Raw genomic sequence first — 57,671 nt, 5'->3', positions numbered from 1 at the left:
TGCACCGAGTTTACGCCAATCCCGTTCGAACGCTTATTATTAGCACCCTCAAAACTGGGTCAATGTGATAGCTATGATATCCCAGTCAGTGATTTTGATTTCAATATCTTTCATCGCCCTAAACAAGAAGAAGTGATCACAAGCGGCGCTGAAATTTTGATGGCAATAGACGATGATCTAACGCTCGTGAGTCAGAAAGGCGAGCATTTAACTCTTACTAAAGGGCAATCGGTATTTATCCCAGCCTATATTGGTCATTACGAATTGAGCAGTAAAGGACGAGTGGCTAGGGCGTTTAACTAGGGGAATGATTGTCGTATAACACTAGAAAGCTTTCGGGCTTTGGGTATGCGGTAAAGTCTTAGAGATATTAGCAAGAATGAACATTTCATAACAATAAGAGCTCTTTGAATCAGAAAACAAACGTTTTCATAGGTTGACTAATAAATGCAAACTGAAACAATAAGTCGTATTTATAGAAGTGTGTTGATCTAAAGGAAATTTGATGAGCTCTTATTCTCACGTTCGCAGTTACGCCAGTTTATTCAGTGCCTTATCGTTGGCGCTTGCGTCAGGTCCGAGTGCGGCTGATATATCAACAACACCCGTCATTGGTGGCGTGTTTAGCTCCAGTGAAGTGTTGAAAAATCAGGTGCTTTCAAGCCTAAGTTATTCTGCCAAACTCACTCGTGATGCGGCTCTTTTCACGATTGGTGGCGTTACATTAGATGCGTATATTCTCGCTCTCCCTTTAGATGTCAAAACCAAAGCTCGAGTCGTTGCTCAGTTATCCAATCCGACGTACTCAATTCCTTTGGGTTACTTTCTCTATAGTTATTACGACCGCTATTCAGGCTTGGGCAGTGAAGATGTGTTCAAATCTTACTTGTCGACGGTTTATGATAAGCAGGCGCTAAAGGGCTTTGAACATAGCCTCAATCATGTTGGAGATAAGCCAACCTCAGAGCATCACGAGCCAGATACCTCGACTGAAGCAACGGGACATCATGAAGGTATTCGTATCGATGAACAGTTCATTGCCAACATGGTGGTTATCTACGATGCGTTATTCGAAATTGGTGTTTGGCAGGATATGGACACGCTCCCTGCGAATTACACATACTTAACCAATAGCCCTGAAGATCTAGCGATCATCGCTCAGATTCAACCGATCATCGTTGATTTGATCGGTAAAGCGGCATTGGGAATGGATGAGGGCGACATGAAGTCTGCAATGTTGGCGATTGCAGAAGATGGTAAACCAGAAAACGCTGATAAGCCGAATAACAAAGCACAAGCTCTCACCATTACGCTCATCGATTTTGTGCGCTTAAACTTGCTAAAAGCTTACCGACAATTTGTGTTTAAAGAAGAACGCGCAGCAGCGCTAGATGATTGGATGCAGCAAGCGTTCAGTGACCAGCCTGATGCGCTCATTCAGTTCTTAGATTCCCAACAGCACAAACGTTTTGCGGTTCAAGTGACGGTCGATGGTTTACAGCAAGGATTGATCGAAGGTTTGGTCGATGAGAATGCGCCTTTCATTTCAGTGGCTTACCAAAATCATAAAAACCGAGCGCAATACAAACCTCAACTAGAAAAGGTCATTGAGCCAGAACATCAACAACAGGTGAGGTTCATGGAAGTTCTGTCTGAACAAACTTACCGTGATCCGAATTATCTTCCGTTCTTCAAAAATCTCTATCAAGAGCATCGAGACAATATTAGCCGAGTGGGTATCTCTTCTACTCCGACGATCAGCGTACGCAATTTACCGATCATTAAAACGGGCGCGAAAGTATCGGGGCAAGGTGGCACTGGCATCCCTAATTTCCACTTTGTCGACCGAGAGATCGACCGAGCGTATTACTTCTTCGGTAATGATGCCCTGCAGTTAGATGTGTTGATGGCAGACAACAAGGTTCAAACCATGTTTGATCGCCTTGATTACCTTAAAACGCTGAACTGCAACGCTCAATATGATTGGAATGCTCACACCACTTACGATGGGTTAGTAAACCTAGGTTTGGGTGAGTCACTACGTGATTATGGCGAGAAACGCTGCGTTAAAGAGCTTCAGGAACGTTCTGAAGTCGAAGTAACACTGCGAGAAAAGCGTGCTGCCTTGATTGAAGATATCGAAGCGTATTTGTCTATATCTGGCTTTGATTTTTTCACTAAGTTTTCAAAGAAGGCTCAGGTTAAACAGTCGATCACTCAGTTTGCCGAGTTAGATGGAAAAGGGATGCCAGACTACACCTTGGTGTATAACCCATGGCCGGATCACTTCGCACACTTTACCGGTCCTTTTAGTGACGAAATTCTGATGCCGACTGGAGAGCTTAACCGACTGGACTATTGGATACGCCAGATTGAAGCGACTTACCGTAGTGCAGGCGTTTACGATAAAACGCTGTGGGGCATGGCTGGGGATCATGGTTTAACGCCAGTGTTCTACGCGCTCAATCCCGAAAAGCAGGTATTTGAAGGCTTACAAGCAGAGCTAGAGTATCCAATAGTGGTTAAGAAGATATCTTCAGACGAGGGGGAGGGACCTAAAATTACCAATGCTTTAAGCTACCCAAGCTCGAAAGAATTGGATGTGGTGGTCGCCTCGACGGCTGGTGGTAACTTCATGATGGACTTCTTTAATTCAGCTCAAGGGTGGCAGGTTCAGCCTGTTTACCAAGAACTCACGCAGTGGTCTCCGATTGCAGCGCCAGATGGTCAGAACGTAGACATCATCAATCAGATAGCGCAACGTTTGCCTGAAAGTCTTGATTATATGGTCGTAAGAGAAAGCACATGTGATCAACAACGTTGCGCTGTTCGTGTGATTGGCAACCGTGATTTAAAACGGGTTGATGAATTGATCACACGTGAAGGTGACAAGCTTTTTTATGAGTCATTGGAAGACAACCGAGCGCCGATTTTGCTCGATACGCAAAGGTTAAATCCATACCTAGCATCACCAAGCGAAGCTGATTTTGCACAGTATTCTCAATTGGTAGAAAAGTGTATTAACCGAGCGGTTAAGGCGGATGTGACAACGTGGTGTAGCAGTGCTGAGTGGACTTCATTAACGCAACCAACACCTCGACCAGATTCAGTGAATCAACTGGCTAATATTTATCTTGAAGATAGGGCTGGCACGGTTAACTTGTTCCCTAAAGCGGGAATTGGTTACAACACTAAGGTGCCGGGGCGTCATGCTGGTGAGGATTACTTAGAGAAAGATGCCTTCATCGGATTCTGGGGAGCGCCAATTGGCGATAACTCATTACCATTAAAGATTGAAGCTAACGGATCTTTAGCGCCAACGCTGTTTGAGTATTTGACCGGAGAACCTGTGGTCGAAGGCGAGAACGGTTGGGGTTTTCCGTCGTTGATTGATAAATTAGACATTTCAACCGCGCGTTAAAGTAAGCGCTCTCTACCTACTCGCTATCTGTATTTTCTCTATGGTTAGCGAGGCTGAGAGTTAGCTAGGTGAGAGCCATCCCCACAAAATCCTCATCGCTGTCATCAACAATTTGGTAGCCAAGTGACTGATAAAAACTAATGGCGCGAGTGTTACTTCTAAAACTCGACAAGGTGACTTGCTCACGTCGCTCTTCCGTGGCTCTCTTATGTATGAGAGTCATGACTTGCTTGCCAAGTGAGCGGCCTTGGTTTTGAGGAAAAATGATCAGCAGATGAATATGGTAGGCGTTGTCATAAGGCTTAAAACACACAAGTCCAATCCTCTCTTTTCCTCGGTATACCCAATGAAACCAAGAGGGATGGTAATCGTTTAAAAGTCGTTGACGTTGGAAGTCGTCATCCCAGCCGAAAACGTTATCTACGTGTATGAAAATACCTTGTTTAACACACGCAAACAGTTCTTCGAATTCAGAATTTGAAACGAGCTGGAATTGTATATTCTCTTCTTTTATTGTCACTTAGCTTCCTTATTAAACGCTTTTTAATAAGCAAACAGTAACATAATTGAATAAGCCGAATTAGCTTAGATTTGCGATGTTATGAAACCAAAAAGCCATGCGTAGTGCATGGCTTAGAATAAAGTCTTGGATTGATTTTTCTATACGATCTTAAGCGCGTGATGGCGCGTGAGCTGTTTGTGTAGCGAGTCTTTTAGCTCCATGCGTTCTACTTTGAGGTTGTGCATGCTGTCGTCATCGATAGGGCTGCCAGAGATTTCTAGCTGACGGATGTCGTAGTCGAGTTGGTGGTATTTCTGCATGTCTGCTTTGAATTTTTCGTCGTCGTGGTTGAGCTGAACAATGTCTAATTTAAGATCTGGGAAATCTAAGATAAAGGCATGGTTTTCATTGAGCATTGGCACTTCCTCTCTAGTCGAATTATTAACAGTATAGAAGTAATTTTTCGAAAGAAATGTGGTTCAAAACACAAAGCCGTAAAGCGATCAAAAAAGGGCACAAACTCGAGGAATCATCTTCGAACTTGCGCCCTTTTGTATGTATATAGCTAGCTATTTATCGTTACATGTTTAGAACTATACGTGTTGAAAGCAGAAAGCTTACTTCGCTTTCTTACCAGAGCGTTGCTGCTCTTTGTGTGCAAGCTTCTCTTTCTTACGTTGATCGATAAGGTGAGCAGCATCGCCGCCTACGTGGGTTTCGCCACGAGCATTCGACAATTGAACTTGCTTTTCACGTTCGCGGAAACGCGCTTTCTGCTCGTCGCTGTGCTTATCAACACACTTAGGGCAGCTTACGCCTTTCTCAAAGTGCTCAGACGCTTTGTCTTCGTCTGTGATTGGCAGGCGACAAGCGTTACACACGTCGTAGCCGCTCTTCTCTAGCTGGTGGTTAACTGCAACACGACCATCAAATACGTAGCAGTCGCCTTCCCACATGCTCTCTTCTTCTGGTACTTCTTCTAGGTACTTAAGAATACCGCCTTCAAGGTGGTAAACTTCATCAAAGCCTTGCTCTTTCATATAGGCTGTTGATTTTTCACAACGAATACCGCCAGTACAGAACATCGCGACTTTCTTGTGCTTCTTAGGATCAAGATTTTCTTCAACGTACTGAGGGAATTCACGGAAGGTTTCTGTGTTTGGGTTTACAGCATTTTTGAATGTGCCGATGTCCACTTCGTAGTCGTTACGGGTATCAACCAGAATTACATCAGGATCAGAAATCAGAGCGTTCCACTCGTTTGGTTTCACGTAAGTGCCGACAACGTGGCGTGGGTCGATGCCCTCAACGCCCATGGTTACGATCTCTTTCTTAAGCTTAACCTTGGTGCGGTTGAATGGTTGTTCTTCGTTGAACGACTCTTTGTAAACAACATCAGCCAAACGAGAATCTTGTTTGAACCATTTAAGAAGAGCGTCGATAGATTCGCGCTTACCTGCAACGGTGCCGTTGATACCTTCACTCGCAAGTAACAAAGTACCGCGGATTTGGTTGGCTTCTAAAACATCAGTGAGTGGCTGGCGAATTTCTTGGTAATCATCAAGTGCTACGAATTTATACAGAGCACATACAACATATTGAGACATGGTTTTTCCTTTCTGCGAGCTGGAACGTAAATCCAGAGCGTTGCCTTTTATGATACAGACTGAGTTTAATTTACTCAGGTTTGTCCATATTGGCTTATTAAAATCCGCCGCAGTATAACCAAGCCAAGGAAGGACAAAAACCAACCAAAAGTAGGGCTATTTATCATTTCAATTTGTATGGTTTATGGACTAAGAAATGCAATGAAACCGTTTTATCTGGTTCGAATTACAACACGTATTCCCAAACCAAAAAGGCCCTGCTGTAAAAACAGCAGGGCCTTGGTATTGAATCTGTCTGACTTAATCAGCGATTACGCTTGGTTAAGTACTTCAGCTAAGCGTTTCACCGCTTCCGTCAATTCTTCTGGGTTGGCGTTGGTGAAGTTTAAGCGCAGTGCAGCTTTTGCTTCATCAGCCTTTGGATAAAATACTGGGCTTGGTACAACCGCCACACCATTAGAGAGTAGGGTTTTAGCCAGTTCAAAGGTGTCGCACTCTGGGATTTCAACCCAAATGAACATTCCGCCATCAACGGATTTTAATACGCAGTCAGCAGGCAGCTGTTTCTCTAGTTCTGAAAATAATACTTCATAACGAGACTTGTACAGGGTGCGAATGTTTTCCATGTGTACGTTGAAGTCTTCATGTTTCAGAAGACCAACAAGCAGCGCTTGCATAGGTACACTTGAGTGTAAGTCTGCGCCTTGCTTTACTTTGATCAGTGGCTCAAGGTAGCTGCGTTTACCTGTTACCGCGCCAATACGTAAACCTGGCGATGCAATTTTAGAGAATGAACGAAGAACGATAGAGTTGTCAGGGCAGAACGAAGAAACCATTGGCAGCTCAGTGCCTGTAAAGCGCAGTTCGCGGTAAGGTGCATCTTCAATGAATGCCACGTTGTATTTAATACACAGTTCAGCTACTTTTTGACGAGTTTCTGTTGCCCAGCACACACCTGTTGGGTTGTGAAAATCAGGCACGGCGTAGAACATTTTAGGTGATTGCTCTGCAAAGCACGTCTCTAGTTCATCTAGGTTTGGGCCAAATTCTGTTTGAGACACAGTCACAATGTTTGCTTGAACTAAGCCAAACACTTGCATCGCACCCAAGTAGCTTGGCGCTTCCATCACAACCACATCATTCGGATCAACATACGCTCGTGCAATTAAATCCAAACCTTGCTGAGAACCGGTACAGATCATTGCTGTGTGAGTCTCTGGCAGTTGGTAGCTTTGCGTAAGGTGATCAAGCAACGGGCCGTAACCCGCAGTAGAACCGTATTGGAAAACTTCAGGCATGTTCGCTAGGTTTTCTAGCGTTGGCTTCATTAAATCGATAGGGAATGTTTTCTCGTCCGGTAAACCACCGGCCAATGAGATGACATTTGGATCGCTTGCGGCTGCGAGGATCTCTCGAATGTATGAAGATTGAATCTGTTGTAATGACTGTGCGATTTCCATGTGTTGTGTCTCGTCGTTTTTCGTTTTTATTCTATCGCTTGATATTACACGGCAATTGTAAAAACAAGCGTGTCCGTTTATGCTCATAAACATGTCCATTTATGCTATTTGAAAAATGTCACGACAACACATATCCCGAATCAATGATGTTCTGTTCCATATTCACCAAGACATCAGCCAGCCTTTGTCGGCAAAAGCGCTCTCCGAGATTGCGGCTTATTCAGAACAACACTTCCACCGCACCTTTAAAAGCGTGGTTGGGGAGTCGCTGCATCAGTACATTCGACGTACTCGAATGGAGTATGCGGCCAATCAATTGATGTTCGATACCACGTCGTCAGTGGTAGAGATTGCCAGTAAATGTGGCTTTAGTTCGGTGTCTTCATTTAGCCGAGCATTCAAAGCGACCTTTAACATGTCGCCGGGCGAGTGGCGTAAACATGATTTACAGATAGCAGAAAAACCCTATTTGAAAGATCCCGAAGTCGCGGCGGGTTATTTGAACGTGGCGCAGCGAGTTTTACCCGAACCGAAGATCGTTGAAACACCGGAGCGCATGGCGGCTTATGTTCGACACACTGGCTATAACCGTTCCATTCGCAACGCATGGTTGATATTGAAAGCGTGGGCGAACTCCGAACAGCGTGACTTTTCAAGTCAGTTTGGTTTGCATCACTCAAACCCTGCTTGGGTTGAAATGGACCAGTGCCGTTATGTGGCGTGTATCGCGATTGATGAGCCGATTAAGTATCGCAGTGTCGTGAACCAGATGGTGATTCCGGGTGGTTTACATGCGGTATTTCGACTGAATGGCCGCTATGGTGAACTGCTACCACAGATCAGTATGGTGTTAGAAAAGTGGCTACCTACGTCAGGTTTCAAGCAGCGCTCAACGCCTGCTTATGTGCATTATCATCAGAATCATTTTCTCAACAGTGAAGAAGTGTTTGAACTCGATTTTTATCTTCCGGTGAGTTTCTACTAACCGATCTAAAGCTACCTATTTGGCTCGCTAGCGCAAATTCACTTAATCGATGGTTGTGGTGTTTTCTTGAATTAAGCTTTGCTCTTTTGTTGAGACGAATTAGCAGTGCCAATGACAACAAGCATTTCTATGTAGGTGAATTAACAGAAAAGCGCTTTGTTGATAATTTACCCCAGTAGATGATGACAACGTGCGGATTAAACGATAGCATCCCCTTCTAATTGCAAATAGTTCTTAATATCACTCGTTAGAATATGACCATTACCCACAAAGATTATCTAAAAATCGCTTTCCCTTTCATCATCTCAACGGTGACTCAGCCTCTGCTTGGCGCCGTGGATACCGCCGTGATCGGACAGCTTGGCATTGCTGAACTGATTGGTGGCGTGGCGATCGGTACCATCATTATGAACACCATGTATTGGTTGTTTGGCTTTTTCCGTGTTAGTACGACAGGGCAAAGTGCGATGGCCTTGGGTAAGGGCAATCGCTCTGAGTTAGCGGGCAGCTTGATGCGTCCATTTGTGCTATCTGGTTTGGTGGGTTTGCTCTTCATTTTGATACAGCCGCTCATCTGGCAAGGTGCGATGTGGGTGATAGAACCTGAAGCGAACGTGGCTGAGCACGCGCGCATCTACTTCAGTATTTTGATTTATGGCGCGCCTTTTGTGCTGCTCAACTACACCATTATCGGTTGGTTGATGGGGCAAGCGAAAGCTAAAGAAGTCTTATACACACAAGTGTTTGGTAACGTGTTGAATATTGTCTTGGATGCGGTGTTCGTACTTTATTTCGACTTGGGTGTGGCTGGTGTCGCTTACGCAAGCTTGATTGCACAAATCACTACTTTTGCGATTGGTATGATGCTGGTGATGAAGACGAGCAACATCTCGATCTCTGAGTTCCTGCAAGGCTCGAAGATGACCAAGAAAGACCTTTCGACAATCATTTCATCAAATACTGACCTACTGTTACGCACGATTTGTATCTTAGTATTCTTTAACATGATGGCGCGCACAGGCTCAAAGTTGGGTACCGATGTTCTGGCTGCTAACGCAATCTTGATGCAAGTAACCTTTATTGTGAGTTACATGTTTGATGGTATTGCCAATGCATCGAGTGTGTTCGCGGGCAAAGCGGTAGGACAGAAGAATCCTTCAATGTTGGACTGTGTGTTAAGGCTCAATTTCCAATGGACAGCCAGTTTTATTGCTGCGTTAACGTTATTGACCTTGGCATTTAAAGACAACATTGTTTTCTTGTTTACCGATATCCCAACGCTTGTTGCGCTATACCAAGAGATGGCACCGTGGTTGATTGTGTTCCCGCTGGTGGCTGGCTTTGGTTTAACGGTTTACGGCATCTTTACTGGAACAGGAACTACACGTCCGGTTCGAGACTCTAGCATCGCTACCTTGGCGGTATTCTTGGCTGTACAGGCGTTTTCGGTCGATTTGTGGGGCAATCATGGTCTGTGGTTGGCGTTTACTTTGTTCTATCTTGGGCGTATTGCATTCTTGTATCCGTTCATCGCTCAAGTTAAGCGGAAATGCCTTCCAATGACATAAGTAATAACAGCTACCACAAAGCTGAGGTCATATAGAATCATTACGAAAGCGCCTGACTGTTTCTTGTAGTTAGGCGTTTTTTTGTTTCTAACGGATTGTGACCATAGATGGTTTCACAGGCAAATTTTTTGCGATCTGGCTCAATGTCCGCTTTTCATCATACAGGCTTAATGATAGAGTTGTTATGTTATAACATCTACTTATGAGTACCTGCGTGAACGCCCCACTTTTGTCTGTTGACCGATTAACGATCGAAACCTCTTCGAGAACACTTTTCCAAGATATCCACTTCGATGTGTATCGAGGTGAGCTGTTGGCGATCATGGGTCCATCTGGCATTGGTAAGTCGATGCTTTCACGTGCGATTGCGGGTTTTCTGCCAGAAACGGTCGAGGTTAAAGGTCATATTTCTCTGTCTGGTGAAGCGGTATGTGGTTTGCCTATGCTGCAAAGAACCGCAGCACAACGACCTGCGGTTATCTTCCAAGATGCCCTTCAAGCCTTAAACCCTCTGGTTTCAATCGAAGGTCAACTTAGTTTGGCATTGACGGGGACTCGCACTAAGCCTAAATCACAAGACAAAATTAAACTCATCGAATTGCTAGTACAACTTGGTTTCCCTAATCCTGAAACTATCTTGCCGTTATACCCGAGCCAAATTTCTGGAGGGCAACGCCAACGAGTGTGTATTGCGATTGGCTTGTTGAGTAACGCCGACCTCATCATTGCAGATGAGCCAACCAGTGCGTTAGATCCGGTGACAGAGCAAGAGATACTCAAGCTGATTCGCGACAATGTTAAGCAGCGACAAATCGGTGGCCTGCTTATCACCCACGATCTGCACAGCGCGCTTGCGTGTGACAAGTTATTGGTGATCGATGATGGTGGTGTGGTGGCTTATGGCGCACCAAAACACGCGCTTGAATCAAGTTCTCACGCTTTCTGCTGTTCATTGAGAGACCTCATCGCATGAGCTCGACCTTATCATTAAATTCAGAAGTTTCGCCGTTAATGCCTGTGATTGATTTAGAAACACAAACTCCGATCGAGATTAAGTTCGAGAATGTTGGAGTGCATTACTACTCAATACCAAGTTGGTTAGGTGGCAAGGCGTTCAAAGCGCTGCAAAACATCGACCTCAATGTTGAAGACAAAAGCTTAGCCATTGTTGGGCGTTCTGGTGCCGGTAAATCTACGCTGATTGAACTGCTGTTTGGCCTTAAAGAGCCGAAGGTGGGGCGAATCAGCTTGTTTGGTCATTCGCTGCCAATTCGTAATAGCAAAGTACAAGCCGCGGTGTGCCGCTTGATTCAATTGGTGCCTCAAGAACCCCACACCAGCCTCAATCCTTACTATACCGTTCGACAGATCTTAGCCGAGCCGCTAAGCAACCTAGATGTTTCTGGTAATCATGAAAGCATCATTGAAGAGAGTCTATCGGACGTTGGCTTGCCAGCCACTTTGTTATCACTGAAATCTAATCAGCTCTCTACAGGCCAAGCTCAACGTGTGGCCATTGCTCGGGCGCTTGTCGTTAGACCCGCAGTTTTAGTCGCCGATGAGCCAACCAGCAGCCTTGATCCGGTGAATCGTCAAAGGTTATTGGACTTATTGAGTTCATTGAAAAAGAAGCGCGATATGCGCCTTATTTTGGTGACACACGACCTAGGCGCAGCAAAAGCGCTTTGTGAAGAAGTTCTGGTTCTTGACCATGGCGAAATGGTGGAGTTTGGACCGACCGAACAAGTGATGGGTACTCCTGCTCATCCTGCGACTCAGTTGCTGATCGAATCTCAGCCACTGTCGAAATCTACTTGTTAACACAACCTTATTTATTACGAAATACAGCTTACAGAGAAAAATAACTATGCGTTTTAATTCAATCAAACTGGCTTGCGCGCTTGCGTTGGCTCTGCCTTTGACGGGCTGTTTTGACTCTCAACCAGAGTCGAGCGATGCCGCCGTCAAATCTGAAATCCGAGTTGCGATGATGCAACCGCCAAGAACGGGCTTGTCACCACTTTCTGATGACGCTTTTAAGTTATCTCGTTGGAGCACGGCTGAAACACTAGTTAACTTGAGTCCTACTTCGGTAGCACAGCCGATGCTGGCAACGGACTGGAAACAGGTTGATCCATTGACTTGGCAATTTACGGTTCGCAAAGGCGTTAAATTCCACGATGGTTCGACGTTAACGGCAAACTCTGTGGTGAACTCTCTACAAAAAGCGCTTGAAGCTGCGCCTAAGCCGCGCATTCTAGATGGTGTAGACCTAGAAGTGAAAGCGATGGACAACTACCGCGTAGAGATCAAAACCAGCTTTGATGACCCTCTTCTACCAAGTCGTTTATCAAGCCCTCAATTAGCGATTCTTGCAGCAAGTGCGTACCAAGAAGATGGCCGTGTGATCCCAACGGGCGCGGGTACTGGTCCATTTGAATTGACTGAAATTAACGGTACAACAAGCGCGAAACTGAAACGTTTTGATGGCTACTGGGGTCAAAAAGCACAGGTTGAATCTGTGATTGCAGAATACGTTCCGAACGGTTTTGCGCGCGCAGCGGCTCTAAGAACCGGTACGGCAGATATCGTAGAAGCGGTACCTGTTTCACAAATCGCGACCATTGATCCTGATCTGCTTTACGAAGTAGCGATGCCTCGTACTAATACGCTTTACCTGAACAACAAGTCAGGCGTGTTCAGCGATATTAATTTGCGTAAAGTCGCGGCTGCTGCGGTAGACAGAGAACAGATCGTTAGCACTGTTTATGAAAACCACGCGGATATCGCACAAGGTTTATTAGGCCCTGCACTTGCTTGGGCTGAACCGATTCGACCTGAAGGTCAGGCAATCGACAAGACTCTAAAAGCGAACGGCGAAAGTATCGTTATCGGTACCTTTACTGATCGTGCTGAGCTTCCAGAAGTGGCAGCGCTGCTTAAACAGCAACTTGAAGCGGCTGGTTTCAAAGTTGAGCTGGATATCCGTGAATACGCTCAGATAGAAAACGATGCGCTATCAGGAAAGTTTGATGCGTTTATCCTTTCTCGCGCAACGGTTCTAGATTCGGGGGACCCAGTGGCTTACATGATGAGTGACTTTGGCTGTAAGGGTTCATTCAACCTTGGTCAATTCTGTTCTCAAGAGGTAGATAAAGCACTGGCTCACGCTGACCTACAACCGCTAGGTGCACAGCGCCAGCAAGCGATCATCGAAGCTGAGCAAAAAATCTTGAACGACTTTGCTGCGATTCCACTGCTTCACGAGCGTGTGATTCAAGGTGAAAGCAAGCGCGTAAGCAATGTGGTTCGTGACCCAAGTGAGCGCCGTTTAGTTGACCAAACTACACAGATCAAACAAGTGAAACAGGCTAACTAAATAGATGCTATCTGCTGAGACTTTGCGTCGAACCTTATTTCTCTTGACGCCTTGGTTATCAAGAATCGCCTCACTGATTGTGGTGGTGATTCTTGTTGGCTTGATGCCTGATATTGCGGGTATCGACCCAAGCCAATCTATTTTACGAGCTAGGGCGGGGCAACAACATTTGCTTACGCCTGAAGCTTTAGCTGCGGTGAGAGCTGATCTTCAGCTTGACCGTTCGGCAAGTGAGCGCTTGATTGACTGGATAGGAAGTGCCTTTTCTGGTGATCTAGGTAAATCTTGGATTGATGCATCTTCGGTTGCATTAGGCATTCAAAAAACAGCGTCTACATCTCTGTTTTTGATGTCTAGCGCATTGGTGATGACTTTCGTACTGTGCGGTGCAGGCTTACTTGCTACCTTGCGCAGTTGGAAGAAGGGCAAACTAGGGAAGAGTTATAGCAGTTTAAGCACCGTATTAATATCGTTGCCAGAGTACGTGGTGGCCTCGGTATTAATACTGGTGTTCTCAATCTGGTTAGGTTGGCTACCTCCGTATGGTTGGCAAGGCTGGCAAGATATCTGGCTACCGAGTTTAGCGCTCGCACTGCCTGCTAGCGGCCTGTTTAGTCGCCTACTCAGAGACAGTTTACAACGCGTTTTAAATGAACCTTGGGTGATCACTTGGCTCAGTGCCAACGTTCACTCCAATCAAATTATTCGCTTTGCGCTGAAAAGAGCGTTGAGCAGCCTGATCCCACAAATCGCGATGATCGTGATCGGTTTAACGGGTGGCGCGGTCGCGGTTGAGCTTATTTTCTCGATCCCCGGTATCGGTCGCATGATCTTAGGCGCAGCCAAGGCGCAAGATTTACCAATGTTGCAAGGCGGCCTGTTGGTATTGCTGCTGTTTTCAATTGCCGTGAGTAGCATGAGCTTGTTTGTGCAGCAGTTGATTCTGGGTCACAGCCTGAAAAGCGGTAAGCTTATTAGTAGCCACTCTTCGTTTCGCTTTACGCAAAGCCGCACCAAGCGTGCTGTTGCCTTTTCAATATTCTCATTCCTAATTGCTATTGTGGTTTGGGCGGCATTTCGTGACCCATACACCAGTCAGTTTACTCGCCTAGCAGACCCTAGTTGGCAAGCGCCTTCAGGTGCGGATGGCATTGGTCGAGACTTGTTGGCGAGAATCGGCTCGGGTATGGTCTCGACCTTCCAAGCGGGTATCTTGGCAACGTTTTTGAGTTTGGTGATGGGCATCATCATGGGCTTCAATACCCGCTTTAGCCAAGGCCTTATCGAGATCACTAAGGGTATCCCTTACATCATTGCAGGTCTGTTGGTTGCGGGCTTAACGGGGATGAATCCGAACAGTGCATTAATCGCGATTGTATTGGTATCTTGGGCGCCATTAGCGGCGCACTGCTCAAGCTTAATCGTGGAAGCAAAGGCTCAGCCTTATACTCATCTCGCGCCGTTGTGGGGTACTAGCAAGCTTAGAATATTCCGCTTCTATCTGATTCCTTATGTGATGCCGCCATTGCTAAGACACGCGTTGTTGAGGTTACCAGTGATTACATTGAGCCTGACCTCGCTTAGCTTCATCGGCTTGGGAGCGAAGCCGCCTGCACCTGAATGGGGTTTGATGATTGCTGAGAACTTGCCCTACATTGAACGAGCGCCAATCGCTGTCATGGGACCAATTGTTGGTCTGATTCTGTTAGGTTCTGCAATTAACATGATGTTTGATGATTAACCAAAAGAGTCGGTTGCTGAGGTTTCTAAATTGGCGATTCGATTGGGTATTCGATTTAGCATTTATGTTGTAACCTTGAGCTTGTTTTTGGGAATTGGCTTTTGGCTCGGTTATCGATCGGCTTTCGGCTTAGTTAAGTGTTCAGCGTTAAGGATTCAACATGTATCTCGTTTTGTATTGCCACAATATTGGTATGACCGATTTTTCATTCTTTGAAACAGAAGATTTTGACAAAGAAGAGGGCTATATCGTGCGAGGAAAATGGCCGAATGAGAAAGCGTTCCGTGATTACTTAACCAAAGAGTTTGGTGACATGAGCGAGTTCCAAGTGATCGACTTAATCGCCAAAGGTGCAGAAGCAGAACATTACTCCCCAGAAGAGTTGATGCGCCTAGCTCAGTAGCCGTTAGCTCAGCAATATCTAGCTCGGTAATACGTTTTAAATCGAATAAAGAAATGGCAGCCTGATTGGGCTGCCATTTTCGTTTTAAGTTAGAGCAAATTGCTTTGTACTAAGAGTGAAGCTACTGCGCCACTTCGTCCACCAAGTACAAGATTGACTGATACGGAATGCCACTGTGATGTGACAAACCGATCTCACAGGTTCGGCTGTTGCTGAATCCACGAGTGCAGTTGCTTGGTACTTGCTCTTTGAGTGGGTGTACCGCCGCCTCATTCAGCTCCGGTGTGGTAAAACCTTTATCACCCGCCCAACCACAACATTGAATATGCTCAGGAACGATGACTTCTTCGGTACAGGCTTTAGCAAGGCTCAACATCGCGCCTTCCAAACCCATTCGACGAGAGCTACAAGTCACATGCAGCATCACGGTTTCTTGCAGCGGCTCAAGTGTCAGGTGCTCAAGGAGGTATTGATTCACAAACCCTGTCGGCTCTAATACCTCTAACGGTTTGGTGAACTGTTCAATACTGCGTTTAGCACATGGGCTGGTGTCCATTAATACTGGGTATTCACCCTGACGACTGGCCTGCCACAACACTTCTTCGAGCTGTTGCGCTTTAGATTGGGCTAAATCGGTCATCCCTTTGCTGTCGTAAGGCATGCCACAACATTGGTCGTCTAGCTTCTTCGGAAGAATTACCTCAAATCCGGCTTTATTAAGTAAAGACATGGTCACTTCAGTTAGAGGACGTTGGTCGCCCGCATCACTCTGTTGTCCCATGGTGCGACTCGCACACGAAGGCAGGTAAACCACCTTCTTATGATTGCTTGAGTTTTCTGCCGTCACTGGTGATGAGGTTAGCGAATGACTGTTGGATTGCGGCATCTCCGGCATCCAAACCGGTGTCGCGCCTTTAGTCATTGAGCGCAGGGCGTTGGTTAGCTTGCCGACGGTATTTGCGCCTAATACTTTACTCGCCACTTGGTTGGTTTTGAGGCCGGCCTTGGTAAGTTTAGTGGTGGTCGAGAAATGATCCGCTGTCCACTTAGCGATTGGCGTAAATTTCTCGTACTTGGCAATACGAAGCTTCTTAATTAAATCACCGGTGTTGATTCCCACTGGGCAACGCTCGGCACACAGGCCGGTTGCGGCGCAGGTATCAATACCTTGATATTCGAAGGTTTTTTCTAGTTCGCTTGCTTCTATTTCTTCACCCGCAGCACGGCGGCGTTGTAACTCGCGATACAGCACGATACGTTGGCGTGGCGATAGGGTTAAGGTACGAGACGGACAAACAGGCTCACAGAAGCCACATTCAATACAGCGGTCGACAAGGTCGTCAGCAGCAGGCATTGGCTTCAAATTGGTGATGTGTGAATTCGGGTTGTCGTTAATAATAACGCCGGGGTTGAGCAGTCTTTCTGGATCAAACAAGGCTTTGATTTGTTGCATCAAGGCGTAGCCATCTTTACCCCATTCTAGCTCCACATAAGGCGCCATATTACGGCCAGTGCCATGCTCTGCTTTCAGTGAACCTTGGTATTTCACCGCGACCAGTTCGGCAACGTCATCCATGAAACCGCCGTAGCGATCGATTTCTGTTTGGCTGTCGAAACCTTGAGTAAACACAAAGTGCAGATTGCCTTCGAGGGCGTGACCAAAAATAATTGCTTCGCTGTAATCGTATTTGTCGAACAGCTCTTGCAGCTCTCGAATGCCGTTAGCGAGGTTTTCGACAGGGAAAGCCACGTCTTCGATGATAACGGTAGTGCCAACTTCACGCACTGCGCCAACCGCAGGGAACATACCTTTACGGATGCCCCATAGGGTTGCGACTGTCTTTGGATCGGAAGTGAAAGGCACCGATTCAACAATCGTGTATTCAGTCAATGCGTCCAAAATTGATTTACATTGTAAATCTAAGTCCGGCTGGGAGCTGGCGTGTGATTCAACCAAAATCGCTGCGGCTTCTAAATCCAAGTTCGGCATGAATGCAGGCATACCTGGCTTATCAGCCACTGAACGTAGCGCTCTGCCGTCCATCAATTCAACGGCAGCAACTGGCGCTTTTGATAGCGTAGTCACGGCTTTACTGGCTTGTTCGATGTCGGCAAACACCAACAGAGCCGAGGCTTTGTTTGGGTGTTCGATAACCGTGTTGTAGGTAATCTCAGCAATGAAACCTAGTGTGCCTTCTGAGCCAATCATCAGGTGTTTGATGATCTCAATTGGGTCGTGGTAATCAACCAAAGCATTCAGAGCGTAACCAGTGGTGTTTTTGAGGCGGTATTTGTGGCGGATTCTGTCTGCAAGTTCTTGGTTTGACGCTGTCTGTTGATGTAATTCAACAATGCCTTCAAACAGTTCTTTGTGCGATTGCTTGAATGCCTCAACACTTGCGTTGTCAGCCGTATCAAGCAGGGAGCCATCACTCAATACGATTTTCATGCTCTCAACGGTGCGATAAGAGTTTTGCGCAGTACCACAACACATGCCACTGGCGTTATTCGCTGCAATACCACCGATTTTACAGGTATTGATAGAGGCTGGATCTGGGCCGATTTTACGTTGAAACGGAGCAAGGTATTTATTAGCATCTGCGCCAATTACACCCGGTTGAAGGATGATCTGATTGCCATTATCTACGATTTCGTGGCCACGCCAGTCATCGGTCAGTGTGATGAGTACCGAGTCTGAAACGGCTTGCCCTGAAAGGCTGGTGCCCGCGGCGCGAAAGGTAAAATGAATACCGAGTTCGCGACAGCTTTGAATGGTGAATATGACTTCGTCTAAGTTTTTTAGCCTTAGGACCATTTTCGGCACCAAGCGATAAAAACTCGCATCGGTGCCGTAAGCCAATCGCTTTGCCTCTTGAGTGACAATGCGTTCTGTTCCTATTTTTTGAGCCAGTATAGCTTCTAGCTGCTGATAAGCTTGTGCGTCTATTACTCGCTCATGGGATGTGGTTGTCTCCATCTTTGCTTCCTTGTGCTTCTTATTTGGCACTGGTTAGGGCGTGTTGACCTTTCGCGGTTAAATTTTGTTCGAGATAAAAGCGTTTTAATCGCGGCGAGGGGGAAGTAGCCTAGTCACTCTAAGCAAATCCCCCTCAACAAAGAGTAAAACGCTTTTTGCGGGGGCGCCCAGCTCGAACCCTTCGGGCAGCGTTTGCTGGCTATTTCTACTACGTTATCGGCTTCTCATGTAGGCTAGCTACACATCGACGCCTCTGTCTTGTATAAATACCCAGCAACTCGCTGCAAAAATCAGCTCGAAAGATCAACACGCCCTAGCTTTTTATTTTATTTTCCAGTGCTTAAACGGTGTCACAACGGCAGTGGAATTGCTGTGACACCGATTGAACTTCAGTCTAAGTAGACCAAAGCATTAGTCCGAATCCGAACCTAAGTCGTTGAGGTTTAATCTAGCCCCACCAGAGAGTCACGAGTTAAGTCTTTGATTGTCTTGGCGCCAGTTAGAGTCATCGCAACGCGCATCTCTTTGTCATATAGGTCGAGTAGGTTCTCAACACCTGCTTGTCCTTGCGCTGCTAACGCGTAGACGAAAGAGCGACCAAGCAAGGTGCAGTCTGCGCCCATCGCCATCATGCGAACTACATCTAAGCCAGTACGAATGCCAGAGTCGACCAGAATCTTGGTGTCGCCTTTTACCGCGTCTGCAATCGCAGGCAGTGCTTTAGCACTTGATAGAACACCATCAAGCTGACGACCACCGTGGTTTGAAACTACGATACCGTCTGCGCCAAATCTCACGGCGTCTTTTGCATCTTCTTCATCAAGAATGCCTTTGATGACCATCGGGCCGTCCCAGAAGTCACGGATCCACTCTAGGTCTTTCCATGAAATCGACGGGTCGAAGTTGTCACCCAACCAACCGATGTAGTCTTCCAGTTTGGTTGGAGAACCGCGGTAAGTAGAGATATTGCCAAGATCGTGTGGCTTGCCTAGTAGGCCAACATCAACAGCCCAACTAGGATGACGCATAGATTGAAATACACGACGAATTGCTGCATTTGGACCGCTCATTCCTGAGTGCATGTCACGGTAACGAGCGCCGGGTACTGGCATATCCACCGTGAATACTAGTGTCGTCACGCCTGCCGCTTTGGCACGTTCCAATACGTTCTTCATGAAGCCACGATCTTTTAGTACGTAAAGTTGGAACCACATTGGGCGCTCAATCTTAGGTGCGACTTCTTCAATCGGGCATACCGATACGGTCGACATCGTAAAAGGGATGCCTTTATTGTCTGCGGCTTTAGCTGCTTGTACTTCGCCACGTCGTGCGTACATGCCTGTTAGACCTACGGGTGCTAAGGCAATCGGCATCGCTAGCTTTTCGCCAAACAGCTCAGTTTCCAAATTCAGATCTGACATGTCATTGAGGACACGCTGCTTGAGCGCGATCTCTGCAAGATCGGCCGTGTTGCGGCGTAGGGTATGTTCTCCGTAAGAACCGCCGTCAATGTAGTGAAAAAGAAACGGTGGTAATTTCGCTTTTGCTGCGGCGCGGTAATCAGTCGATGCGGATATGATCATAATTTCAGTCCTAAATTCTTGGGATGTTGCCCTTCTATGAGAGCTTGGCTTGGGCTGCTTTAATTCTTGAAAAGTAAGTGTTTGTTCTTTCTTAAACGGTGAAACAAGTAATCTTTGAAGCAGTTAATCTATGAAGCAAATAACCAGTGAAGCAATAAAATGGCGTTAATACCCGAGGGTGTTGATGTGTTTTAGTATCCATTCCGAAACTCATCAACTGTCTTATTAGACGGTGTTGCAGTCGGGGAATTGAGTATTAACGCCAAGTGCTTTTGTAACGACTTATGGTTTACATAAGTGCGTCTGTCATTTTGAAGCCGTAGATAACCACTAGGCCGATGATTCCTGTCATCACCAAGTAGTAGAACGTTGGGATGATAGTCTTACGTAGTGTTGCGCCTTCGCGTCCTAATAAGCCTACGGTCGCCGATGCCGCTACCACGTTGTGAATCGCAATCATGTTACCTGCTGCAGCACCAACGGCTTGCAGAGCAACAACCACAGCACTAGAGATAGACAGAGTTTGTGCTACTTCGAATTGGAACTGGCTGAACATCATGTTTGAAACGGTGTTCGAACCTGCAATGAAGGCACCTAACGCACCAACCGTGGCACTTAACGCTGGGAATGCGCTGCCGACTAAGTCAGCTGCAAAATTGGCCGTTGTTACTGGCATACTTGCTAAATCAGCGCCGTTCACGCCAGAGTTAATGAAGATACGAACCATTGGGATGGTGAACACCAACACAAAGCCTGCGCCAATCAGAGTCTTGCTCGATTCACCGAAGGCTTTAGCCAGTGGTGTTGCGCTGCGTGATTGCATTAGAACAGCAACCAGTGCGACGAAGACCAAGATACCGCCAGGTAGATACAGAGGTTGAATCGCTGTGCTTACGCCTGTCTCGCCAAGGATGTTGCTGAAAGAAAGGCTAACGCTCTTAAGCAGGCCTTTGAACTCAGGGCTAACACGGCTAGCAACTAGAGTGACAGCGAGCAGCACGTAAGGTGCCCATGCCATCGCCATGCTCATTTTTTTATGGTTTTGGTTGTTGTCATCAAGGTCGATTTTCAAAGAGCCTAGCCATTCTGCTGGCCACTTGTCTTCGCTTTCGAAATCCCATTTTGATTTAGGTACTAGGAAGCCACGTTTTGCTGCTGTTACAACAATAGCAAGGCCAACCAAACCACCAATCAGTGATGGGAACTCAGCACCGAGGAAAACACCCGTTAGTGCGTAAGGAATGGTGAAAGCGGCACCTGCGAACAGTGCGAATGGCAGGATATCAAGACCTTCAGTCCAGCTTTTGTTCTTACCGAAGAAGCGAGTCAGCATCATCGCCATCAATACAGGAATCATCACACCAACGCAGGCATGGATGATTGCAACACTCGATGTGATCTGTTGTAGGTAAGCATCCCATGTTGAACCATTGGCAATCAGGCTTTCACCGATGTTGTGCGTATCCAAACCTTTGTTTACGCCAACAATGATAGGTGTACCCACCGCGCCGAACGATACCGGCGTAGATTGAATCATCATGCCCATCAGTACCGCAGCTAATGCTGGGAAGCCGATTGCAACGAGTAAGGGAGCAGCGATTGCAGCGGGTGTGCCGAAGCCAGATGCCCCTTCAATGAATGAACCAAAACACCAAGCAATGATGATCGCTTGCACACGACGGTCTGCTGATATGTCAGTAAATCCGTTGCGGATGGTGGTGATAGCTCCGGTGTGTTTCAAAGTGTTTAATAAGAAGATGGCGCCAAACACAATCCAGAGAACCGACACGGTAATGCCGAAGCCTTGGAATACTGAAGCCAGCACGCGAGTGCTAGACATATCCCATGCGAATAGGGCGATAGCAACGGTTAATGCAAATGCTACGGGCATCGCTTTTTTTGCAGGCCAGTTAAGGCCAACCAGCAGAATCGCTGCAACAACTATTGGCGAAAAGGCCAATAAAGCTAGTAGAGTTTCACTCATGGGTACTTCCTCGTACTTGTTTTCAAACGTTCATGTTTGAAGTGAATAACACGTCATTAGTTTTGTAGGTGTAATCTGAATCTCATGGATTCAATTGTTGTAATTAGAGTCGCTTTATTTGTAACCGATGTGATTGCAAAAGCTGTTTTTGTAATTGTTTTGTTAATTTGGCGTGAATTTACCCCTTTATTTTTTATTGATATAGGGAAATAATGAAAATAATTAATTCCAAAATTGGCATAATCAAATGCGAGCAGACGATTTGATCCTGTTTTCACAGGTAGTAGAGCTGGGTAGTTTTAGTAAGGTGGCGGAACAAAATAACCTTACAAATTCGGTAGTTAGTAAGAGAATTGCGCGTTTGGAAGAAGAGATTGGCGTGCAGCTATTATATCGAACCACGCGTAAATTGACCCTGACCGAAGCGGGCAAGGCAATGTTACACGGAGCCAAAAATGTGAAGCAGGCGGCTCAAGAGGCTATGGACGCAGTTTCAGGCTTTGGTGAAAATGTTAGTGGTCATATCAAAATGTCAGTGCCTACTATCTCCGGAGATTTGATTCTCGCAGACGCTGTTGCCGAGTTTTGTAATATGCACCCAGGTTTAACGGTCGATATGTCTCTTAACAATCGATTTGTTGATTTGGTTGAGGATGGTCTCGACTTGGTCATTCGAACCGGTTACTTGGAAGACTCCAGCTTAATTGCCCGTCATATATTGGATTCACAATGGGTGGTATGTGCCTCGCCGTCTTATATCGCTAAGAACGGTAAGCCGATGCAGCCCAAGGATTTGGTTGAGCACAATTGCTTGCAATACGCTTATCAAACGACAGGTGCCAGTGAATGGCAGTTTTTACACAGTAAGGATGGCTGTACCGACAACGACAAATACATCGTGCGCGTTTCTGGCTCTTTCTCTACCGATAACGCGACGGCATTAAGAAAAGCCGCTTTGGGCGGTCATGGTGTTGCGTACGTGCCACGTTGTCTGGTGTATCACGATATTCGTAACGGCCAGCTAGTGGACATTTTCCCTGACTTAGTCGGTAAAAAGCTGGGTATTTATGCGGTGTACCCGTTCACTCGTCAGCCGCCCAACAAAATTAAGTTATTGATTGAACACATCAGAACGCGTTATCTGACGATTTCACATTATTTTTAATAAGGATCACGATGAGCTATTTAAAAGAGTATCAATATCCAATCACCAATAAACAGATCGTCAGCGATGACTATTTTGGTCAAATAATCGAAGACCCATATCGCTGGTTAGAAGACGACAGAAGTGACGAAACCGCGCAGTGGGTAGCGAGCCAGAATGAAGTCACGTTTGATTACCTTGCTCAAATCCCGTATCGCGCAGACCTGCGAGAGCGATTAGCGAAAGCGCAAGACTACAAAAAGAGCTCACAGCCGTTTGTGCGAGGTGATTACACCTATTTCTATAAGAATGATGGACTGCAGAATCACAGTATTCTTTATCGTCAGAAAGAAGGGCTGCAGGTTGAAGTGTTCCTAGATCCGAATACCTTCTCGGAAGATGGCACCACATCATTAGGTTCGGTGTCGTTTTCGAAAGATTACAGCTTAGTGGCGTACAGCATTTCTGAAGGTGGTAGCGATTGGCGTAAGATTTTTGTTATTGATACCGAGACTAAGCAGCAGCTTGAAGTCGAAATCACAGACGCTAAATTTACCGGCATTGCTTGGTTAGGTAACCGTGGCTTTTATTACTCTAGCTACGACAAACCAGACGGCAGCCAGCTTTCTGCACGTACCGAACAGCACAAACTTTACTTCCATGAGTTGGGTACAGAGCAAGCTAGCGACAAGGTGATTTTTGGTGAGAACAACACCGAGCAGCACCGCTATGTATCAGGCTATACCACCGAAGATGACCGTTACTTGATTATTCTAGGGCGAGAGTCGACATCGGGTAACAGACTGTTCTATATCGATTTAAACTCACCAGAACAATCGCTGAATACGCTGATTGATCATGTGGATAGCGACACTTATCTCATCGATAACCAAGATGAGACCTTCATTCTATACACCAATCTTGATGCGCCTAATGGCAAGGTGGTGAGCTTTGATACTCGCGATGGGAAATGGCTAGAAATCATCCCTGAAAAGCCACAGCCATTGGATATCAGTACGGGCGGTGGCTACTTGTTTGCCCACTACATGGTGGATGTGGTGTCTAAGATTGAGCAGTTGGATTACCAAGGCAATCTGGTTCGTGAAATCCACTTACCAGGTCTCGGAACGGCCAGTGGCTTGGGTGGTAAAAAAGAGCAATCTCAGCTTTATTACACCTTTACCAACTATGTTACGCCGCCAACGATTTTCTCTTTTGATGTTGAATCTGGAAGCTCTGAAATCTACCAACGCTCTGAGTCTCCGTTTGAGTCGGATCAGTTTGAGTCTAAACAAGTCTTCTATACCTCGAAGGATGGCACCAAGGTTCCGATGCTTATCTCTTATAAGAAGGGATTAGTGTTAGATGGCAATAATCCAACCATGTTGTACGCCTATGGTGGCTTTAACGTTAGCCTAACGCCTTCTTTCTCGGGCACGGTTGGCAGTTGGCTAGAACTGGGTGGCGTATATGCGGTGCCAAACCTGCGTGGCGGTGGTGAGTATGGTAAGGCGTGGCACAAAGCGGGAACTCAGCAGAAAAAGCAGAATGTCTTTGACGACTTCATTGCTGCTGCCGAGTTCTTAATTGAAGAAAACTATACCAGTAGCGATAAGTTGGCGATTCGCGGCGGTTCTAACGGAGGCTTGCTGGTAGGCGCTTGTATGACTCAAAGGCCAGAGCTGTTCCAAGTGGCTCTGCCTGCGGTTGGGGTGCTAGACATGCTGCGTTACCACACCTTCACGTCTGGCGAAGGTTGGGCGTACGACTATGGTACATCCGCGCAAAATAAAGAGATGTTCGAATACCTGCTTGGTTATTCTCCGGTTCATAATGTGGTGCGTGGTACGGATTATCCAGCAACATTGGTTACCACCGCTGATCACGATGACCGTGTGGTACCGGCTCACTCTTATAAGTTCATCTCAGAGCTGCAAGATAAGCATGAAGGTGGTGCGCCCGTGATGATTCGTATCGATGTTAATGCGGGCCATGGTGCTGGAATGCCGCTGAGTAAAGCGATCGACCTCACGGCTGATATCTACGCATTTACCCTGTTCAATATGGGAATAGAGTCCCTAGATTCAATCTAGAAAATACTTAATTTTAGATAACTGGGTATTTGACTCAATCCAAAAAGCCTCAAAATCTTCCTTAGATTTTGAGGCTTTTCATATATATGAAAATCGATCAAATTCACATCCAATTCTCTTTGTTTTTCTACACCCTTTTCCGTGATAGCCGCCACCATTACTGATGAAATGAAAGCGATTTCAAGCTGAAATATCACGCATGTTTGTTCATAAGTTATTGTTCTAAATGCAGTAGTTTTCCCCGTGAATTTTCTAAAAGTTTCATGACATTTAAGCTGATTTATCAGTGTGAACAGCGACCAACTTTTCAACTCTTTCATTGCTTAATATTTCCCTGTTCGATGAAAACTCAAAAAAATAATAGGGAATTACAATGCAAAAATTTAAGCTTTTGCCAATAACGGTCGCAGTGGCGGCTTCGCTTGCTTCACTCTCTTCTTTTGCTGCAGAAACGGATCTTGCTGCTCTAGAACAACGAATCTTAGAGTTAGAATCTCAAGTTGGGGATATCAAATATGTTGATGACCAACAACAAGCGGTTCTAACGGCTGAAACAAATGTGCCAGATGGCATTGTCTTCTCTGGTTACGCTCGTTACGGCGCTCACTACAAGAGCGGTGATGAACGTTACGTAGACATCGGTACAACAGGTCGTTCTGTCGGCCGTTTAGGTAACGAAGCTAATGGTGGTGAGGTTCAGTTAGCTAAGCTTTTCGAAGCTGACAATGGCGCTATCTGGGACATCGTATTCATGGCTGACCACTGGGAAGCTGACGCTTGGGCTGACGACGGCGGCTTGAGCATGAAAAAAATGTACGCTGGTGTAACCAATGTATTTGAAAGCCAACCAGAACTTTACATGTGGGCTGGTCGCGACTTCCATCAACGTCCGCAACAAGGTTTGAACGATTACTTCTGGATGACACACGATGGTCAAGGCGCTGGTTTTAACAATTTAGATTTCGGCGGCGCGAAGCTGGATATGGGCTTTGTAGGCCAAGTGAAAGGCGGCCTCGTAAATGACAATGGTCGATACGCAATTACTTCTAAACTTCACTCAATTAACGCGGGTATCGGTCAACTAGATCTCTATGCAAACTATGGTTTTGCTTCAGATGAAGCAGACTCAGACGTAGCGGGTGATCCAAAAGTCAGTGATGAAACGGCATACCTAGTAGGTGCAACATTAGGTTTGGGTGAGTCTAACAAGTTGGTTGTTAAGTACGGTGACGGTGCAGATTCATCGGTATATGACCTTAAAGGTGATTACCAGACTTTGTATGCAAGTGTTGAGGGTAGCTACGCGGCATCTGAACAGTTCATCATCGATTACTTAGTGTCGTACAAAGACAATTCTGGCTCAGACTTAGATCGTGAGAATACTGAATACGCGGGTATCGTTCGTCCACAGTACCAATGGGATGATGTTCATTCTACTTGGTTAGAAGCGGGCTACGGCATGGTCGATTACGATGACGACGGTGAAGAGAACGCGTGGAAAGTAACTCTGTCTCAAAACGTTTCTCTAGGTGGCTTACCTTGGAGCCGTCCAATGCTTCGCTTCTACACAACCGTGGGTGATGTAGAAACGAAAGGCAACACAGTGAAGACAACCAATGTTGATACATTGTCGTTTGGTGCAATGTTTGAAGCTTGGTGGTAATCAACAGATAGAAAGAGCAACGCTTTGAATTAGGCATATTTTCAAAGCGTTCATGTTGAAATAGCCATACGTTACAAATAGTAAGTACATACTGTCCATTTTAGCCCTAAAGGCAGATTGATTAGGGCACGTTAAATAACTCCATTCTTGGGCACATTTTATGTGCCCTTTTTTTTCGCCACTAGATCAAGGAATAACGATGAGACTTTCTTCCATTGTGTCTCGAGTTTATTTAGGTTTCTTCACGCTGATAGTGATCATGCTAGGTAGCGCATGGTTGAGTATTAGCAGTAATAAAAACATAACCTCACACATCGAAACCATAACTCAACAAGCCACCCCTTTGATGCTCCAATCCTCCACGCTTACCATCCGTTTTTTGGATATTAACCGAAGCTCCATTCCTTATTTATCTGCGGATTACGTTGATGAGTTAGAGCCACTCAAACAAGTCGTTGTGAATAACATCGAGCATTATCAGCAGCAATTGAATTGGTTTGAAGGCAAGAGCACGGCAGGGTCGTCTCTTGAATCCATACTCCAGAATATTGATGGAACGGGCGTTGCTACCATCGATAAGATAGACCAGACCTTAAACTTATACGTTTCTTATTTGGATACGAAAGACCTAGGTTCGATGGAGCAGGCGCAATTTCAATCGGTAGTAGGCCAACTCAACAATACCTTGGTGAATCAACTGGCGAGCGCGAGCTCAGATGCAACGCAAAAAGCAGTAGAAGCATTACTGGTTCAATTGAGCTTGATTGCGGCAGAAGCCAATGAGGCTTTTTCACTGCAAACGTCATCGGAAGTTCGTGGAGTAGAGCGACGCCTACAAAGTCGTCACGAGCGATTTAAAGAGGCTGTTGCCAATTTGGAGGCGCAGGAGCCGGCTTTAGTGCGACGGAGTAAGCAGTCTTTGTCACTGCTCGCTTCCCATGCATTTTCAGCGCAAGGCTCAGTGTCGACGCACATGGAAACCGTTAAGTTGCATGAGTCGATAGTTGAACAGAGAGTTGAGATTGAACAGATGATTGATGTGCAGCTAGGGTACTTCGACGAACTTTCTACGTACGCCGAACACACCGCAACAAACCTGTATCAAGAGTCGATGGAATCATCCAATCAAGCCCTTTTGATGCAGGTAATTATTTCGACTGCATCGGTTCTGATTGCGCTTTTGATCGGCGTTAATATCGCAAAAGGCATCCGTAAGCCAAGCAAGTTGGTACAAGGTGCGTTAGACCAAGTCGCCAACAAAGACCTGAGTTCTCAGGTTCAATATCAAGCCAATAATGAATTTGGTTTAGTGAGCGACAAGGTCAATTTGGTGATCAACCACTTAACACACGTGATTGAAAACATGCGCCAATCATCGTTGCATTTAAAGGAAGCGTCACTAGATAATCAAAGTACCAGTGGTTCATTGCGTGAGGCGATGTTAGACCAAACCAATCAAACCGTAATGGTGGCAACGGCTATGGAACAGATCGAATGTTCCGTGACTGAAATAACTCAAGCGGCCAACCAAACCCTGACACTGGTGACATCGGCTGTCACCAGTTCAAGCGCAGGGCAACAAACCATGGGCAAGAATGTTGACCTAATGGGCGTTTTGGAAAGTAAGTTGGCAGAATCAACAAGCACAATCGACAAACTTGAGAAAGAGAGTGCCAGCATTGGTTCTATTCTTGATGTGATCTCCGGTATTTCAGAACAAACTAACTTGTTGGCATTGAACGCAGCCATTGAAGCCGCTCGTGCTGGCGAGCAAGGTCGAGGGTTCTCTGTGGTCGCCGACGAAGTGAGAGTGTTAGCCGCAAAAACCAATGCATCAACGCAAGAGATTCACCATAAAATTGAACGGCTTCAAAACAGTTCTAAATTGGCTGTCGAACAAATCAATCAGTGTGTTGCAGATATGGCGCAATGTGTTGAGCAAACGGGTGAAGTGAATCAATCCATATCGACCGTGTATGGTTTGCTCAATGAAGTCGAACAAAGAAGCCATCAGATCGCAACGGCGACCACAGAGCATCAAGTTGTCGCGTCCCAAGTGACGCAAAGTATCAGCCAGATACATGAATTGGCAGAAGAAAACTCCCAGCGTTCACAGGTCCTCTTTTCCCACGGTCAGCAATTAGAAATCATGTCGCAACAGCAATTCTCACTGACTCAAGAGTTTAAGTTACCGAAGCCATCTGAAAATAAGGATTAGACATCCATTTGAGTTCTTAATGATTGCATGCCCGGCTTTTTGCTGGGCATTTTTGTGTCGGGTTAACGGAGCACTAATGTGAGTGTTCATGAGATGAAATGTTCTCATACAATTTCGAAAGGCCATTGAAATAACAAGGCCACTTTCCCCGTGTATATTGCCTTCAGCTGCGGATTCATCAACAAATGACGCTTCAAAAAAATCGATTTTGGTGTACTTGTTTGATCTGACGAGCAAGTAATAGAACGTCATCTTGATAATATAAACAATAATCTCATGAAATAGTTTCATGGCGTGAAGTTAATCTGTAAGCGCTTTCATGATTTCCACAACTGGCCTTTTTACCTCCAACTTTAGTGTGATGACACTCACTTCAACCAAGACGCCTTTCTTTAATAATCGTTTTGTAAGCGGTTACAAGCTAATGAAGTATCGAGGTTCGAGTGGCGACAATTAAACACGTATCAGAACATGCAGGTGTGTCTCAGGCGACAGTGTCTAGAGTTATTAATGGCACTAGCAGAGTCAGTCATGACAAGAAATTAAAGGTTGAGAAAGCGATCAAAGAATTGGGTTATCGCCCGAACTCTATCGCTCAAGCTTTGGCGTCAAGTCGTACCGGTAGTGTTGGCGTTGTTGTTCCAGAACTTGGCGGTTCTTTCTATTCAGGCATCTTGCATTGCATAGAAGAAAACCTACGCCGCTTTGGTTACCACGCTGTCGTGACAGCGGGTTCGAACACCGAACAAGGGCAGCGCGAGTCGGTGGAGTTTCTGCTGGGGCGTCGTGTTGATGCTTTGATTCTTCATACTCAACTGCTCAGTGATGATTATTTAATTGAATTGGAAGAACAGGGGACCCCTGTGGTTTTAATTAACCGCTTCATCCCAGAAATGGCGATGAGTTGCATTGATATTGATAACGAAGTCGGGGGGCTACTCGCTACTCAATATCTTTTGCAAAAGGGACATACAGATATCGCGTGTATTACCGGGCCTTTAGATAAAGCAGACGCTAGGGGGCGTTTGCAGGGGTATCGAAAGGCCTTGGAAGAAGCGGGTGTGCCATACGATGAAGCCTTAGTCTCGGAAGCGGGCTTTACTGAAGAGACGGGCATCAGTGCTATGAAGAAGCTGATGAATCGTAAGTGTCATTTCACCGCAGTATTTGCTTCGAATGATCACATGGCATTTGGCGCTTTCGAAGTGTTACACGAAGAAGGGCTCTCTGTACCGAGAGACGTTTCATTGGTGGGCTTCGATAACACCATCTTCGCGCGCTATCTGACCCCTAGTTTGACCACCATTAATTTCCCAATTGAAGAGATGAGCATTGAAGCTGTGCAGCTCACTCTGCAAAAGCTAAAGAAAATAAAACATGACGTGAACTTTAAATTGCTGCCGACGTTGGTCACTAGAAACTCGGTATCGGATTTACCAGTTACCCTATAAAAATATTAAGGATAGAACATGAAATTTAAGACCTTAGCGCTTTCATGCGCGGTTGCTTTAGGATTAGGTACAACAGCTGCAAATGCAGCAGACAAAGAAATTCGTTTCGACGGTTTCCCTGATTTCGATAGCAGCCTGAAGGTATTACTGCCTGATTTCGAAAAGGAAACGGGTATCAAAGTTGATTACCTTATGAACAACCACGGTGACCACCACACGAAACTGACAACGAACCTTGCAACGGGTTCTGGTGCGGGTGATGTGATTGTTGTGGACGTTGAGAAAATTGGTCCATTCGTGGGTTCTGGTGGCCTAGTTAACTTGTCTGAAAACTACGGTGCAGATAAGTACGAAGAACGATTCGCACCTTACGCATGGGCACAGGGCAAAGGCGCTGATGGCGACATGTACGGAATCCCTGTCGACCTTGGTCCTGGCGTTATGTACTACCGCACTGACGTATTCGAAAAAGCAGGCATTAATGTAGAAGACGCAATCAAAGATTGGGACTCATACATCGCTGCTGGTGAAAAACTGAAAGAGCAAAACGTACAACTTATTGCTTCGGCAGCCGACGTGGCACAAGCGATTATCTTCACGACGGTTCCTGAAGGTGAAGGTTTGTACTTCGATAAAGATGGCAACCCAGTTGTGACATCAGAGCGTTTTGTTCACGCTTTTGAAGTAGCAAAAGAGATTCGCGACAAAGGCTTAGACGGCCGCATTCTGGCTTGGTCTAACGAATGGTACGAAGGCTTCCGCAACGGCACATTTGCAACTCAACTTTCTGGCGCTTGGCTTCTTGGTCACCTAAATAACTGGATTGCTCCTGAAACTAAAGGTAAGTGGGCAGTAGAAAACCTACCTGATGGCATCTACGGCAGCTGGGGCGGTTCATTCCTATCTATCCCAACTCAATCAGAAAACCCAGATGAAGCTTGGGCGCTTATTGAATACATGACGACGGATCGTGAAGTACAGCTTAAACACTTCGAAACGATTGCTGCTTTCCCAGCGAACATCACCACGTATGACGATGAGCTTTTCCAAGAAGAGATGGAATTCCTAGGTGGGCAAAAAGCCCGTCTACTGTTTGCTGAAGTGGCACAGAACATCAAACCAGTCTCTCCAGCACAAGGCGACCACGTTGCACGTTCTATTATCTTAGAGAACGCTTTGATGGAAGTACTTGATGAAGGCAAAGACATCAAAACAGCGCTTAAAGAGGCTGAGCGTCTAATCAAGCGTCGCACGCGTAATCTTTAATTTGTTTTTATTTTAAGTAAGTGAGGAAGCGTGGATAACGCGCTTCCTTTTTAAGAGGTCGTTACTATGAATCATACAGCGAGCACAACGATAGAACCTGCGGACAAAAGCCTTTTTTCTCGTCTAAATTTGAAAGCGCTTACACCGTATGGATTTCTTCTGCCGTTTCTGATCATTTTTTCTGTATTTGGGATCTTCCCGCTGTTGTTCTCTGTTTACCTGTCGTTCCACGAGTGGAACCCGGTAAGAGGCATGGATGCGATGGAGTTCGTTGGTTTTGAGAACTATCACATTGCTTTAACGGACCCATGGCTATGGCGTTCATTGAAGAACACGCTTTGGCTAGCAATCACTTCAGGCGTGGCTCAGCATTTAGTCGCTATTCCAGTGGCTTACATGTTGGTTTCAATGGGTGACCGTATGCGTCACTGGCTAACATCGGCGTACTTTCTACCGTTCATTACATCAACGGTCGCAGCGTCACTGATTTTCTTCAATATGTACTCTCCTAACTCAGGAATTATTAACCAAACGCTGATGGCTCTGGCCGATAGCACGTTGTTTGGTTGGGCATTCGCTTGGGTTAACGATTTTCAACCAATCCGTTGGTTAGACGATGCCACTATGGTGAAGCCGTCTATCGCAATCATGGTTTTCTGGAAATACACCGGTTTTAACATCGTCCTTTACACCACGGGTTTAATGACGATTCCTAAAGACATCTTAGAAGCTGCACGTATGGATGGTGCCAATGCCTTCCGCCGCTTCTGGAACATTTCACTACCAATGATTCGTCCATTCATCTTCTTTGCTATCACGATGACCATCATCGGTAACCTGCAAATGTTTGAAGAACCGTTCGTACTAACACGTGGTACAGGTGGTACGGGTCAATCTGGTTTAACTATCTCTATGTACCTCTACAAAGTGGGTTGGGAATGGCTAGAAATGGGTACAGCATCTGCTATCTCGTGGTTACTGTTTGCTCTCATCGCGACTTGTACATTGGTTCAATTTTTACTCTTCGGTAAGAAAGGCTTAGGGGAACATTAAGATGTCGACATCAATTAAGACAAATACCTCACCACTAAGTGGACTGATACCAAGTGAACGCAGCATGTTCATTCTGACTAAGATCTTGATGGTCATGCTAGGTATCTTACTGGTTGTTTCAGCGCTAATTACCGTCTTTCCATTTGTATGGTCGGCACTGCTATCAACGCGTGACCGTTCTGAGATTTTCGGTACGGGCATTAGCTTTGCGATTGGCGATAGCCTGGCGATTAACTACGCCAAATTGCTTGAAATCATGCCGTTTTGGAAAGCGATGTTTAACTCGATTTACGTGGCTTTCTTAGGCACAACCATCTCGCTGCTGTTTTGTAGCATGGGTGGCTACGCATTTGCTGTGTTTAAGTTCCGCGGTAAGAACGTGTTGTTCGGCATGTTGGTTGGCTCAATGGCGATTCCGCCAGTGCTTAGCTTGATCCCTTACTTCATGATCGTGAAATTCTTAGGCTTGCTGGATAACCACATGGCGGTATGGCTACCGTTCACAACCACGCCATTTGGTATCTTCTTGATGCGTCAGCACGTGATTGCATCGATTCCTAAAGAGCTACTAGAAGCGGCGAAATTAGATGGTGCAGGTGAGTTCAGAACGTACTGGAGTGTGGTACTGCCACTGATGAAACCTGCACTGGCAACACTGGCTATCGTTCAATTCGTTTTCTTCTGGAACATGTTTATGCAGCCTCTCGTGGTGCTAAACAACCCAGATAACTATGTTATTACGCAAGCACTTCGAAGTGTTCAAGGTATTCCGAATACGCCATGGGGCGCGGTAATGCTAGGTACCACAATTTCTATTTTACCGCTCGTGATTACTTACTTGTTCGCATCGAAACAGATGATCAGTGGTTTAACGTCCGGCGCAGTCAAAGGTTAGGTTTAAGGGTTATAACAATGAATAAATATCAACTTCCAAGTGATTCAAAGTTACGCAGTAAGGAATTTGTATTCGGTGTCGCGACATCTTCATACCAAATTGAAGGCGGCGTTGAAGAGGGCGGTCGTACACCGTCTATCTGGGACACTTTCTGTAAGACGCCGGGCAAGGTCGATAACGGCGACAATGGTGATGTGGCGTGTGACCACTACCACTTATGGCAACAAGATATCGAGATGATTCAAGGCTTAGGTGTTGATGCTTACCGTCTCTCTATTGCATGGCCGCGCATCCTGCCACAAGACGGTGTCGTGAACCAACAAGGTTTAGAGTTTTACGGTCAGATCATCGATGAGTGTCATGCTCGTGGCATGAAGGTGTATGTGACGCTGTATCACTGGGATCTTCCGCAATACCTTGAAGATAAAGGCGGCTGGCTAAACCGAGAAACGTCTTACAAATTCGCAGAATACGCAGAAGTGGTGAGTAAGTACTTTGGCGATAACATTGACGTGTACACCACGCTCAATGAACCGTTTGTGTCTGCGTTCCTAGGCTACCGTTGGGGCGAACACGCGCCAGGTATCAAAGGTGAGAAAGAAGGCTACCTAGCATCTCACCACCTAATGCTGGCACACGGTTTGGCAATGCCGATCCTTCGTAACAATGCACCTCATGCTAAGCATGGTGTGGTATTCAACGCGACGCCAGCTTACCCGCTGACGCCACAAGACCAAGCGGCAGCAGATTACTGCGAAGCGGAAAACTACCACTGGTTCATCGACCCAGTATTGAAAGGCGAATACCCACAGTTAGTGGTTGAACGCCAAGCGATGAACATGCCGATGATCCTTGAAGGTGATTTAGACATCATCAGCGCACCGGTCGATTACATCGGTATCAACTACTACACACGCAATGTCGCTCGCTTCAATGAGAATGGCGACATTGAATCAGTAAAACAGACTGACGCAGAGCACACTTACATCGGCTGGGAAATTAACCCACAAGGTTTAACCGATTTATTGGTCAGACTGGATGCGCGTTACGAAAACATGCCGCCTATCTACATCACAGAGAACGGTGCTGCAGGCAACGACGAGCGTGTTAACGGACAAGTGATGGATGACCAACGTGTTCGCTATTTCCAAGGTCACATCGAAGCGGTTCACAACGCGGTTGAAGCGGGTGTGAAAGTCGACGGTTACTTCGCTTGGAGCCTGATGGATAACTTTGAGTGGGCATTCGGCTACTGCCAGCGTTTCGGCATTGTCCATGTTGACTACACCACCCAAGAAAGAACATTGAAACAGAGCGCAATTGCGTACCGAAATATGCTGCTAGAGCGCGCTGAGGAGAACAGATAATGGCTAAAGTAGAATTTAAGAACATCAAAAAATCATTCGGTGATGTTGAAGTCGTCAAAGAGTTTGATTTTACGGTTGAAGACGGTGAGTTCGTGGTTTTCCTTGGCCCATCTGGCTGTGGTAAATCGACAACGCTACGCATGCTAGCTGGCCTTGAAAGTATCAGTTCTGGTGACATCGTCGTTGGCGGCAAGTTGATGAATAAAGTCGACGCGAAAGACCGTGACTTGGCGATGGTATTCCAAAGCTACGCTCTGTACCCACATATGACGGTTTACGAGAACATCGCCTTTGCGCTAAAACTGAAGGGCATGCCAAAAGCAGAAATCGACGTAGAAGTGCTAAAAGCGGCGAAAATGCTGGAGCTTGATCCGCTACTCAACCGTAAGCCAAAAGAGCTTTCTGGTGGTCAACGTCAGCGTGTGGCAATGGGCCGTGCGATGGTTCGTACTCCGAAAGTGTTCTTGTTTGATGAGCCGTTATCTAACCTAGATGCAAAACTTCGTGGCGTGATGCGCGAAGAGATCAAACACCTACACCGCGAGCTTAAAACCACTACGATCTACGTAACCCACGATCAGATCGAAGCGATGACACTGGCGGATCGCATCGTGATCCTGAAAGACGGTTATGTTGCTCAAGTTGGCACACCAACCGAGGTGTTCCAGCGTCCGGCAAACAAGTTTGTCGCGCAATTCATTGGTAACCCGTCAATGAACATGTTGGAAGCAAAACTGATTGAAAAAGAAGGCGAGTACTTCGTTGAAATCGGCGATGTTCATATCCCACTGCCTGAGCGCTTTAAGTCTCTGGCGTCTAAGAACCTAGCGCTGCATTTTGGTGTTCGTCCAACAGACATTCACCTACGTGCCGAGCAAGTTGACCACGACCGCGTGCTGCCATTCCCTGTGAAAATTAAAGACAAGGAACTACTTGGCGCGAGCATTCTTCTGAAAACAGAAATTGGTGGTCAACCGCTGATGGTTGAAACCCAAGCCGCTGAAGTGGATGTGAAAGAGCTGACACTTTACTTGGACTTGGATGCTTTCCACCTGTTTGACGCACTGAGTGAGAACTCGCTAGCGAGCTAGTCAATTACAAGCTAGCCAGTCAATTTAATTCAGCCATTGAGCTGACACCAACTAACTTACGACAAATTGTTTTGGCTCCTCCTGATTTGGGAGGGGCTAGGGATAGTGATGATGAAATTCGGATATTTTGACGATAAAAACAAAGAATACGTAGCAACCACACCGTGCACACCGATCAAATGGTGTAACTATGTCGGCACATTAGATTTCGGTGGCATTGTTGATAGCAACGGCGGTGTGCTGTTGTGTAAGGGCGATCCGGCACTCAACCGTATCACTAAGTACATTGCACAACTGCCAAACTCTGATTTTAAAGGCTCGACCCTTTACCTAAAAGTGCGTGATGAAGCGGGCAACGTAGAGGTGTTCTCACCTTTTTACACGCCGACTCTGAAGCCGCTTGATAAGTTTGAAAACCACACCGGTTTGTCTTACACCACTATCATTACAGAAGCCTTTGGTGTGCGTTGTGAAGCGACCTTCTTTGTACCAAAAGCTGACCAAGTGCTGCTACAAGACATCAAGGTCACCAACATTTCAGACAAAGCGCTGCATGTTGATGTGGTGCCTGTGTATGAATTCACGCACTTCGATGCACTTAAGCAGCTATTGAATGCGGATTGGGTTCCACAGACCATGACGCTTAAAGCGCACCAACAAGAATCGGGCCATACCGTGCTTGAGCAGTATGCTTTCATGAAGCGTGACTATGCAGTAAACCTGATGACAGCGGATCGCCCTGCGACGTCGTTTGATGGTGATCGCCAATCGTTCTTAGGCAATTTGGGTTACGGTACATGGGCAGCGCCAGAAGCACTAAACAATGATGAATTAGGCAACACCGAGTGTTTGCGTGGCGACAACATTGGTGCACTTAACCTTCGCCTTGGTTGGTTATCTCCGGAGCAGACAGAACGCACTGTTGTACAAATCGCACAAGAACAGAGTCTAGAAGTAGCATTGCCTCTATTAGCTAAATATCGCGACCACCAAGTGGTTGACTCGGCTTTCGCTGAACTGGCTGAACACTGGGATGGCTACCTACAAGCGGTTCAGGTTGAAACGCCAGATCCGGCAATGAACTCGATGCTTAACGTACATAACCCACGTCAATGCCACACAACCAAAAACTGGTCTCGTTACTTGTCTCTGTACCAGCTTGGTTATGGGGCTCGTGGCATCGGTTTCCGTGACTCTTCGCAAGATACTTTAGGCGTAATTACTCACATGCCGGAAGAGGCGCGTGAGTTCATTGAGCGTCTATTGTCTGTTCAGAACACTAACGGTTCTGCGATGCACCAGTTCTTCCCATCAACGATGGAAGCGAACGCGGGAGACTCGCGTGAAGAAGAAGATCGCCCTGACTATTACGGCGATGATCACCTGTGGATCATCTACGCGGTGACGCAATATGTGAAAGAAACGGGCAATGCAGACTTCTTGAATAAAGAAATCCCGTTCTATCAAAAAGACAAAGCGGGCAACCCAGTTGAAACGGGAACCGTGTGGAACCACCTGTGCCGCGCGATTGAATTTACCTACACCAATACTGGTGAGCACGGCCTACCGCTGTTAGGTTTCGCTGACTGGAATGACACGGTGAACCTGCCAACGGGTGCTGAATCGATGATGGTGGCGAACATGTACGGCAAAGCACTGCTCGACATGTTGGATTTGTGTGAGTTGCGCGGCGAAGTGCAACTGACAGCTAAGTTTAACGATCAGTACCAACAGATGCAGAGTACGGTGAATGAGTGCGGCTGGGATGGCGAATGGTTTGTTCGTTACTTTGACGAGCAAGGTTTGCCAATTGGCTCTCATAAAAACGAGCAAGGGCAGATCTACACCAACGGCCAAAGCTGGCCGGTGATCTCTGGTTTCGCGACTCAAGAGCGTGCAACGCAAGCCCTAGACTCGGTTTACAACAAGCTGAATACAGCGAATGGCATTAAGCTTTCAACTCCTGGTTACAACGGATTTGATCCACAGTTAGGTGGTGTTTCAACTTACCCACCAGGTGCGAAAGAGAACGGCGGTATCTTCCTGCACTCTAACCCTTGGGTGATGATCGCAGAAGCGAAGATGGGCAACGGTGAACGTGCTTACGAGTACTACCGTCAAATCAACCCAGCTTCGAAGAACGACGACATCGATACCTTTGAGTCTGAGCCATACTGCTACCCACAAAACATCTTGGGTGACGAGCATAAACAGTTCGGTTTAGGACGTAATGCATGGCTTTCAGGTACTTCATCTTGGACATACGTTGCAGGTACGCAATGGATTCTGGGTGTTCGACCTGAAGTGGATGGTTTGCTGGTGGACCCATGTATTCCTGCTGAGTGGCCTGAGTTCAAAGTACGTCGTCAGTTCCGTGGCGCGACCTACAACATTCATGTTACCAACCCAAATAACGTGTGTAAGGGAGTGGTAGAGATGAAGGTCAACGGTGACCTAATTCCAGGCAACAAAGCACCGGTATTTACATCGGGTGAGCATTCGGTAGAAGTGGTTTTAGGTTAACAAAGAGAAGGGCGCTTTATGCGCCCTTTATTGCTTCTTTCGTTTGGTTTTTTAGTTTGGTTCTTTCGTTGCAGTTGTTTCGTTAGCAATGCGTTCTCTGGGGGCTGATTTCGCATACAGCAGTTACTTTACTTTGCTTTCTTTATGTTGGCTGATAGGTGGCCTGGCATTGCCAATTGAAGGTTTGAGACTGGTTCGGGCTAAGAGTCAGTAAGCCAATTTGGTTATTGAATGCATCTGCAGTGCAAGTCATTGGTTCTATTGCAATGCTTTGCTCGCTAGCCGGCGTGTACAGCTGAACGAATGGGTAGCTTGCATCTTGTTGATAGTGAATCGCAGCTGATGAATCTGAGCGCGTCAAAGTCAGTTGGTTGGTTGTCTTCGAATCAAATTCAAAGCAGTGATTTAGGCTTTGATTCGTCAGGGAGTCGCCCAAAGACAAACGGTTAAAAACCTGTTTTTCACCATTAGGTAGGTCGTTCACGTGTATGACTTCGGAGCACTGCGACATGGACAGCGCACATTGTGTCAGATCCGTACCCAGTGAAAAGTAAGGGTGCCAAGCATCACCGAATGGGAAGGCAGAATCACCAAGATTAGAAGCGGTTGTTGAGCAAGAGAGCTTGCCTGTTATGTCGATAGTGAAGGTGACTTCAAGGTTAAAAGCAAATGGGAAAGCAGGGTGCAAAGAAGACGTTTGATACTGCATTGTCACACTGGCTAACTCTTCGTTGGCTACGCTGTTTGTGATTGAAAAAGGTTGGTTATAGAGCAGGCCATGTACGGCGTGATCAGACCAAGGAAAGTTAGCCGGGAGTTGATGGTTTTGGTTATCGAAACTGTAACGACCTAAGTTTAAACGGTTTGGAAAAGGGAATAATTTAGCACTGCGGGAAAAGAACGGATGTTGGTTGATCAGTTCATCATAATTCTGATAACCACAAATAAAAGAGAACGGACTGTTATTTACGATATATTTATTAATAATAGCACCAAATTCATTGATTATTTGAAGTTCTATACCATGTTGGTGGTTTATTAATGTGACAGAGTCAATACTTCCAAATTTTTCATTTATAATTTTAAACATGTTGATGTCTCCATTTTTGAAAGATATTAACAAGAAGAAAAAAATATTCAATGGCGGTTTTAAAATGAATAATAAAATTCCATATACAAGCTATTCAGGAAATTCAAAACACCTTTGCAAAAAAGGTGATGCAGTTGAATTTATTCAACCTTGGTACACGCCAATTTCTACCACACCAGAAAATACCGGCATGGCAGTGGGTGGTATTGGTAATACATTTACACTGACGCCAAATGGCAACACGCCAAACTTTAGCTTTATCCCTGGTATATTTGTTGATTGTTCAGAGCAAGTTATTAATTTTAATGATTTTTATGCTTCAGTGATGGATGTGCCAACCATCGACACGCTGCAAGTCATTGATGAGCAAGATCTGGGTGTTCACCTGAACTTTTACCCTGCTTTGTTCGATGGTAAGAAGATTGACAATACAGACATGTCGAATGCGATTAACCACATTCGTTCGGCATTAAAAAATGGTGGCTTCTACCAAGAGAATAAAGCTAACTTTACAAAATGGAACATTGAGTTTTCAAATAAGACTCAATTGTTGATTGAAGAAGATTCATCTTCAACTATTTGTCAATTATATGTAGCCTTAGATTTCTTTAATGGTTTATTAATAAATGATACAACGAGATTATTATCACTCACTGCGGGTAATAATAATGATATGGATAGTATCAATGGCAGTGATATAGATAGTGTTAATGGCAGGGATATAGAATACCAAGCTTTATATCCACTGGCTGAATATAAATACAGTAGCTTCGAAGATATTAATATAAAGCGTAAGGTAGTCTCTCCGATCGTTAAAGAGAACAAACGCCTGTGCTCTTTACCGATGCACTGGAATCACTTCGAATTAACCAATCATTCGGCGCAAACACGCGTGATTACGCTTGCTCAGCCGCTACAAAACTTGATTGGCTCAACTTATCGCAAAGGTCGCGATGGCATTCAAGATTCGGCGTGTACCTTGTCTCAAAATCCAATCGCCCAGCAGCATCAAGCGGTTAGCGTAAACGGCGAAAACCACGGTTTTACGGGTGTCCAGCTCACTAGTCAGTCCCCGTATCAAAGTGATATTGAAGGTGAAGTGGTGTTTGGTGTTCAAGCGAATAACCACCTGACCGAATCTGGCAAGATATCGGTGTCTGTGAAGCCAACACTTTATACCTCTAAGGCAGCGGAGCAAACAGAGTTCGCACTGAGAACAGGCCGCACAAACGCTGAATTCCAAACAGGTATCTACACTGGGCGTGAAGCTCTGAGTGCATTGATTGTGGTTCAGGTTGAGTTGGAGCCGGGGGAGTCTGTTGATCTGCGTTTTACACAGGTGATGGCACACAGCAAAGTCATGCTTAATGGTTGGCGTTCAGAGAAGGCCTACACGCAATTCTATCCGCAAGCGAAACCTGCTCTGCCGATGTTAGAAGAGGTATTGCCAGAGCTAGAAGCGATTGAGCAACGAATTGTCGAACAACAAACGGCCTTCCTACAGCAAGCTCAACGCAAAATTTCACAGCCTGAATCGGCACTTCGATATGCGACGATGGCGATGAATTCACTATCATTCCTAGCCGAATCAACGGTATGGGATAAAGAAGACAAGTTCCTGGTGAAGGAGTGTGTTGATTACCCGTTCTTTAACTCTCTGGATGTGTATTTTTACGGCTCATTTTCGCTTCTTTATTTGTTGCCGGAGCTTGATGGCTGCGTGATGAAAGAGTTTTCGAAAGCCATTTTGGCCGAAGACTTTACTCAGCGCCGATACTGGGAATATGAAGCAACACCGAATGCTGAATTGATCGATGAGAAGTACCAAGGCGTGCGTGCTATTCGAGGTGCGGTTATTCATGACTTGGGTAGCCCGTTCGACATCCAGCCTGACGCGTACAGCTGGCACAACGTGAAAGAGTGGAAGGACTTAGCACCGAAATACATTCTGATGGTGTACCGTCACTATCAAAACACGCAAGATATTTCTGTAGTTAAAGAGTGCTGGCAGGCTGTGACTGAGAGCATCGATTTCTTATCGAATTTGATCGCTGAGGGTGACGATTTACCACTAACCCGAGGCACAGACGATACCTTTGATAACCTAGCTTCTCACGGCATCTCTATTTATTGTGCGAGCCTGTGGGTTGCTGGCCTGCAAGCCGCGAGCGAACTTGCACAATTGATGGGTGAAAGCGAGCGAGCTAGCGGTTACTTAACGCGTTCTAAAAAGGCGTTAGCCACGGTTGAGCAAAGCTTGTGGGATGACAAAGAGGGTTACTACCACTTCTTCGTGACGCCAGTTCAAGCCAAGCATCTAACGGGTGAAGGCTACCAAGCTCTGGAAACCTTAGGCCTAACTTTGACGGGCGATGCGATTGCCGATAAGAACACGCTCAATACCTATCTCAATGAAACAGATACTTCAATCAGCATCAGCAAGGTGTCTCAAAGAGTATCTAAGAAGCGCTTATTGAGCGAGACCGCGCCTCAAGCCTTTACACAAGACTACTTAGATTTAGTACCTGATTCAGACAACAGCTTTGGCGATGCTTTATTGGCTGACAGCTACCTAAAGCTCATCGGTTTAGAAGGTATTTTCCCGCAAGAGAACATCCAACGCGCACTAGACTATGTTTATAAGCATAACTTCGAAATTAACAGCCCTAAGCTTGGGGTTGCGAATATGACGTTGGCCGATGGTTCGCCGCATGAGGCATTTCAGGCTCAAGATGTGTGGATTGGTGTGCAGTTTAGTGTCGCAACGGCGTTGAGTCTGGCAGGTAAAAACCAGCAAGCAGAAACATTGATGGATACCGTGTATACCGCACTCTATGACTATTCAAAAATTCCATTTGCAGCGCCAGAAGGGTTCAATTGCTCTGTGTCTGTCAATGAGAAATATCTTATAGAAGCCTTTAAATTGACGCAAAATGATGCGAAAAACTGGCTAAGTGTACTTAAATGTCAAAACTGTGTGCTGTCTGACGGTCGGATCAATCCAACATTGACGAAAGATACTGATAACTTTGTTAAAATGGTGAGCGGTGAAATTCCGTTAGAAAAGCTGGCAGGCTTACACAAATGGTTACTGAGTACTGGCTTGAAATATACGGCTGGTCGTTACTTTAGACCGGGGATGATCTTCGCCTACTTGTATTAACTTAATGACACGATTTTCAGCTAAAGCAGTGGTATGCAGGTTGAAACTGATGGGGAGCTTAAAGCTCCCCGAATGTCATTTGATTAGGGATTCGAGATGCGCACTAAAACAAAAAAAACAACAGTATACGATGTAGCAAGACTGGCTGGTGTTTCTCCCAGCACCGTGTCTCGCTTCCTTAATCGAACCACTTATGTGTCTGACGATAAAAGCCAAAATATTGAGCAAGCCATTAAAGACACGGGCTACAAACCTAACTTCCAAATGCAAGAAAACACCAACCGACGTTCACTCACCATTGGTGTGTTGGTGCAACACCCTGACAGCCCTTATACCAGTCGTATCCTCAACGACATGGAGAAAACCCTGATAGCTCAAGGCTATTCGTTAGTGATAGCAACCGGGCATTGGCAAAAAAAGCTCGAGATACACGCCTTAGAGTATCTGGCTAAGAGCAATGTCGATGGAATGATCATCGTAACAGGCAGCATCACCAAAGAGGATATTGCCAAGTACGCGCAAGACATCCCGATTGTCGCGGTCGGTTATGATTTCGCTGAAGACAACGTTCGTTCAATCAATATCGATAATGTGCTAGGCGGTTACATGGCGACGCTTCACTTATTACAACAAGGGCATGTGAACATCGCCCATATCAAAGGGCTTTCGAGTCAACCAGATGCGGGTAATCGTTTTGAAGGCTATAAGAAAGCGCTGCAAGAGGCGGGCATTAAGGTGATGCCAAAGCTCGTCAAGCAAGGGGATTTCAGTAGTGAAACTGGCTATGAGAAAACCGTGGAATTAATTGAATCTAAGATTCACTTCTCAGCCCTGTTTGCTGCCAATGATCAAACGGCTTACGGCGCGATTAAGGCGCTCCATGATCACGGCTACAAAGTGCCAGAAGATGTGTCAGTGATTGGGTTTGATGACTTGCCAACGTCTAAGTATTTCACACCTGCGTTAACAACATTAAGGCAGCCAATTGAAGAGATTGGAGAGGTGTGTGCTCAGTCGATTTTGAACTTACTTTCAGGTGAGAGGCATGAAGCACGACTACCACCGATAGATTTAATCGTCAGAGAGTCGACCAAGTCTCTGTATCGTTAGTTGTGAAATGATTGAATCATAGGGAGTTACAGTCAAAGACACATTATTTCCCTTCAGAAACGAAAAATGTCGCATCCATGCGACATTTCTCTTTTGGCGGCCAAACCAGTTTTGCTATATCCATTCTAGATTTCAATCCATTAGGAGATTATTCAGAATGTAATTATAAGACGCTGTTAATGTTGATTAGTTCCCTTTATGCGGCATTTTTTTTCGATTTATCTTCTAAGTCGAATGACGCAGCGATTAATTTCTTGGTGTAGTTGTTTTTCGGCGCATTGAAAATCTCTTCTGCAGACCCTTCTTCCATTACTTCGCCCTTCTGCATCACCAGTACGCGATCCGACAGTGCTTTCACTACCGAGAGATCGTGGCTGATGAACAGGAAGCCGATATTGTGCTTGGCTTGAATGTCTTTCAGCAGGTCAATCACGGTCAGTTGTACAGAGCGATCGAGTGCTGAAGTCGGTTCATCCAGCAAAATGAAAGAGGGCTCTAGAATCAGTGCGCGAGCAATCGCGATACGTTGTCTTTGTCCGCCAGAGAACTCATGTGGATAACGGTTTATTGAATTCGGCTCTAAGCGAACTTCAATCAATGCTTTGCGTGCTCTTTCTAAACGTTCTTGCTTGGATAGATGAGGTTGATGCACCGTTAAGCCTTCGGTGATGATTTCCCCAACTGTCATGCGTGGTGATAAAGAACCATAAGGATCTTGGAACACCATTTGGACATCTTTCTTGAGCTTGTGACGCTCTTTATCATTTAATAAGCTAACGTCTTGGCCTTTGTAAACAATACGTCCGGTACTCGGCAGCAAGCCGATTAATGCACGTCCAAGGGTTGATTTACCTGAACCAGATTCACCAACAATGCCTAGCGTTTCGCCTTGCTTAAGATTCAACGAAATGCCTTTTACGGCTTCGAAGTACTGGCTTTTACTCTTGATAAAGTGTGATTTCACCAAGAACTGAACTCGGATGTCGTCAGCACACAATAGTTCTGGGGCTGTCGCCTCAACAGGAACCTTAGCGCCTTTCGGAATCGAGTTAATGAGCATTCTTGTGTAATCATGTTTAGGACTATCGAACAAAGATTGAGTCATCCCTTCTTCTACGAGCTCACCTTTACACATCACTAGCACGCGGTCTGCAAAGTGTTTCACCACACCTAAGTCATGGGTGATGAACAAAATTGCCATTCCCATCTTGCCTTGGATCTCTTTGATAAGAGCAAGCACTTCAGCTTGAACCGTTACATCTAATGCAGTTGTAGGCTCGTCAGCAATCAGGATATCCGGTTGATTAATCAGCGCCATTGCGATCATGATGCGTTGCAGCTGACCACCCGAAAATTCGTGAGGGTACTTGGTGTACGACTTTTCTGGCATTGGCAAGTGCACAAGATTAAACAGCTCAATCACTCGCTGTTTGGCTTGAGACTTTGACACTTTACGATGACACATAATAGCTTCTGCCACTTGAATGCCGACGCGCAGGTATGGGTTCAAAGATGTCATCGGCTCTTGAAAGATCATGCCGATTCTGTCGCCACGAATCGACTGCATTTCACGCTCTGATTTTTCGAGAACAGACTCGCCTTCAAACTCAATTTGAGACTGCGGATCAATAATGGCGTTGTCTGGAAGTAGACGCATCAGTGCGTTGGAAGAGACAGATTTACCAGAACCTGATTCACCAACAATGGCCAAGGTTTCGCTGGATTTAAGGGTAAAGTTAACCTTTTTCACCGCATCAACGATTCCATCGTTGGTTTTGAAGCTAACGGAGAGGTTATTGACTTTAAGAAGAGCCCGGTCCGACATGATATATCCTTATCAATTTAAGACATTAGGTGAAGATTGAACTTCTGACGTTGTTTTAAGTTGCCCAAAATGGTGATGAGCACGTTGAATTTGTTCTAGTTCGAGCATCCAATGCGAACTGCGTTGCGCGCTACAAAATGCGATTAAGTGGTTAAGTAGATCTTCACTCTGCTTTTCCAGTAACCCGTGGGTGCGTTGAATCAGCTCTGTGCTCTCAAGAGAGATAAATTGCATTAACGCATAAGACTGATTCAATGTATCAAAGGCTTGTTGGTGTTGCCCTAAACGGTTGAGAATCTCAGATTGAGCGACGCTTGCATCTCTGAGTCCCGCAAGTAGACAGGCAAATTGGCAAGGCTTGATATCGCTTTGGTATGCCGCATCTTGAATGTGGTGAGGAAGAGAATTGAGAACATCACCATAAAGGCGTTGTGCTTCTGGCCAGTGACCTTGTTCCATTAACTGTTCAGCTTTTAGGTAGTGCATCCAGCATCGTTCAATTTCCATATCCACATCCTCAATTTATAATATCAGAAAATGTTAATGATATTTATTATCAATTGCAAATTAAAATCATTCACATGTTAAGTTGGTGAATTAAATGACGAGCTATTCCTAAAAATGGCTTAAATTGTGTGTTATTTGTTCAGTTGAACAGCTGTGTAGCGTAAGTCACTAAATTTGTAGGAAATTACATCTACACTGATTTTATCTACACCCAAGTAATGAAGGACTAAGGAGGCGGCGATGGCGATGCAAAGACTCAATACAGAACAGCTGTATCAGGTAGCGGATTTAGACAAGCTACCATGTAAGTCGACCAAAGAACTGGCTCCAATTGACGAAATCGTCGGGCAGGAACGGGCACAAAAAGCCGTTGAGTTCGCGATGTCAATCAAGGAAAAGGGTTACAACATTTATGCGATAGGGCGAAATGGTCTGGGTAAACGCACCATGATCTTGCGCTATCTGAACCGTCACCCTCAAGAAGTGCAGGAGCTTTTTGATTGGTGTTATATCGCGAACTTTGAAGATATTCGTACACCTAAGGTACTGAAATTGCCGCGTGGCGTTGGCAGCAGCTTAAAGCAAGATATTGAAAAATTGATGCGTAAACTGCTGAAAGGTATGCCTCTAGCGTTTGATAACGAGATGTACTTTAGCCGTGCTGACAGGCTTAAAAACCAATTAGCAGCTAAGCAACAAGCCGCGTTAGAAAGCATTAGCCAAGAAGCGAAAGACAAGGGCATTAACCTGACGATCACCACTCAGGGTGATTACCAGTTTGTGGCAATGAATGGCGATGATCTTCATACCGAAGAGAGCTTTGATCTGCTTTCGCCGGAAGAGCAAGATCAATTCGATAAAACCATTGATGGATTGGAAGTCGGCCTACGAACCATCTCTCGTGAACTGACGGAACTTGAAGAGACGTACACTGAGAAAATTCAAAAGCTGAATGATGATACGGCGCGAGATGTGATCACGCACTTCATCAAGCAATTGAAGAAGGATTACAGCCAATATCCAGACATCAAAAAGTACCTAACGGCACTGCGTAAAGACATTGTCGACAACGCTGACATCTTCTTAGAAGAGAGCACGGAGCAAGCAGAAGTTGCAACGGCCTCTTTGGATAAGAAAATGCCGCGTCGCTACAAGGTTAATGTGATTGTGAGCCAAAAGGAGGAGACTCTGCCGATCGTGGTGGAAGAGAATCCAAATTATCACTCTCTGTTTGGCTATGTAGAAACGGCGACGTTCAAGGGTACTGTCTTTACTGACTTCTCATTGATTCGCGCAGGTAGCTTACACAGAGCCAACGGTGGCGTATTACTGATGGATGCGGTGAAGGTACTTGAGCAGCCGTACGTTTGGGAAGGCTTGAAACGAGCACTGCGTTCACGTCAATTGAGCTTCACTTCATTAGAAAAAGAGGTGACCTTAACGGGGGCGGTATCGCTTGATCCAGAACCGATTCCATTGGATGTTAAGATCATCCTGTTTGGCGATTACCGAACTTACCAACTGCTGCAACACTACGATGCAGAGTTTGGTGAACTGTTCCGTGTAACGGCCGATTTTGAAGATGAGATGAAGCGTACTCCCGATTCTGAAATGCATTACGCGCGCTTTATTTCGAGCATCGTGCACGACAACAACATGCTGCATTGTGACCGTAAAGCGATCGCTCGCATCATTGAGCACAGCTCTCGTCAGGCGGGTGACCAAGGTAAATTGTCTCTGCACTCTGCTCACATTGCTAATCTGCTTCGTGAATCAAACTACGTGGCGAGAGGCTCAAAATCGAACCTGATTCGTGCAACGCACGTTGACCAAGCGTTATCTAACCAACAGATGCGTGTCGGACGACTGCAAGACAGTGTGATGGAAACCTTCACTAACGGCACAACGCTAATCCATGTTGATGGTCAAGCGGTTGGGCAAGTGAATGCGCTGTCTGTACTCAGCACGACGGATCATATGTTTGGTGCGCCGAACCGAATCACGGCAACCACCGCTTACGGTGATGGTGAAGTGATTGATATTGAAAGAAACGTAGACCTAGGTGGCAGCATTCACTCAAAAGGCGTGATGATCTTGTCGGCTTACCTTTCTTCCGTATTTGGCAAGACAGCCAAAGTCCCGCTCACCACTAACATCACCTTCGAACAATCGTATGGTGGCGTCGATGGTGACAGTGCGAGTATGGCTGAGTTCTGTGCGGTGGTGTCAGCGTTTTCTAAGCAGCCAAACCGTCAAGACATCGCGATTACAGGCTCGATGAACCAGTTTGGTGAGTCTCAGCCTATTGGTGGTGTGAACGAGAAAATTGAAGGTTTCTTTGATGTGTGTGAAATCAAAGGGCGTTCAAACGAACAAGGGGTGATCATCCCGCGTTCAAATGTTCACAACCTGATGCTGCGTAGCGATATTGTGAAAGCGGTTGAAAAGGGCGAGTTTAATATCTGGGCGATTGACCATGTAACAGAAGCGATTGAACTGTTCACAGGCAAAGCCGCAGGTGAGGCGAGTGATGAGGGTAGTTATCCAATTGATACTATATTTGGTATCGCCCAAGCTAAACTGAACGCACTGCGCAAATAGTTTGAATATCTAGATACACAGTTTAATAGCTAAGCTAAATAGATAGATAAACAAACAGATAAACAGCCAAAACGCAAAAGCCATCGATTCTAGAGTCGATGGCTTTTTTGTTGGTTGAGGTTTAGTTTGCCAGTGAGCTATTTGTATTTGGTCAGCTTGCTGTATTCGGTGAAAGTCGCGTGTTAAAAGGCGTTACCCATTTCGTAAGCAAAGCTTGGTGCCATCGAACTTCAGTTTTGCCAACAAGTGTTTGGCGTTAGCTCGGCCAATATCATCAAATTCGACACCGTATCGAGCGTAGTGTGTCGATTTCTGTAGATTGCAGACGATGCCTCGCAATGGCGGAATCAGTGGTCCGTTGTAGTTCTCAGGGGTTATCTCAATAGACACGCGATCGGCAATCTGAATAGCACGAGAGGTTGGTGAGGTAACGAAACGACAACCACTTTTCGATAAGTCTCTTATCTCACAGTTTGCTCGCTGGTCGTTGAAGATGATTCTTGAAGCCAGATTCACTTCATAGCGTGTTTCTTTACGTAGCTGTGTCACTTGCATCGTGCTTGGTGTAGACAGCACTAGAATAGGGAAGGGTTCACCAATCTTATGGTGAATTTGGCTTCTAAAGTGGATAAGCGCGCCTTCACCTCGTAGAGAATACGCACGAGCGGTCATCCAAAAACCTTCTTGAAAGAAAAAGTTCAGATCTTCATTGGATACCTCGGGAACCTCAACCACAATACAGTTATCACTGTGCGTTCCGATAAACTTGGTGGTGGCGAGAAACTTCGTGCCAACGGGAGTCGAGACATTTAATGTCAGCTCACTGCCGTGCTCAATCATGGCCAGTGCATCAGTGCTATTGATAGTGGAAACGGTGCGATTACGAGGGTCTTGAAGTGCCTGATTATGCTCCAAAGGCTTCTTCAGGGGTGCGTTCATTATATGTTCTCCATGCGCCAACATGCGTCTGTTAGTTATACTGGTAACTTGCTAACAAGGGGTTATTACGTACTAGATTTAGTGGACGTACTCACATAGATTTATAGAGTGCCTTTTATCATTGCTGATTTTATATTAAGCCGATTGCACTGAATTATTTGCTGTGTTTGTAAGTACTTAGTTTTATTTATATGCACTTGCGCTAGTCTATTACAAGGAACTCATACTTCAAACTTTTATTGTTTGTCGTATCAATTATTTGCAGGAGTTGAGAATGCAAGCAGTAAAATGGGATCAAGAAGTGAACCAGATCACGGTAGAGTTAGAACCCAACCAGTTCGCGGTCGTTAAGTATCAAAAGGACGGAGATGTACTACATATCACGTCGACACGCATTCCTGATGAACTGCAAGGCAAGGGCTTTGGGAAGGTGATGATGGAATCGGTATTGCCTGAAATTGAACAAGCGGGCTTCAAAATTGTGCCGGTTTGTAGCTATGTGGTTCACTACATGAATAGGCAGCCACAGTGGTCACACCTTCTATCCGATAAAGCATAACAACGAGTAATATGTCTCAATCAATATCGTCGAATAATCGAGCTCAACCTGAAGCGGGTTCAAGTCAAAATCAGCCAGAGCTTTATCAACAAGAGTTTTATCAAAATGAGCTTTATCAAAAAATAGCGACCTCGCTGGGTTGTCATGAAGGGTTTGATGTCCAAGTGATTCAACGCCTATGGGGTGGATATGGCGAGTTAGTTCGCTTAGTCTTTTCTCAAGAAAGCAGTGCGGAACTCAAGAGTGTGATTGTTAAACATGTCGCGTTGCCAGATAAAGCTGAACACCCAAAGGGTTGGAATACCAAACTCTCTCACCAACGAAAGGTGCACTCTTACCAAGTTGAAACGGCTTGGTATCAATCGTTCACTCAACAGTGGGATGAGCGTTGCCCTGTACCTGTAGGGCTGCATTGTGAGTTACAAGAGAATGAATGGCTGATTGTGATGCAAGACTTGGCCGAAATCGGCTTTCCGTTGATCTCTCAGTTTGATGTGCTTGCTGCCTCTGACGATCTGGCAACCAAAGATACTCCGTACGAATGCGCGTCTATCTACACCTCTATCGAGCAAAAACAACGTGATGCCTGTCTAAAGTGGCTTGCTAATTTTCATGCGAAGCATATCCATATCGACCAAGAGCAGTCTGCATCATTATGGAAAATAGGTACTTACTGGCATTTAGACACACGTCCTGATGAGTTAAATGCATTGGCCGACTTACCATTGAAGAATCAAGCCAAGCACATCGACCGTTTACTAAAAGAATGTCCGTATCAAACTTTGGTCCATGGCGACGCCAAGCTTGCCAATTTCTGTTTTGATTCAGAAAGCCAAAATGCAGCTGCCGTCGATTTCCAATATGTGGGTCATGGTTGTGCGATGAAAGACGTGGCTCTATTTATGAGCAGCGCAGTGAGGCCGCAAGATTGTGCAGAGCTTGAATCACAGATGTTAGAGACTTACTTCCGATACTTGGAAGAGGCATTGGCGTACTATCAGCCACAGCTTTCCCTCGATGATGTTGAAGCCGCATGGCGACCAATGTTCTATGTGGCGTGGGCTGATTTTCAACGTTTTGTAAAAGGTTGGAGTCCAGATCATTGGAAGATCAACCCGTATACTGAGCAATTGACCTTACGAGTGCTCACTCAATTAGACGAACAGGAGTCCGTCAATGTTCGATAGAACCGCGAGCTGGAAAACGCCGCAAAACTTCTTATTACTGATTTCGATTGTTGTCCCTATCGCGTTTTCGAGCTGGATGGCTCTGCTTAATAACTTCGTGATTGAGAAAGCGAACTTTGATGGCGCCGATATTGGTTTGTTGCAAAGTGTTCGTGAGATCCCAGGCTTCTTAGCGTTTACCGTGGTGTTTGTTTTAGCCTTCATTCGAGAGCAACGCTTTATGTTGATATCGCTGGCGATGCTCACTGTAGGCACCGCGATTACGGGTCTGTTCCCCTCACTCACTGGATTGTTGCTGACTACCATTTTAATGTCGACGGGCTTTCACTATTTTGAAACGCTGAAGCAGTCTTTGTCACTGCAATGGTTGAGTAAAGAAGAAGCGCCAGAGATGCTAGGTAAGATGATCTCAGTCGGCGCACTGGCATCCTTAATCACTTACGGATCTATCTGGGTGATGCTAGAACAGCTGAAGCTCGACTTTGCTTGGGTGTACGGTATTACTGGCGGTATTGGTTTTATTCTGGTTTTGGTGATGACCTTTGGCTTCCCTGAGTTTCAAACCAAGACGCCACAGAATAAGAAGTTGGTACTGCGAAAGCGAATTCCGATACTTAAAGCAATTAATTCTTTACTAATTTAGCAATCTCACTGAAACGTTTCTGTCCAGAAATTCACTAACGGTTCTTACCTACTAGTTTCCAACTTAGTTAGCTGTGATCAATAACAGCCAACTCGAAAATGCCCCTTTATTCTTTAGATATAGCAGTCATTCGTATAGGGGCAGTTGAACCTTGCCCAAGTTGCTTTCAAGCTATATAACGATCACAACGATAATCTAAATGAATTGTAAACGCCCCATGAACCTACAGGGCGATATTACTAATGTTTGAAGTTCCAAGGCAGGAGTGCATCGATATCGGGCTCTGCTTTTGCTAGCTCTTTCATGCACTTGACCATGTAGTCGTAGAGGATAAGACCGTTAGCTTTCGCGGTCTCGATGATGCTGTAAAGCATCGCGCTCGCATCAGCACCGTTTGGTGTGTTGGAGAATAGCCAATTTTTCCTGCCAATGACCAGTGGTTTAATTGCGCGTTCAGCGCGATTATTGTCGATAGATAAGTGACCATCGTCGATATAACAAATGAGTTTAGGCCACTGCCCGAGCGTGTACTTTATCGCTTTACCTAATGGGCTAGAGCCTATCACCTTCTGGGTTGTCATCCATTCGTAAAGCTCATCCAGTATCGGCTTGGCATACGCTTGACGCTCTGCTTTTCGCTCTTCGGCAGGCACTCCTTTTAAGCGTGATTCTATCCCGTAGAGCTTTTGGATTTTAGCCAGCGCTTTATCAGCCTTGCCCGATTTACCTTTCACTCTACGGTGACTTTGTTCAGATACATTACCTGAAGCACTTCAATTAGATTGAGCATCTTCCCCGTTAACCAAAGGCTGACGTTGATATTATGTAACGCTAATGCGTTAGCACCACTCTTATCTATCACGACCTTTTCGGGCAAGCCATTATGGCTAATTGCCTGGTGAAGAAGGCGCGAGCTGCCTTCTCGTCACGGTATTCGCACAGTAAAAAATCAATCACATTACCGCATTTATCAACGGCTCGGTAATAATACTTCCACTGGCCTTTGACGTTAATGTAAGTCTCATCCATCCGCTACGAAGTAGCGACAGGCTTCTTTCTTCGGTGTGCTCTGTGCTCCAATAGTGGGGCGTATTTGATAACCCACCGATTGATGGTTGAGTGATCAACATCGGTACCTCGCTCATTGAGTATCTCTTCGGTTTCACGGTAGCTCAGCTTATAAGAAACGTAATAACGAACAGCCGGAAGAATGATGTCGGAAGGAAAGTGGCGCCTGTAAATTTGATGGCCATAGCGTCGGCAGTGGTGAATTTTGATGAAGAGTTTAACCTATCACCACTGTTTACGACAGAACCTGTAATTGTAATATTGTCCACCTTTTCTGATTTTTAAGTCTAATATTAGAAGATTGATTTTGGTATTCAAAGCGTGATAGCAATGTTCTTTACTTTCGATATTGAAGAGGTAAGTGATGACAAAAGCATTTTTGGTCTTGATCGGAGTTGTACTTTTCGGTTGTCGTGATGATTCTACTGAGTTCAGCTTTACCCCTGCTCCTGAAGAGGAATCACCTCAACCCATTACTTTTGAGGCTCAAATAGGTGAAGTGACTATACAAGGCCTCAAAGAACCAATAATCACAGTCGCCCCTTCACTTTCTGCGACTGAAGACGGTACCTCACTGGTTACAATAGAAACGTTCAAAGGGATACCTTATGCTTACTCGGGCGATAGTAGCGAAGGTGATTTTTTCTTCGGTGCGCCTGACCGTTTTGAACACAGTGTGATGCTGCCTCTAGCACAAGCGGTGACCGAAAATAATTCGTATACAGACTTTGGGAACATATGCCCTCAGTTTGGCTCAACAGAATTGTACTCAGAGACCTGCCTTTACTTGAACGTATGGAGACCTAATAATGCGACTTCAGGTGATTTATTACCTGTGTATGTTTATATCCATAGTGGTTCGTTTGAAACGGGATCTGGACACCTGCCCAATATAATTCCAGATGTCGCCGTTGCACAAAGTACAATGAGTGATAACCCCTTTATCGCTGTTACTTTTAACTACCGTCTTGGTTTATTGGGAAAACGGTGGGTTGAAGATGCAGGTCAAACGAAAGGAGGCAACTTTGCGGTTGGTGATCAAAAGCGAGCTCTAGAGTGGGTTAGCCAACATATCGAAGACTTTGGCGGAGATAGTACAAACGTCACTGTATTTGGGCAAGGTGCTGGTGCGACATCAATTAATGCGCTTCAGCAAACAACCAGTGGAGAGCGCGATCCTGAAGATGATATTGCCGGTAATTTCTTTAGCAGAGCGATTATGCAAAGTTTACCGCTCGGACTTTCATTTGAATCATACGCTGCAGCGAAAGACCAATACGACACTTTAGAAACTGCAATGGCAACGCTGTATCCTGATTTAAGTATTAACCAATTGACGGTTGATCAGATTTTAGAACTACAAAAACAAGTAAAAGCAGAAATAACGGGACGCTTGTTTGGTTTACCTGACCAAACCATCGAAAGTATGGTCAGTGACATCTTGGGCTGGATTGAAGATGGCGATAGCACGGAATCGATTGTGGCGAAGCTTACTTTGAAATACGCATCGGATATTGCAGCAATCGAACCGCGAGCGAAATTACTTCCCTTTTCACCCTACATTGAGTCCCATCGTGAGTGCATAAAGACATTCCTTGGGGTTTGCACAGAATATGAGGAATACCCAGGCTATCACGTAACAAGCCTCGCTCATGAAGCTCCTTTAACCGTCCCTTCTATTATAGGATTTAATAACAATGAAACGGATAGTTATATAGCGGAGTTAAAGTTACTATTCTTGATTAATATAGAATTATTACCGGGTATTAAATTACTTGATGTTGTCCTATTTTTAATAGGAGATAATGATGATATTCGTGATTTGCCACAAATAGCAGATATACCTGCGTACACGTTAATATCATCAATCCTATATGTAGATCGGTTGACCGACACGCCTTTACGCTTTGATGATTTCTCACCATCGGAAAATCCTACCACTTTAGATGGGGTATCAGAAGAGATAAGAAAGTTTAATCAATTAAATAATCAATTGATATATAAATGTGCTATTCGTGATTACGCAAAAGAAGTCGATCATGACATCACTCCTATCATTTATCATTTTGACTATGTCGCAAGTTTTAATAACCAGCTGATTGAAGACTCTATTTTTGACACAATAGGTAATTTGGCTTGCTTCGGTGGAAAAGCCTGTAACCAAGCTGAAATTCCTTTTGTATTTAATCGATTATATAACCAAAGCGGATCGAAGATAGCGCCTGATGAAGGTGACCTTCTTCTTATGGGAGAAGTATCGAGTTTGTGGTTTAGCGATGAATTATTCAACCCTGAATATCGATACCAAGAAGATACAGATAACATATTGGTGATAGTTAATAATGCCACGGATGATGGTGGCGAAATAAACAAGAATATTACAGCGTGGGATGCTACGATAAATATGGGTATTGATGCTAGCACATCACAAGGTATTTGTGATGCTATTTACTAAGTCGTCTTTTATTACAGTGAGGTAGGAATGATGCTACATATGCTAAATAGAGTTTGTTGGATAGAGATGAAAGTAAATCATCGAAATTTTTTTTATTTTATTTCGTAGATCTTGGTGCGTAAGTTTCTTTTCTTTTATTTTGATACTCTCTAATATTGCTAATGCAAAAGAAGCTTCGATTTTTGAGCAGTATGGCATACCGGAACACCTACCTAAGTATGGTATTAGTACTTTATCTCAAGGTGATCATATTGTTGAGCACGTTCGTAAAGTCACTTCAATTAATGAGGAGGCTTCATCTTCATCTTTTTATTTAGTGCAAACAACAGATTTAAAGGGAAATATTGATTTGAGGATTAAATATTTTCAGGATCAAATTTCTCAAATCGATGGTGAACCTTCACTCTCAGAAGATGGTGGAGCGATAGACTCCATTGAATATTTGACTAAAACAGAATATCGACTTCGCGCCTACTCAGATAGTTACGATCGGTCTTCGGTTACCGTTGAAGAATTAGATGAACGTCGTGCAATTGTACGTTTTAACTATTCTAAGTATCAACTACCTCAAGATGTCGCCTATTTTCGTTTCATGCGAGTTGAGATAAGTGTTGAAGATCGCAAGCCTGTTAAAATGGTGATCACTAATTCGCAACCATTTACCTATGGTACTTATAGAATTGAGGATTATAGACAAGAAATCTTAATCAGTGAGCGTTACAATGGTCAATTTTACGTTAAAAGCAAAACCATTGTGGCAAACGGAGTAACTAGAAAAAAAGAAAAGCTTACTCTGTCATTGCTCATGACTCCCGTCGCTTTTTATGACGATGTAGATGGTGTCGAAGTTCTAGATAGTGAAAAGCTTGAAGAAGCATCAGATCCTCGTATTCGAGAAGAAAAGGTCGAGGTCAGTAGTTTTTTCCCACTGATGGGAGACTTAGTCCGTAGACAAGGTATTGATATTCCTCTTCCATACGGTTTTTCTGTCGCTTATCGCAATCAAGATATGGATCTTGGCTTTCAATCTTTTAATTTAGGTCTCGGAGCATTAGGCCTTCAGAATTTAGATAAGGACTTTGAACCGACAGAGACCTTCGCCAAAGTTAATGCTGAGAGTTTTAGTATAAGGGGAGATGTCTATATTTTGCCTTTCTGGAATGTTTACGCTTTAGCTGGAAAGATTAAAGTTAAGGCAACCATTGATGCGCAATATACATCGGAGAGTTTAAACGAAGTTAAAGATAGTTTAAACGGCATCGATCCTGGATTAGGTGATGCCTTATGTAGTGCGCTAAGCAATGAAGGACTCCCTCTGTGTAGCCCTGGTCGATTGAAGCTTCCTTTAAGTCTTGACTATGATCTGTTAGGTGTGGGTACTACACTAGCCGTCGGGTATAAAGAATTTTTCGCCACGCTTAATATGACCGCATCTCAAACACGATTAGAGGGCTCTTCGAGCTGGGGTGATACTCTGTTTGTTGCTCAACCAATGGTTGGTTATCAGCTTGTTGATTATAGAGCTCAGTTATTAATTGGTGCTGAATATCAAGGCTTAGATTCTACGTTATCCGGTAATCTAGGTTATGTAGATGCGTTACAAGGTGAGTTCACTTATGACGTTGATGTTTCTTTAAATCAATGGGCTTATTTGATTGGTTTTAATAAGCAAATAGGTAAACACTATAATATCACAGCCCTTTATAATAAAGGTGAAACAAGAGAAGCATATACAGTTAGTTTGGGCTATCGATGGTAAATGATTGTGTTAATACTAAGCTGAAATATGGGGAGTATCCGTAGCTCAATTTATTTAACATTAATCTAACAATGTGGCCATGAAACATCTTAGTTTCTTATGGCCATTTTTTTGTTCGGGTAGCATTCTGATTTAAAGGCTCTCCGCCACTTGAAACGCAACACCTCACCCGCGAGAAGAGATGCATCAAGCACTTGCGTATTTTCATCCAAGCACATCGAAGTTGATTATAATCGAACAAGAAGGACAGTGCTCTTGGATATCTAAGCCCAGTTAACTTTAAAAAACAATATGTCGCTTATGCGTATTTCGGTGATTGCGATCGGCTGTTTCCCCCCGTGTCAGCATAGTTGTCGTCTAGATTTTTAAGGGGCGTTGTTAATGATCAAAT

General features: G+C 45.2%; 39 protein-coding genes and 4 pseudogenes (1 of these 43 running past the window's edge). 29 read left to right on the top strand and 14 right to left on the bottom strand.

What is annotated here, in order from left to right; genetic code table 11:
• Both manA and AB4371_RS15080 read left to right on the top strand, forming a co-directional pair.
• Positions 1–303 carry the 3' end of a mannose-6-phosphate isomerase, class I gene (gene manA, locus AB4371_RS15085; RefSeq protein WP_372150266.1) on the top strand. It extends 903 nt beyond the left edge of the window, so the window shows 303 of its 1,206 coding nt (coding positions 904–1,206); the start codon falls outside the window, past its left edge; the stop codon is at positions 301–303.
• Between the two features lie 202 nt (positions 304–505).
• Positions 506–3,421 carry an alkaline phosphatase family protein gene (locus AB4371_RS15080; protein WP_372150265.1) on the top strand — a complete coding sequence of 972 codons (2,916 nt, stop codon included), beginning with the start codon at positions 506–508 and terminating at the stop codon, positions 3,419–3,421.
• 44 nt (positions 3,422–3,465) lie between these two features.
• Here AB4371_RS15080 and AB4371_RS15075 read toward each other — a convergent pair.
• From AB4371_RS15075 to AB4371_RS15060, 4 genes and pseudogenes are all read right to left on the bottom strand, one after another.
• A pseudogene (locus AB4371_RS15075) lies at positions 3,466–3,920 on the bottom strand (GNAT family N-acetyltransferase).
• A gap of 161 nt (positions 3,921–4,081) precedes the next feature.
• A complete protein-coding gene (locus tag AB4371_RS15070; RefSeq protein ID WP_009846137.1) occupies positions 4,082–4,339 on the bottom strand; it encodes a YdcH family protein in 258 nt (85 codons plus the stop codon).
• Between the two features lie 201 nt (positions 4,340–4,540).
• Positions 4,541–5,530 carry a rhodanese-related sulfurtransferase gene (locus tag AB4371_RS15065; protein WP_065679380.1) on the bottom strand — a complete coding sequence of 330 codons (990 nt, stop codon included), beginning with the start codon at positions 5,528–5,530 and terminating at the stop codon, positions 4,541–4,543.
• 311 nt (positions 5,531–5,841) lie between these two features.
• On the bottom strand, positions 5,842–6,990 hold the full coding sequence (locus AB4371_RS15060) for a PLP-dependent aminotransferase family protein (protein ID WP_280588711.1): 1,149 nt from the start codon (positions 6,988–6,990) through the stop codon (positions 5,842–5,844).
• A 115-nt stretch (positions 6,991–7,105) separates the two neighbouring features.
• On the opposite strand from AB4371_RS15060, the gene AB4371_RS15055 reads away from it, so the two are divergent.
• The 7 genes from AB4371_RS15055 (at position 7,106) to AB4371_RS15025 (ending at position 15,066) form a co-directional block, all read left to right on the top strand.
• Positions 7,106–7,975: a GyrI-like domain-containing protein gene (locus AB4371_RS15055; protein ID WP_017111368.1), complete on the top strand. Its 870-nt coding sequence runs from the start codon at positions 7,106–7,108 to the stop codon at positions 7,973–7,975.
• A gap of 254 nt (positions 7,976–8,229) precedes the next feature.
• Positions 8,230–9,543: an MATE family efflux transporter gene (locus tag AB4371_RS15050; protein ID WP_372150264.1), complete on the top strand. Its 1,314-nt coding sequence runs from the start codon at positions 8,230–8,232 to the stop codon at positions 9,541–9,543.
• Between the two features lie 214 nt (positions 9,544–9,757).
• A complete protein-coding gene (locus AB4371_RS15045; RefSeq protein WP_081279878.1) occupies positions 9,758–10,516 on the top strand; it encodes an ATP-binding cassette domain-containing protein in 759 nt (252 codons plus the stop codon).
• Entirely contained in the window at positions 10,513–11,364 is an 852-nt protein-coding gene (locus AB4371_RS15040; RefSeq protein ID WP_372150263.1) for an ABC transporter ATP-binding protein, read from the top strand. The genes AB4371_RS15045 and AB4371_RS15040 overlap by 4 nt, the downstream gene beginning before the upstream one ends.
• A gap of 46 nt (positions 11,365–11,410) precedes the next feature.
• A complete protein-coding gene (locus AB4371_RS15035; RefSeq protein ID WP_372150262.1) occupies positions 11,411–12,922 on the top strand; it encodes an ABC transporter substrate-binding protein in 1,512 nt (503 codons plus the stop codon).
• A 4-nt stretch (positions 12,923–12,926) separates the two neighbouring features.
• Positions 12,927–14,663, top strand: a complete 1,737-nt coding sequence (locus tag AB4371_RS15030) for an ABC transporter permease subunit (protein ID WP_372150261.1) — start codon at positions 12,927–12,929, stop codon at positions 14,661–14,663.
• Between the two features lie 160 nt (positions 14,664–14,823).
• Entirely contained in the window at positions 14,824–15,066 is a 243-nt protein-coding gene (locus AB4371_RS15025) for a hypothetical protein (RefSeq protein WP_102299817.1), read from the top strand.
• A gap of 121 nt (positions 15,067–15,187) precedes the next feature.
• Here the strand turns inward: AB4371_RS15025 and AB4371_RS15020 are convergent, their stop codons facing one another.
• The 3 genes from AB4371_RS15020 to AB4371_RS15010 form a co-directional block, all read right to left on the bottom strand.
• Positions 15,188–18,043 (bottom strand): FAD-binding and (Fe-S)-binding domain-containing protein, encoded by a 2,856-nt coding sequence (locus tag AB4371_RS15020; RefSeq protein WP_372150260.1) that lies wholly within the window; start codon positions 18,041–18,043, stop codon positions 15,188–15,190.
• 443 nt (positions 18,044–18,486) lie between these two features.
• Complete coding sequence (gene lldD, locus AB4371_RS15015) at positions 18,487–19,626, bottom strand: FMN-dependent L-lactate dehydrogenase LldD (RefSeq protein ID WP_017083007.1); 1,140 nt, start codon at positions 19,624–19,626, stop codon at positions 18,487–18,489.
• A 289-nt stretch (positions 19,627–19,915) separates the two neighbouring features.
• Positions 19,916–21,610 carry an L-lactate permease gene (locus AB4371_RS15010; protein WP_076648578.1) on the bottom strand — a complete coding sequence of 565 codons (1,695 nt, stop codon included), beginning with the start codon at positions 21,608–21,610 and terminating at the stop codon, positions 19,916–19,918.
• A gap of 84 nt (positions 21,611–21,694) precedes the next feature.
• Here AB4371_RS15010 and AB4371_RS15005 point away from each other — a divergent pair, with 84 nt between their 5' ends.
• Genes AB4371_RS15005 through AB4371_RS14995 form a run of 3 tightly spaced genes read left to right on the top strand, consistent with a single transcriptional unit; the run spans position 21,695 to position 24,847 of the window.
• Positions 21,695–21,823 (top strand): hypothetical protein, encoded by a 129-nt coding sequence (locus AB4371_RS15005; RefSeq protein ID WP_261879047.1) that lies wholly within the window; start codon positions 21,695–21,697, stop codon positions 21,821–21,823.
• A 34-nt stretch (positions 21,824–21,857) separates the two neighbouring features.
• Positions 21,858–22,775 carry a LysR family transcriptional regulator gene (locus AB4371_RS15000; protein ID WP_009846145.1) on the top strand — a complete coding sequence of 306 codons (918 nt, stop codon included), beginning with the start codon at positions 21,858–21,860 and terminating at the stop codon, positions 22,773–22,775.
• Between the two features lie 11 nt (positions 22,776–22,786).
• The gene (locus AB4371_RS14995; protein ID WP_372150259.1) at positions 22,787–24,847 is read left to right on the top strand and encodes a prolyl oligopeptidase family protein; all 2,061 of its coding nucleotides are present in this window, start codon (positions 22,787–22,789) and stop codon (positions 24,845–24,847) included.
• On the opposite strand, the gene AB4371_RS14990 is transcribed toward AB4371_RS14995, so the two are convergent.
• Positions 24,844–25,167, bottom strand: coding sequence for a hypothetical protein (locus AB4371_RS14990; protein ID WP_372150258.1), 324 nt, complete (start codon positions 25,165–25,167; stop codon positions 24,844–24,846). The two genes, AB4371_RS14995 and AB4371_RS14990, sit on opposite strands and share 4 nt — an antisense overlap.
• 53 nt (positions 25,168–25,220) lie before the next feature.
• On the opposite strand from AB4371_RS14990, the gene AB4371_RS14985 reads away from it, so the two are divergent.
• The 9 genes from AB4371_RS14985 to AB4371_RS14945 all read left to right on the top strand — a co-directional run bounded on the left by AB4371_RS14985 (position 25,221) and on the right by AB4371_RS14945 (position 38,374).
• Positions 25,221–26,510 carry a carbohydrate porin gene (locus AB4371_RS14985; RefSeq protein WP_076667288.1) on the top strand — a complete coding sequence of 430 codons (1,290 nt, stop codon included), beginning with the start codon at positions 25,221–25,223 and terminating at the stop codon, positions 26,508–26,510.
• Between the two features lie 199 nt (positions 26,511–26,709).
• On the top strand, positions 26,710–28,728 hold the full coding sequence (locus AB4371_RS14980; RefSeq protein ID WP_372150257.1) for a methyl-accepting chemotaxis protein: 2,019 nt from the start codon (positions 26,710–26,712) through the stop codon (positions 28,726–28,728).
• A gap of 443 nt (positions 28,729–29,171) precedes the next feature.
• Positions 29,172–30,179 (top strand): LacI family DNA-binding transcriptional regulator, encoded by a 1,008-nt coding sequence (locus AB4371_RS14975; protein ID WP_065111791.1) that lies wholly within the window; start codon positions 29,172–29,174, stop codon positions 30,177–30,179.
• Between the two features lie 18 nt (positions 30,180–30,197).
• Positions 30,198–31,445, top strand: coding sequence for an ABC transporter substrate-binding protein (locus tag AB4371_RS14970; protein ID WP_009846151.1), 1,248 nt, complete (start codon positions 30,198–30,200; stop codon positions 31,443–31,445).
• Positions 31,446–31,511: 66 nt separating this feature from the next.
• Positions 31,512–32,498, top strand: coding sequence for a carbohydrate ABC transporter permease (locus AB4371_RS14965; RefSeq protein ID WP_009846152.1), 987 nt, complete (start codon positions 31,512–31,514; stop codon positions 32,496–32,498).
• 1 nt (position 32,499) lies between these two features.
• Positions 32,500–33,393 (top strand): carbohydrate ABC transporter permease, encoded by an 894-nt coding sequence (locus AB4371_RS14960; RefSeq protein ID WP_009846153.1) that lies wholly within the window; start codon positions 32,500–32,502, stop codon positions 33,391–33,393.
• A gap of 17 nt (positions 33,394–33,410) precedes the next feature.
• A complete protein-coding gene (locus AB4371_RS14955; protein WP_004732789.1) occupies positions 33,411–34,760 on the top strand; it encodes a GH1 family beta-glucosidase in 1,350 nt (449 codons plus the stop codon).
• Complete coding sequence (locus tag AB4371_RS14950) at positions 34,760–35,851, top strand: ABC transporter ATP-binding protein (protein WP_102551676.1); 1,092 nt, start codon at positions 34,760–34,762, stop codon at positions 35,849–35,851. Before AB4371_RS14955 ends, AB4371_RS14950 begins: the two co-directional genes overlap by 1 nt.
• A 108-nt stretch (positions 35,852–35,959) precedes the next feature.
• Positions 35,960–38,374, top strand: coding sequence for a GH36-type glycosyl hydrolase domain-containing protein (locus AB4371_RS14945; protein ID WP_372150254.1), 2,415 nt, complete (start codon positions 35,960–35,962; stop codon positions 38,372–38,374).
• 142 nt (positions 38,375–38,516) lie between these two features.
• Here AB4371_RS14945 and AB4371_RS14940 read toward each other — a convergent pair whose 3' ends face one another.
• The gene (locus AB4371_RS14940) at positions 38,517–39,464 is read right to left on the bottom strand and encodes an aldose 1-epimerase (protein ID WP_372150252.1); all 948 of its coding nucleotides are present in this window, start codon (positions 39,462–39,464) and stop codon (positions 38,517–38,519) included.
• A 64-nt stretch (positions 39,465–39,528) separates the two neighbouring features.
• Here AB4371_RS14940 and AB4371_RS14935 point away from each other — a divergent pair, with 64 nt between their 5' ends.
• Together AB4371_RS14935 and AB4371_RS14930 are read left to right on the top strand one after the other, a co-directional pair.
• On the top strand, positions 39,529–42,627 hold the full coding sequence (locus AB4371_RS14935; RefSeq protein WP_372150251.1) for a GH116 family glycosyl hydrolase: 3,099 nt from the start codon (positions 39,529–39,531) through the stop codon (positions 42,625–42,627).
• Between the two features lie 96 nt (positions 42,628–42,723).
• A complete protein-coding gene (locus tag AB4371_RS14930) occupies positions 42,724–43,737 on the top strand; it encodes a LacI family DNA-binding transcriptional regulator (protein WP_137001361.1) in 1,014 nt (337 codons plus the stop codon).
• A gap of 196 nt (positions 43,738–43,933) precedes the next feature.
• Here the strand turns inward: AB4371_RS14930 and AB4371_RS14925 are convergent, their stop codons facing one another.
• Both AB4371_RS14925 and AB4371_RS14920 read right to left on the bottom strand, forming a co-directional pair.
• Positions 43,934–45,562, bottom strand: a complete 1,629-nt coding sequence (locus AB4371_RS14925) for an ABC transporter ATP-binding protein (RefSeq protein WP_372150249.1) — start codon at positions 45,560–45,562, stop codon at positions 43,934–43,936.
• A 12-nt stretch (positions 45,563–45,574) separates the two neighbouring features.
• Entirely contained in the window at positions 45,575–46,069 is a 495-nt protein-coding gene (locus AB4371_RS14920; protein WP_008218112.1) for a hypothetical protein, read from the bottom strand.
• 240 nt (positions 46,070–46,309) lie between these two features.
• Here AB4371_RS14920 and AB4371_RS14915 point away from each other — a divergent pair, with 240 nt between their 5' ends.
• Entirely contained in the window at positions 46,310–48,670 is a 2,361-nt protein-coding gene (locus tag AB4371_RS14915) for a Lon protease family protein (protein ID WP_017061577.1), read from the top strand.
• A gap of 192 nt (positions 48,671–48,862) precedes the next feature.
• Here the strand turns inward: AB4371_RS14915 and AB4371_RS14910 are convergent, their stop codons facing one another.
• On the bottom strand, positions 48,863–49,609 hold the full coding sequence (locus AB4371_RS14910) for a flagellar brake protein (protein WP_017065025.1): 747 nt from the start codon (positions 49,607–49,609) through the stop codon (positions 48,863–48,865).
• A 274-nt stretch (positions 49,610–49,883) separates the two neighbouring features.
• On the opposite strand from AB4371_RS14910, the gene AB4371_RS14905 reads away from it, so the two are divergent.
• The 3 genes and pseudogenes from AB4371_RS14905 to AB4371_RS14895 form a co-directional block, all read left to right on the top strand.
• Complete coding sequence (locus AB4371_RS14905; protein WP_004732803.1) at positions 49,884–50,168, top strand: GNAT family N-acetyltransferase; 285 nt, start codon at positions 49,884–49,886, stop codon at positions 50,166–50,168.
• An 11-nt stretch (positions 50,169–50,179) separates the two neighbouring features.
• Positions 50,180–51,355, top strand: coding sequence for a phosphotransferase (locus tag AB4371_RS14900; protein WP_372150247.1), 1,176 nt, complete (start codon positions 50,180–50,182; stop codon positions 51,353–51,355).
• Positions 51,345–51,959, top strand: a pseudogene (locus tag AB4371_RS14895) (MFS transporter); the annotation flags it as partial. The gene AB4371_RS14900 and the pseudogene AB4371_RS14895, both read left to right, overlap by 11 nt.
• 278 nt (positions 51,960–52,237) lie before the next feature.
• On the opposite strand, the pseudogene AB4371_RS14890 reads toward AB4371_RS14895, so the two are convergent.
• Both AB4371_RS14890 and AB4371_RS14885 read right to left on the bottom strand, forming a co-directional pair.
• Positions 52,238–52,729, bottom strand: a pseudogene (locus AB4371_RS14890) (transposase); the annotation flags it as partial.
• Positions 52,721–53,240, bottom strand: a pseudogene (locus AB4371_RS14885) (IS6 family transposase); the annotation flags it as partial. The pseudogenes AB4371_RS14890 and AB4371_RS14885, both read right to left, overlap by 9 nt.
• Before the next feature lie 190 nt (positions 53,241–53,430).
• Between AB4371_RS14885 and AB4371_RS14880 the strand changes: the two are divergent.
• Both AB4371_RS14880 and AB4371_RS14875 read left to right on the top strand, forming a co-directional pair.
• Complete coding sequence (locus tag AB4371_RS14880; RefSeq protein WP_372150246.1) at positions 53,431–55,521, top strand: carboxylesterase family protein; 2,091 nt, start codon at positions 53,431–53,433, stop codon at positions 55,519–55,521.
• A 139-nt stretch (positions 55,522–55,660) separates the two neighbouring features.
• A complete protein-coding gene (locus tag AB4371_RS14875) occupies positions 55,661–57,280 on the top strand; it encodes a hypothetical protein (RefSeq protein ID WP_104216074.1) in 1,620 nt (539 codons plus the stop codon).
• Positions 57,281–57,671 lie beyond the last annotated feature (391 nt).

The organism is Vibrio sp. 10N.261.51.A3, assembly GCF_041471965.1.
Taxonomy (GTDB): Bacteria; Pseudomonadota; Gammaproteobacteria; order Enterobacterales; family Vibrionaceae; genus Vibrio; species Vibrio crassostreae_C.
This window is presented reverse-complemented; position numbering and strand designations above follow the sequence as displayed.

Excerpts from the sequence above, each read along its gene's own strand:
- AB4371_RS14920 (WP_008218112.1), bottom strand. The coding sequence starts at position 46,069 with ATGGAAATTGAACGATGCTGGATGCACTACCTAAAAGCTGAACAGTTA.
- AB4371_RS14965 (WP_009846152.1), top strand. The coding sequence starts at position 31,512 with ATGAATCATACAGCGAGCACAACGATAGAACCTGCGGACAAAAGCCTT.
- AB4371_RS14950 (WP_102551676.1), top strand. The coding sequence starts at position 34,760 with ATGGCTAAAGTAGAATTTAAGAACATCAAAAAATCATTCGGTGATGTT.
- AB4371_RS15070 (WP_009846137.1), bottom strand. The coding sequence starts at position 4,339 with ATGCTCAATGAAAACCATGCCTTTATCTTAGATTTCCCAGATCTTAAA.
- AB4371_RS14955 (WP_004732789.1), top strand. The coding sequence starts at position 33,411 with ATGAATAAATATCAACTTCCAAGTGATTCAAAGTTACGCAGTAAGGAA.
- AB4371_RS14910 (WP_017065025.1), bottom strand. The coding sequence starts at position 49,609 with ATGAACGCACCCCTGAAGAAGCCTTTGGAGCATAATCAGGCACTTCAA.
- AB4371_RS14980 (WP_372150257.1), top strand. The coding sequence starts at position 26,710 with ATGAGACTTTCTTCCATTGTGTCTCGAGTTTATTTAGGTTTCTTCACG.
- AB4371_RS14935 (WP_372150251.1), top strand. The coding sequence starts at position 39,529 with ATGAATAATAAAATTCCATATACAAGCTATTCAGGAAATTCAAAACAC.
- AB4371_RS15005 (WP_261879047.1), top strand. The coding sequence starts at position 21,695 with ATGGATTCAATTGTTGTAATTAGAGTCGCTTTATTTGTAACCGATGTG.
- AB4371_RS14915 (WP_017061577.1), top strand. The coding sequence starts at position 46,310 with ATGGCGATGCAAAGACTCAATACAGAACAGCTGTATCAGGTAGCGGAT.
- AB4371_RS14905 (WP_004732803.1), top strand. The coding sequence starts at position 49,884 with ATGCAAGCAGTAAAATGGGATCAAGAAGTGAACCAGATCACGGTAGAG.
- AB4371_RS14945 (WP_372150254.1), top strand. The coding sequence starts at position 35,960 with ATGATGAAATTCGGATATTTTGACGATAAAAACAAAGAATACGTAGCA.
- AB4371_RS14970 (WP_009846151.1), top strand. The coding sequence starts at position 30,198 with ATGAAATTTAAGACCTTAGCGCTTTCATGCGCGGTTGCTTTAGGATTA.
- lldD (WP_017083007.1), bottom strand. The coding sequence starts at position 19,626 with ATGATCATATCCGCATCGACTGATTACCGCGCCGCAGCAAAAGCGAAA.
- AB4371_RS15020 (WP_372150260.1), bottom strand. The coding sequence starts at position 18,043 with ATGGAGACAACCACATCCCATGAGCGAGTAATAGACGCACAAGCTTAT.
- AB4371_RS15010 (WP_076648578.1), bottom strand. The coding sequence starts at position 21,610 with ATGAGTGAAACTCTACTAGCTTTATTGGCCTTTTCGCCAATAGTTGTT.
- AB4371_RS14985 (WP_076667288.1), top strand. The coding sequence starts at position 25,221 with ATGCAAAAATTTAAGCTTTTGCCAATAACGGTCGCAGTGGCGGCTTCG.
- AB4371_RS14900 (WP_372150247.1), top strand. The coding sequence starts at position 50,180 with ATGTCTCAATCAATATCGTCGAATAATCGAGCTCAACCTGAAGCGGGT.
- AB4371_RS14960 (WP_009846153.1), top strand. The coding sequence starts at position 32,500 with ATGTCGACATCAATTAAGACAAATACCTCACCACTAAGTGGACTGATA.
- AB4371_RS14990 (WP_372150258.1), bottom strand. The coding sequence starts at position 25,167 with ATGAAAGAGTTGAAAAGTTGGTCGCTGTTCACACTGATAAATCAGCTT.
- AB4371_RS15065 (WP_065679380.1), bottom strand. The coding sequence starts at position 5,530 with ATGTCTCAATATGTTGTATGTGCTCTGTATAAATTCGTAGCACTTGAT.
- AB4371_RS15025 (WP_102299817.1), top strand. The coding sequence starts at position 14,824 with ATGTATCTCGTTTTGTATTGCCACAATATTGGTATGACCGATTTTTCA.
- AB4371_RS15055 (WP_017111368.1), top strand. The coding sequence starts at position 7,106 with ATGTCACGACAACACATATCCCGAATCAATGATGTTCTGTTCCATATT.
- AB4371_RS14930 (WP_137001361.1), top strand. The coding sequence starts at position 42,724 with ATGCGCACTAAAACAAAAAAAACAACAGTATACGATGTAGCAAGACTG.
- AB4371_RS14995 (WP_372150259.1), top strand. The coding sequence starts at position 22,787 with ATGAGCTATTTAAAAGAGTATCAATATCCAATCACCAATAAACAGATC.
- AB4371_RS15080 (WP_372150265.1), top strand. The coding sequence starts at position 506 with ATGAGCTCTTATTCTCACGTTCGCAGTTACGCCAGTTTATTCAGTGCC.
- AB4371_RS14925 (WP_372150249.1), bottom strand. The coding sequence starts at position 45,562 with ATGTCGGACCGGGCTCTTCTTAAAGTCAATAACCTCTCCGTTAGCTTC.
- AB4371_RS15000 (WP_009846145.1), top strand. The coding sequence starts at position 21,858 with ATGCGAGCAGACGATTTGATCCTGTTTTCACAGGTAGTAGAGCTGGGT.
- AB4371_RS15050 (WP_372150264.1), top strand. The coding sequence starts at position 8,230 with ATGACCATTACCCACAAAGATTATCTAAAAATCGCTTTCCCTTTCATC.
- AB4371_RS14940 (WP_372150252.1), bottom strand. The coding sequence starts at position 39,464 with ATGTTTAAAATTATAAATGAAAAATTTGGAAGTATTGACTCTGTCACA.
- AB4371_RS15035 (WP_372150262.1), top strand. The coding sequence starts at position 11,411 with ATGCGTTTTAATTCAATCAAACTGGCTTGCGCGCTTGCGTTGGCTCTG.
- AB4371_RS14880 (WP_372150246.1), top strand. The coding sequence starts at position 53,431 with ATGACAAAAGCATTTTTGGTCTTGATCGGAGTTGTACTTTTCGGTTGT.
- AB4371_RS15030 (WP_372150261.1), top strand. The coding sequence starts at position 12,927 with ATGCTATCTGCTGAGACTTTGCGTCGAACCTTATTTCTCTTGACGCCT.
- AB4371_RS15060 (WP_280588711.1), bottom strand. The coding sequence starts at position 6,990 with ATGGAAATCGCACAGTCATTACAACAGATTCAATCTTCATACATTCGA.
- AB4371_RS15040 (WP_372150263.1), top strand. The coding sequence starts at position 10,513 with ATGAGCTCGACCTTATCATTAAATTCAGAAGTTTCGCCGTTAATGCCT.